Source organism: Runella sp. MFBS21 (genome assembly GCF_029433105.1).
Lineage (GTDB): Bacteria > Bacteroidota > Bacteroidia > Cytophagales > Spirosomataceae > Runella.
Genome location: NZ_JARNTW010000017.1, coordinates 57,672 through 115,342 on the forward strand (window position 1 = coordinate 57,672; position 57,671 = coordinate 115,342).

The following is a 57,671-nucleotide window of genomic DNA, read 5'->3' on the forward strand; positions in this document are numbered from 1 at the left end:
GCCATGAGCATCGCCACAAAAGCCACAATCGTCTTGCCACTTCCTACGTCGCCTTGCAGCAAGCGGTTCATTTGTTTGCCCGTTTTAAAATCTTCATGGATTTCGCGCAAGACGCGTTTTTGGGCATTGGTAAGTTCAAAAGGCAACAGGCCACCTTGGTAAAATTGTTTGACCAAATCTAGCTTCTGGAAGATTTGACCCGGATATTCGATTTTGTGAAGAATTTTGTTTTTCAACAATCGCAATTGATTGTAAAACAACTCTTCAAACTTGAGTCTTCTTAGGGCTTGATTGAGCGCTGCGTCGCTATCAGGCAAGTGAATATTCCACATCGCATCGGTTTTAGAGAGCAGCCGAAACTTCCGAACAAGTTCTTCGGGTAGGGTTTCTCTAAAATGTGGAGTAGCGAGTTCGAGCAAATTGCGCATGATTTTGCTCAAAAAGCGACTATCTAAATGCTTTTTGCGGAGAGTCTCAGTAAGGTTATAGATAGGCTGAAAATACCCGCCATTTTCGTTTTCGGGGTTGAGGGTTTCGATTTCGGGGTGGCTAAAATTGATGCGTTGCCCGTATCGTTGGGGTTTGCCGTAGGCAATGTATTCTCCACCTTCTTTAAGGTGCTTCAGGTGCCAGTCAATGCTCTGAAAATACACAAACTCTACCACGCCCGTACCGTCCGTAAATTCTACCGTAAGGCGACGTTTGTGGCCTTCTCCTACCACTACCATTCCTCTGATACGACCCTTAAGTTGAGCCGCGGGCATATCTTCGGTGAGTTCGTTGATATGGTGAAAACGACTACGGTCTTCATAGCGAAAAGGATAATACTGAATAAGTTCTCCGAAAGTAAAAATATTAAGTTGCTTATTGAGGGTTTCGGCGCGTTGGGGGCCTACTCCTTTCAAAAATTCAATTTTAGTTTCGAAAAAATTGGTAGTAGTTCTTGTTTGATTCATGGATGTTTATCTCGCTTATCTGGCATTCAAAGGCTCTCCTTAGGCGGAAGCTGCAAAGCCGCTAAAAAACTCAGAAGATAGATTTTTTAGTAAAAATAACCCATTAAGAGTATTTTTCCAATAAAGTTACGTTTTATCAAAAACTGTAATTTTATTCCAAAAATGAAACGCCGAGAAGCTCTTATTCACTTGCCTGTGGTTGCGGCCTCTTTGTTAGGTGGTACCACTTTGTGGGGGCAGCCCACCAAAAAAAAGTATCATTTAGGGGCATGTGACTGGTCGCTGCATCGAGCCTGTAATCCAGAAGTATTTGCCTTTGCCAAGCAGATTGGTCTTGAAGGAGTACAGTTGAGTTATAATTCGCGCAAGGATGAAACCTATCTCTTACGCCCCGAAAATCAAGAAGCAATGCGCGCCGCTGCTTTGCAAACGGGGGTGAAAATCGCAAGCTTGGCCATCGGCGAATTGAATAGAGTTCCCCTTAAGTCTGAAGCGCGAACTGTGGATTGGGTCAGCGGAAGTATCGATGCTGCTCATGCCTTGGGAGTGCAGGTCGTATTATTGGCTTTTTTTTCACAAGGTGATTTGCGCAAAGACGACGAAGGCAAAAAAATAGTCATAGAACGGCTGCGGCAAGTGGCGCCAAAAGCCGAAAAACAAGGCGTAATATTGGCAATAGAGTCTTACTTGAGTGCCAAAGAACACTTAGAAATCATAGAAGCAGTAGGCTCGCCCAATGTGCGCGTTTATTACGACCCTCGCAATGCTGCCGATGCAGGCCACGACCCTTATGCCGAGATTTTGATGCTGGGCAAACGCAAGTTAATCAGCGAAATCCATCTGAAAGAAAATGAATTTTTGCTAGGGCAAGGCTCTATTGATTGGAAGCACGTAAAAGTGCTTTTGGACGAAATTGAATATAAAGGGTGGGCTCAAATAGAAGGGGCTGTGCCCAAAGGAAAAACCGTGGAAGATGCTTATCCCCAGAATGTGAAGTTTGTACGTGAAGTGTTTGGATAAGCGGGCTTTAACTTGTCTTTGAATCACCATAAAAAACAATATTATGAACCGTCGTCAATTTATCGGTACCACCTTAGTCGGAAGTACTCTAGTGCATGAGGTGCTCCAAGCCCAGCCAGCTCAACTAAGTCAGCAAAAGATTTTTGTTTTTTCAAAGATGTTTCAATGGATTGACGACTATGAGCAGTTGGCCGAAACGGTGGCAAGTATTGGCTTTGATGGCCTTGATTTGACGGTGCGGCCGGGCGGGCACGTATTGCCTGAGCGCGTAGAGCAGGATTTGCCTAAGGCGGTGGAAGCTTTTCGGAAACATAAGTTAGAAATTCCTTTGATGGTAACCAGCATATTGGAAGCCGATGCCCAAACTGAGCGAATCCTAAAAACGGCAAAGTCGCTAGGTATCAAGCATTATCGTATGGGATGGTATCCTTACAATTTAAAACAAAACAACATAGCTGAGCAAAGCGTAGCTTTTGGACAGAAATTGAAAGCAATAGCGGCCCTTAATGACAAATACGGGATCACAGGCCAATACCAAAACCACTCTGGAAATTATTTTGGAGCGGCGATTTGGGATTTGCATTCGCAACTCAAGGGCATCAAACCCATGGCACTAGGATCTCAATACGACATCAATCACGCCACTGCCGAAGCAGGTGGTTCATGGGAAGCGGGCTTTCATTTGATTGCACCGCATATTCAGTCGATTGCAATTAAAGACTTTTATTGGACCAAGAAAAATGATAAGTGGGGTAAGCAAGGATGTCCGCTAGGAGAGGGGGTAGTCAACTGGAAAAAGTATTTGGAAGTGCTAAAACCTTATGACTTTAAAGTGCCCATCACTATGCACTACGAATACCCGCTCGGAGGAGCCGAAAATGGTGCCAAGAAACTCACTATTTCCAAAGAAGAGTTGGTGGTAGCGATGAAAAAAGACTTGAACCTGTTTAAACAATGGCTCGTAGAGGCCAAACTTTAGTAGGAATAAAGACAAGGATTTTTCTTAAATACTTTGGTAACACTGCGTTTAGTTGTGACCTTTGCCCACGTTTTGATTAAAGTTTTATTCATGCAAATACTTATCAACCAACTGGGCAAGCGTTTCAACCGTGAGTGGATTTTTAGGGAGTTAAATCTCGAACTACAAGCAGGGCAAACTTATACCTTCGTAGGGCCCAATGGAAGCGGAAAATCGACTTTGCTGCAAGTGATTTCGGGAGTGATACCATCTACCGAAGGCAAAATGGAGTATCGGCTTAATAACCAAACCATTGAAGAAGATAAATGGTATAAGCAGCTCATCATAGCGGCTCCTTATTTAGAACTGATTGAAGAGTTTACCTTGCTCGAATTGCTTGATTTTCACGCAGGCTTCAAACCTTTCAAAACGCCCAACGCCAAAGACGAAATTTTGGATAAACTAGAATTAGAGTCTTCTAAACATAAAGCCATCAAAAACTTCTCTTCGGGCATGAAGCAACGGCTTAAATTGGCATTGGCGTTTTATTCGGATGTACCTGTCGTAATGCTAGATGAGCCTACCTCCAACCTTGATACGCGTTGGTCGGCTTGGTACAGGGAAGAAGTGCAGCGCCTTGGCACAAATCAACTGTTGCTGATTTGTTCAAATATCCCTGCCGAATATGATTTTGCTGATACTGTGATTAATGTGGGGGATTATAAACCTAAAGGTAAATAGCAAACAGGACAGAGCGTGTTAAACACCTTCTGTCCTGTTTAGTTTTAGTTCCAATAATTACCGATCCCGACAATCACTACCGATAAAATTACGGTGGCAATTCCCAAAATAATGGTCCGATAAGTAGGAGTTGATACGCCTTTCCATTCTTTAAAGTAAATCCCCCAAACGTTGGATACAATGATGATGCAAGCCATGTGCAAAATCCATGAACTTGCGCCATTGCCTAGCTTGCTTTCACCCATACCATAGAAAAAAAACTGTAGAAACCAGGTAGTACCTGCAATGGCCGAAAATATATAATTGGTTTTGAGAGGGGCTTTAGAGTTGGTATAATCTACAAAAGTGCGATTGCGGGTATTGAGCAGCATACACCAAATAAAATTGGTAGTAAGCCCACCCCAAAGCAGCGGTACAAAAATGACGTTGTTTTGAAACAAAGGATTACTGCCATTTGCCAGCGCAGCTTCGGCCATGCTTTTACCGGCTTCGATACCAAAATTGAAACAAGCACTCAATACGCCCGAAATAGTAGCTACAATAAGCCCTTTCCAGAAGTCAAATTCTTTGACACTTTCTTTTTTCGCTTCTTCTGAGAGTTCGTTTTCTTTCATGACCCCTGCTTTGCCGCAGATATAAATCCCCAAGAGGCATACTGCTACGCCCAGTAAAACGATTTGGCCACCTGTACTTTGGAGCATACTCGAAAAAGTGCCGTGGGTATCGTTGGTAAACAAATCGCGATAAATGGGCGGAATGAGTGCCCCGAAAGCTGAACAAAACCCCAAAACAATCGCCATCCCAAGCGACATCCCTAAATAACGCATGGTAAGTCCAAATGTAAGCCCGCCAATTCCCCACAATACTCCCAACACATATACCCAAAATAGAATATTACTATCAGTATTTTGAATAATATCCATGAAATGAGGAACGGTCAAAAAAGCGGCTAAAAAAGGAGCTAACAGCCAAGAAAATATACCTCCTACAATCCAATAGCTTTCCCACGACCACTCACGGACTTTTTTGTAAGGGATATAAAAACTTCCAGAAGCAAAGCCACCTATAAAGTGATAGATGACACCAAATAGTACCTGCATTTGTGAAAAGGTTAAAAAAGTTTTGGGACGAAAGATAAGAGTTGATAGCTCTCGCTTTTACCCTGTACTCACCTGTTTCACGATGCAGGTATTATCCCTAGCGTTTAATGAGCTTGGTAGCTGCCACAAACCACACAATCATTCCTATGGTCATATAGTTTTTGTTTTCACTAGAAGAAAGGGAGCCATTAAATACCATAATGGCCGGGATGATAGTAAGTCCTAGACCTAGAGCACCCAATAGATACCAGAGAAGTTTCATGATATTTTATTTCAAAACTTTGCTTAAACCTAAATACAATCCAGTAGCTACAAACCAGCCGGGCAAGCCTAAAAAGAAGATTTCGATACCCACCAGCAAGTTTAAAGCCAAACAAAAAACCAAGGTCAAAATCCAAGTAAGACCCGCGGCCCAATTGACGGATAATTTTTCTTTTTCAGCTTTTTCAACTTTTAAGTTGAGTTTGGGTAAGAGATATACATCCGCAAAAATCACGGCTCCCATAGGCATAAGCAATAATCCATACAAGGCTACAAAATCAAGTAGCTTCATAACAAGCGCTGGAAACAAAGCGGCAATAGTGGTGATGAGACCCACTACAAGCGTAACTTTCCAAGTTTTCCATTGAGGAGAAAGGGATTGTAATGCCAAACCGGCTCGATAAATCGTGGGATTGGCGGTAGTCCATCCCGCCACAATCACGCACACAATGCCTGCTACACCAGCGGCATAATAAGCAACTGGACCCGGTGCAAAGGCCAACTTGTCGGTAGCATTGAGTAGAAATATGGAATACAAAATGCCCGAGGCAGTCCAAGCGATATAGTGGCCCAAAAACATACCAGATACGGAGCCTAAGCCCGCTTTCCAGCTATCGGCATAGCGCAATATACTCATGTCGGCCATTCCGATGTGCATGGCCATATTACAAAACCACGAAAAAAACATGACGTGCCAAAAAGTAAACTTCGACTGTCCTTCTAAAGGTGTGCCTGTCCATATTTTGGTATTGGCAACGTCCCAAAAATCACCCAAAGAATGAACCCCTAATTCAGGTAAAACCGCTACTGCGGCTGCTACAAATACTAAAAACATCCAAGGGGCGGCTAAGTTGGCTACGTAAGAGATGAGATTATAACCTAGCATTGCCACTAGGGTAGTTACCAGACCTATCACTAAAACGATGATTACCCATGTGGCGCTGTTGGGATAAAAATCGGTGAGTTTGGGAAGAGGCAAATCAAACGGAATCCCTACTGCCGTAGCAGAAACCGCAATCATTGAACCTGCCAAAAAACAAAACATGAGTCCATTGACCACATTGTAGGTTTTGGTGAGGGTAGGGCCACAGATTTTTTCTAATTTATAATAAAGCGTAATACGCTCTCTAACCGCAATAGGCGCGCACAACAAAGCCCAACTCAAAACCGCCAAAATATTGCCTACCAGAAGCCCTCCGAGCAAGTCGCCCGTACTCACGCCATGCGCCACAAACAACGGGCCAATTACAAATTCAGTACCAGCGGTATGCTCGCCTGCGTAGAGTCCAAAAAAACTAGTCCATTTTTTGATAGCTTTGGGCGGGATAGGTTCGCGCTCAAACTCTTCAACGGAGTTGAGCTGCTCGGTAAGTTCGGTTAGCTTCATATTAGGTTATAGGATTATTATTCTTCGAAAGATAAATTTTCCATTTTTCTACCATGACCCGTACTCTCCTGCTTCCTCAGTTTGCCTCTACCATGATATAATGTTGGATAGTGCTATTTATACCATTTTCAAATTATTGAATTAACATTGGACTTCTATTCTGAAACCATTTCCTAAAGAGTATAAAAACTTGATTTTGTGTTTTTCTAAATATTGTTTTTAGTAATTTTTCACGATTTTATTTCTAAACTTAATTTCTATCACAAACCCAATGAAAACCAATGAAACTTCGTCTTTAGGACGTCGCAAATTCTTGAAAGGGAGTACTTTAGCGGCGGCAAGCTTTATGATTGTACCTCGACATGTATTAGGCAAAGGGTTTGTAGCACCGAGCGATAAGCTCAATATTGCTGCCATAGGATGTGGAGGAAAGGCAGATGTAAATATTACGTTGGCATACAATAATGGCTCGGACAACATCGTGGCGCTTTGCGACGTGGACGACCGTCAGTCTAAAAAGTTTAGAGAGAAATTTCCTTCAGCACCTTATTACAAAGACTACCGCAAGATGTTGGAGAAAGAAGCCAAAAACATTGATGCGGTCATCGTAACTACCCCCGACCACATGCACTACGTCATTGCCAATGCGGCGATGCAGCTAGGCAAGCATATTTATCTTGAAAAGCCCCTTACACACGATATTTGGGAAGCAAGGATGCTGACCCAATTGGCTCAAGAAAAAAAATTGGTAACCCAAATGGGCAACCAAGGCTCAAGCGGTAAAGGAACTCGCCAAACCGAAGCTATTGTCCAATCGGGTATGATTGGGGAAGTTCATACGGTAGAGGTTTGGACCGACCGCCCCGTATGGCCACAAGGCGTAAAATCTCCCAAAGATAAAAACGAAACCATGCCGATTCCGGCGGAGGTAGATTGGGATTTGTGGCTAGGAACCGCGCCCTACCGCGAATACCACGAAGCGTATATGCCTTTTCGGTGGCGCGGATATTGGGATTTTGGGACAGGTGCTTTGGGCGATATGGGGTGTCATTTTATGGATGTGCCTTTCCGTACGCTCAAACTCGGCTACCCTACTTCAGTAGAATGTTCGGCAAGCTCCGTATATGGCGATTTTTTCAAGGAATCATTCTTTCAGGATATTGGGCCACAAGCTACGGCGGTGCACCTCAAATTTCCGCATCCCAGTTCCAAAAAATTAGGCGAATTGAGTCTTTCATGGTATGATGGTGGTATCAAACCAAAGCTCCCCGAGGGCTGTGATTACGAAAAAGTATTTGCCGACAACAACGGTGGCGTGCTTTTTGTAGGAACCAAAGGCGTATTGGCTTGTGAGCTTTTTGGCAATAATCCCAAACTTTTTGTGAAAGGGCAATTACAGAATGTAAAGTTTCCTGCTCCTACTCGTCCCCTAGTAGAAGGAGACACTGCGGGGCATCAACAGCAATGGGTTAAAGCTTGTAAAGCGGGTTTTGGCACTTATACGAGTTCGTCGTTTGCGGAATCAGGTCCTTTGACCGAAATAGTTTTGATGGGCAATTTGGCCGTCCGTAGCTACTTGCATCGCGAAAATGGCAAATTCACGGGCCGCAAACGCCTTTTGTGGGATGGGCAAAATATGAAAATTACGAACTTCGACGCAGCCAATGCTTTTGTAAAACGTCAGTATCGAGAAGGTTGGACATAACAGTGAGTAGCCCCCTCAAATCGAGCCAATCAACGTGTGCTATTTGAGGGGGAATGGATTTGATTGGTCAACATTCCAGCACTTCACTTTTTTCGATTGGCGGGGTAATCTTATCCACAGGTTTGACGGTTTTGGCAATAAAAATGCTGAAAAATATAAACAACATCGCACCGTATCCGACCCAATCATAATGAAGGAGTTTTCCATCGGGCATTTTTTGAATGATAAGTCCGGCCAGATATACTGCTACTGATTGCATCAACAACTGTAAAGAGGTATTGATAGCCATAAAACTGCCACGTTGCTGAGGCAACACTACAGAGGAGGTCATGGCTTGAGTGGGAATGAGACGGCCATTTGAAAAAACAAAAAAGATAGCGGCTGTTCCCAAAACAGAAAAGAGACGATTGGAGGTGGAATTGGTAATGAGCCACATCGGAATCATAGATAGTAAAGCAAAAATCACAAATACGGGGTATTTGCCTTGACGGTCGGCCAATTTGCCCACCAAAGGAGCCGTAAAAAGGGTAAGCCCTCCACCGACGGCGTATATTAGATACAGTTTGTTTTCGCTAAAATGGGCATTGGCGGTCAAGAAGGGAGCAATAAACGGAATGATACTAAAATGCCCTAACATGATAGTGGCCGTCAGCCACAGCGCACGTAGCTGATTGGTGTCTGACAAAATATTGGTAATGGCCGCAAAAGGAGGGGTTTTTAGTTGAGACGGATTTTGTAAGTGTCCGTCGAGGCGAGGAACATACCGCCAAATCAATCCAATAACTGCGATACCCACAATCCCCACAAACCAAAATGGCGCGTGCCAGCTAAATTCGGAAGCTAAATAAAGTCCCAACGGAACCCCTACAACCGACGCCACCGAAAAAGCAGTCATAACTACACCCATGGCACTTGCACGACGCTCATATTCAAACACATCACTCACTGCCGACATCACTTGAGCACCTAGTACGCCACCAAAAACCCCCGCAAAAGTGCGGGCCGCCATGAGTAACCCAAAAGTAGGTGCCATAGCACACGCCAACGTGCCTACTACAAAACCTGTATAAGCGATGAGCATGATTTGCTTGCGCGGAAACTTGTCGGCAATGAAAGCCACAAAAAAGCCAGAGAGACCCGCACTAAAACTGTATGCCGACACCAAAAGTCCAAACTCTTGAGGCGAAATATCGAAATGTCGCATCAATTGTGGCCCAAGGGGCATCATAATCATAAAATCCATGATATGCGTGAAATTCAAACACGCCAAGACGAAGAGAAGTAATTTTTCTTTTTGAGACATTGAGGCTGTTAATAAAAATAAACAAAGACTCCTACCCAAAGCAGATAGGACAGGAGTCTTTTAATCAGATTACTCACTTAAAAGTTTGTTGATAAGCGCATTGAAATCTTCAATAAACTCATCGTAATATTTGCCAGTACCCGGTCCCGAAAACCCAGTGTGGATTTCGCGGACACGCCCTTTTTTGTCAATAAAAATCGTAGTAGGATAGCCTGAAATATTGTTGAGGGCAGGCAAGGCTTTACCAGCATTGGCATCTACTATGCCCGCCAAAAGTAACGGGTAAGGCACACCAAAACGTTTGCCCATAAAATCAATTTTGGGGCCTGAGACTTTCAGATCACCAGAGCGTTCAAACATAAGCCCGATGATTTCGACTCCTCGCGAAGCATTTTTCTTGTACCAAGGTACCATAAATCGCGTTTCGTCCATGCAGTTGGGACACCATGTCCCTGAAATTTGTAATACTACTACTTTTCCTTTGTAGCGGTCATCTTTGAGAGAAATGAGATTGCCTTTGGTATCAGGAAATGAAAAATCTAGGGTTTCATAGCCTGGTTTTAAGTAGGTAAGCGCCGTAGGAGAAGGCAAAGCCGCGCTTGGGTCGAGCGTAGCCGTAAAAGGCTGATAACCTGAAATACCCGACCACAATCCACCTTTGATTTGACCATTGGGTAAAATGGCTGCTCTAAACAAAAAGGCGTGCGAACCATCATAGCATGACATGAAAAGGCTATCGCCTATGATGTCGCCTGCCAAATAACGGTAATCGCCAGTAGGAGTCAAGAAAGTCCCAGCCAGCTTGCTGCCTTTTTGGTCTAAAATACCAACCGCAAAAGAAGAATCTTTACGTTCGGGACGCTGAAAATAAGTGGCGTATTTGCCAGATATATTTTTGGTAGTAGCTTGGGGTGTCTTGGCAAACCAATACACATTACCCTTCTCTGCTTTGAAAGGCAATACAGATACCCATTTACCATTTCGGTTTTTCTTCCATGAACCCTTCATTTGATTGCCGCTTACTTTGGCTACCAAGTCGGAGTCAAAAATCAACATCGGAATGTGTAGAGAATCGCCTTCCATGTAGGCCTCATCCATGGCAAGCCGTTCGGCACCATTGATGACCACGACTTCATATTTGCCGTTGGTTTTGGGAGTTATTTCAAGCCCAAAAGGTAAATCATGGTTTCCTCTTTGGAGGGCAGCACGCCAAGTGCTTTTGGGTAGAGAGGTTTGTGCTACTGCACTATAGAAGTAGCTGAGTGCAAGGAGAGTGGCAAAAAACTGTTTCATTTAGTTTGTTAAAATGGGTTGTTATTTCAGAACAACCTTTTTTTTAGAAAAGTTGACTATATCCCATTTTATTCAATACATAGGTATTCTTCTCTTCTTTTTTAGATGAGAAGGCACCAAATTTTAATTAAGATTATAAAGTGGATAGTCGTCGCAGTCTTTTACCCGTGGGAGGTAGGCAGCGTTTATAAAATCTAGCGAGGGCTTACCTTTGAAATGAAGTAGTACCTAAAAAAACAGGAGAAAGACTGGGCCTTTCTCCTGTGAGTGTTTTTAACCCTTGCTATAATGAAGGGCTAATTCTTCCTCTTCTTGTAAATCATATCGGTAGATAGATTCCACAGGAGAGTTGGGAGGGATTTCCATGATAGAATTGATAAGACCCGTATGAAGGTCAAACACCCATCCATGTAAATGAGGGTAATTACGTTTTTTCCAAGCCCTTTGTATGATAGTTGTTTTGGCCAAGTTCATTGTTTGCTCCATTACATTGAGCTCTACTAGCTTGTTAAATCTATCATTAAATTCTGGAACGCTCTCAAGTTCTTCTTCGTGTTTGGCATACACATCTTTGATATTACGCAGCCACTTGTTGATAAGCCCGTAGTCTTTATTGGTCATCGCAGCTTTTACGCCGCCGCACCCATAGTGACCGACTACCAATACATGTTTTACTTCTAATACCTCTACAGCATACTGTAATACGCTCAACATATTGATGTCGGTGTGAAGAATAAGATTGGCTACATTACGGTGCACAAAGATTTCGCCTGGAGCGGTGCCTGTTACTTCATTGGCAGGCACACGACTATCAGCGCAGCCAATCCATAGAAATTCGGGTTTTTGATCGGCGGCTAGTTCGTCAAAATAAGTTTCGTTAACTCTTAATTTATCGGAAGCCCAAGCTTTATTAGCTAAAAGGAGTTTTTGATATGATTGCATTTTTGAAAGAATATTTATGTGGTGAAATTCCTTTAAATTCAACTTGAATGCCTCGATAGAAGGCATCTTTTTTAAAATCTTCTAAGAGTCGGAAAATATCATGGTCGATAAATTCGGCTCTTGTACCATCAATGTAGACCGAATCCCCTTTTTCAAAAGAATCTAAGAGGCTTTTGAGATAAGCTTTATTCATAAAAGTGACATCTTTCATGAATAGAATCAAGATGTTCTGTTGGTCACGAGCTACACTGATTGCATAGCGATTGTTAGTAACAATAATGGAAACTATCCCCGTCAGCAATCCCAATACAATTCCTAAGAGCAAGTCGGAGAAAATAATCCCAACAATCGTTACAAAAAATGGTAAAAACTGTGGAAGACTTTTGAGGTCTAGTTGGGGAAGCTCTTGGGAAGTTGCTAGCTTGTATCCTATTAGTAACAACAAAGCGGCTAAACAGGCCAAAGGAATAAAATTGAGTAATTGCGGAATGGTAATGACGGCAATCAACATCAATATCCCTTGAATAAAAGCTGATAGGCGCGTTTTGCTCCCACTGTATATGTTGACAGAAGTACGAAGAGTCACCAAGGTCAGCGGTAGTCCTCCAATAAGCCCCGATACCATATTGCCTATCCCTTGCGCTTTGAGTTCTTGGCTTGGCGATGAAATACGGCGCTGAGGGTCGAGCTTGTCGGCTACTTCAAGACTTAAAAGAGACTCAATACTTGCTACAAGTGTAAGCGTAAAAGCCGCCAAGTAAACTTTGGGGTTGGAAAGAGCTTCCCAAGCTGGAAAATGAAAAGCACTAGAAGCATCTTCAAGGCTTAAAATAAGAGGTACTTTTACTAAGTGACTGCTCTCACTTAAGTAAAACGACGGAATCCATAATTTGAAAACTTGGTTCATCAAGACTCCCGTAAGTACTACCAACAGGCTGATAGGAAATATCTTGAAAAATCGAAAGTCTTTTTTCGAAAAATATTCCCAAGTTATCATCAAAGCTAAGCAGGTGATGCTAATGGCAATAGCTCCAGGGTGAGGGTGACTGATAGCCTCGATAATTTCAGAAAAGGTATTGTGATGATTGAGTTGTAAAAAATCAAATTCTCCTTCTACATCGGCATCCCAGCCTAGAGCATGGGGGATTTGTTTGAGGATAATCACAATGCCAATCGCTACCAACATACCGTTGATGACACTCGACGGTACAAAACTACTGAGTCTTCCTGCTTTGAGCCATCCTAGTAGGTATTGTAGTGCACCCGCCAATACTACTGCCGCAAGGAAGTGAGAAAAACTCCCCAGTACCGCAATACTATCTAATACGATGATAGTAAGCCCCGCCGCAGGACCACTCACACTTACCTCAGACCCAGAGAATAAAGTAACCACAATTCCCCCCACAATTCCTGCCAAAAGCCCCGAAAACAAAGGTGCCCCTGATGCCAAGGCAATGCCGAGGCATAAAGGGAGGGTCACCAAAAAAACCGATAAACCTGCTGAAAAATCTTTATTAAAATGCTTTAGAGTCATTGGCTAAAAAAATGAAAAGTGTGATCCTTGGTCTTCTCAGTGAGCTGCTAGTCCTTTAAACTCTGGAATATTTCGTAGCTCAAGGCTGATTCCTCTCAAAAGGGCAGTTTCTTTGAAATTGTGGATGATTTCAAGCACATCCAAATCAATGTTGTGAGATTTACTACCATCAATGACGACATTAGAATTTTCTGGAAGTTTGTCTAAAGTCAGTGTAATAACCCCCTTATTAATAAACGTCACATCTTCTACCAACTGAATCGTGATTTTTTCGTTTTCTTGATGCTCCTCTTTCATCAGTAAGTACGCACGGCGGTAGTTGTTGCGCAAGATGAAAAAGATAGAAATCGCGATTCCGATAATAATTCCTTTGAGCAAATCAGTGAACAAAATAGCAACAATCGTTACCACAAAAGGAATGAACTGCTCCCAGCCTAAATCATACATGGATTTAAACAAAGATAGTTTGGCAAGTTTGTAGCCTACAATTAGTAAGACCGCAGCTAAGCAAGCTAGGGGAATTTGATTGAGCAAGTTTGCAAATCCAACTACACTGATAAACAAGAAAAGCCCGTGAATGATAGCTGATTTCTTGGTCTTTCCTCCTGAGTTGATGTTGGCCGAACTACGTACTATAACAGCCGTAAGAGGCAATCCTCCAATCAATCCTGATATTATATTACCAAGGCCTTGTGCCTTCAATTCACGATTTGTAGGGGTGTTACGTTTATAAGGGTCGAGCTTGTCGGCGGCTTCTACGCTGAGTAAGGATTCCAAACTTGCTACGATTGCAATCGTAATCGCCACCACATAAACTTGATAATTGGCAAGACCCGAAAAATCGGGAAGGGTAAACTGTCCCACAAACTCTTGGAGCGAATTAGCCACGGGTAGCTTTACCAAATGGTCGTTGGCAAGGGCCATTTTAGGAAAAGAAACTTTAAAAATTTGGTTTAATACAATCCCTAAAATCACCACAATAAGTGCTCCTGGTACAAACTTGAAAAAGGCGTATCTTTTCAAAAAAGGCTTGTCCCATAAAATCAAAATCAAAAGCGAGATACTTGATATGATAATGGCTCCAGGGTGCAGAAAGTTGAGGGCATTGAGGATTTCTGAAAAAGTATTTTGACCATCTACCTGTAGAAAAACGAAATCACCTTCGCTGTCTTTATCATAGCCCAAAGCGTGAGGGATTTGTTTAAAAACCAAGATAAGCCCAATTGCCGCTAGCATTCCTTTGATGACACTTGACGGGAAATAGTGCCCTATAATACCAGCCTTCAAATACCCTAAAATAACCTGTAAGATACCAGCCAATACCACGGCGGCCAAAAAAACTTCGTAGGAGCCCAGTTGTTGGATAGAGTTAAGGACAATTACTGTGAGGCCAGCAGCAGGTCCACTAACACTTAGAGGGGAGCCGCTTGCCAATGCCACCACGATTCCGCCCACTATCCCAGTAATAATCCCTGAAAAAAGTGGGGCTCCAGAGGCTAATGCAATCCCTAAACAGAGAGGCAATGCCACCAAAAATACCACTAATCCTGCCGGTAAATCATGTTTTAAATCTTTAAGTAGGTCCTTCATTTTTGTAGGTCTGAAATATGAAAATCTATACTAAGGGGGAGATATGAGAGTAAAAGTATGTTTAAGACCACCATACATAAGCTGTATTCAGAAAGGAGAACAATCTATAAGGTGATTGTCATTAAATCCTATTGAGATACAATAGTTGAAGTGGTTTTAAAGCAATAATTGAAATAAAGCAGTCTATAGAGAAAAGGATGCTTTTATTTCTGTAAATCAAAAATCTTTAGGATTGCTCAGGAGGAGGAATACAAATAGAACTAAATGGCTCGGGGTTGAGCACTAAATAAGTGAAGTTGCTGAAAATTTCCGCTAAAGCATATACTTTGAAAATATCATTCAGTAGAAATACAATCTCATCGTCCCATTCGCTATCTTCTTCGTTGGTCTCTTCACTGGTTTCTTCGTCGGTAGGGAAGTCGCAATCTGAAGTAGGGCAGGAGCTTTTTGTTTGATTTTCGGTAGAGAGTACCTTCTTACCTCCGCTTGCCAGAGGTTTAAGCGTTGTCATTAACCCTATCAGGAGACTAAAAAATAGCAATATGACGATTTTGGCGTAATGCATTGATTGGTCTGACGTGACTTTAAGAATCAACTACAACTTTTAGTAATATGCAAAAATGATACTATATTTTCTAATTCCCAACAAATTTTTTATTGCAAAACCTTAAATAGTCAGCACAATGCTTGGGGGAAGAAGAGGTAGGAAATAGACTTATATCGTTTTTAGTTCTTTTTCGATGGCCGCTTTTGAGCTTTCTACTATCTCTTCGAGCGTTTTCCCTTTGGGTTCAATGGCAGGAAGCACTACCCACGATAATCTCTCAAAACTGCTAAGGGGAAAAATACCTTTGGGGTTTAGTTTAGCGGTATTTTTGATGGCGATAGGCACTACCAATGCACTTGGAGCTCTTTTAATAAGCACTCCTACACCACCTGTGGCAAAGGTTTTGAGTTCACCCGTACGAGAGCGAGTTCCTTCAGGAAAGATGGCTGCCGAAAACTTTGTTTCCTCAATTAGCTTTCCTAGTCTAGCAATCTCCATGATAGCTTGTTTACCATCTTTGCGGTCGATGAGGGCAGCACCACTTTTGCGGAGATTATAAGAAATACTCGGAATCCCTTTTGATAGCTCTATTTTGGAGACGAAAAGGGGATAGTTTTTACGTAAATACCAAATCATTCCTACAATATCAAACATACTCTGGTGATTGGCAATAAAAATAATAGGGCGGTCGGTAGGAAGTGGAGCTTTAGAAACAAATTGGAGGCGAGTGCCCACTATCCATAAGCCGTGCAAGAGAGAGCCATTGAGCAGGTGAACGGATTTTTGATGAATTTTACGACTAAAAAAATTGAAACAAATCACCTGAATCAAGTGAAATACTAACAACGTAAGCCCAAAGTATAGCAAGTATATGGCACTAAGAATGTAATCCAGAATTTTTTTCATGTAATTGTGGCAAAAAATCTTTTCGGGTCAAAATTAATCAAACATTCCTAAAACACCTTAGCAATCATTTTTTTTGAAATTATGCGTACCTTCGGCAAAATTTCGTTATATTCTATTTAACCGATTGATATTTTATGCAACTTCCTTCCACCCGTATAGAGGTTATGAAGTTCATTGGTCAGAAGATTGATTCAATCTTTGATGAATTTCTCAAACCCATCGAAAATATTTGGCAACCTGCTGACTTTTTGCCAGATGCCACTAGCGAAAATTTTTTGGATGATGTCAAACTCCTCCAAGAAGCCGCCCGCGAGCTACCCTATGATTATATGGCTGTGTTGGTGGGAGATGCTATTACTGAAGAAGCATTGCCTACCTACGAATCTTGGTTGATGACCGTAGAAGGAGTAAATCAGCAAGACCCTAATCAAGGCTGGACAAAGTGGGTGCGCGCTTGGACTGCCGAAGAAAACCGTCATGGCGATTTGTTGAACAAATACCTCTACTTGTCGGGGCGCATCAATATGCGTGCTATGGAGGTATCGACTCAGTACCTTATTGCGGATGGATTTGATATCCAAACAGGTACAGACCCTTATCGCAATTTTGTTTATACGTCTTTTCAAGAGCTTGCTACCAATATTTCGCATCGGCGTACGGCTACGTTGGCCAAGCAATATGGCAATGCGCTTTTATCCAAAATGTGTGGGGTGATTGCAGCCGATGAGATGCGTCATGCCAAGGCTTATAAAGCTTTTGTAGAGCGTATTTTTGAGGTAGATCCTTCAGAGATGATGCTCGCTTTTGAAGATATGATGCGTAAAAAGATTGTAATGCCTGCTCATTTTTTGCGTGAAACGGGTGTAAAATTGAGCGAAACATTTAGTCATTATTCAGATGCTGCGCAACGAATCGGAGTATATACTACGTATGATTATATCGAAATCATGGAGTCGTTGTTGGAAGAGTGGAAAATCGATAAAATAAGTGGGCTCAATGAAGCGGGAGAGCGTGCTAGAGATTATATGATGGCACTTCCGGCTCGTTTGAGAAGAGTCGCCGAGCGTACCAAAATTCCAGATTTGAATTACAATTTTAGTTGGATTGCTACCTAAAAGTAGGTTTGCTATCCCGTTTATACATTCCAAAGCACAAAAAAAGCAGTGATTCACTGCTTTTTTTGTGCTTTGGAAACTTTTAAAAACTTTAAGCTATTTCTACTCTACTTTTACGAAGGTGCTTTGGCAAACGTCGTGCGGCCAAAGGATGCTCCGAAAGTGCCTCGTGTTTATCTAAACCTCGGAAAGTCAATACACCTCCTGCAGCTTCAAAATCTTTTCTAAAGTTGTTGAGATTGTCGGCTACTGTATGATCTACGTAAGTTGCTTTTGAGAAATCAATCACCAATGAACTACCCGCAGGAACTTGAGCGATAATCTTTTTGAGTTTAAGGTAATTGGCAAAAACGGCGGCATTGTTTACATTCAACTGATACACTCCTACTTCTTTTTCGGTAAGATCAAAACGTGACTTTAAAATGTCGCTGATTTTGACTCCAAAAGCTATTTGAATGATGAACTTGGTAATAATACCGGCGGCAATCCCTACCAATAAATCGGTAGCTAAGGTAGTAATAATAGTAATAAGGAAGATAGTAAGCTGCTCTTTACCAATGTGGTAGATGTGCGCAAACTCCCGAGGAGAAGCCAACCGAAACCCTACAAAAATTAACATGGCTGCTAATGAGGCTACTGGCACCATTTTGATGACAGGTACAAGCAATACAACAAACAAAAGTAAAAAAACACCGTGGAAGAAATTGGCCCATCGGCTTTTGGCGCCATTGTTGATATTGGCCGAGCTACGTGCTACTTCCGAAATCATAGGTAAGCCTCCCAACAATCCCGCAATAACGTTACCGATTCCTACGGCTGTAATATCCTGACTTAAGTTTGACTTGCGTTTTTCGGGATCAATCAAATCGATGGCACGGCCAGTGAGAAGTGACTCTAAACTTCCGATGAGGACAAACATCAAAAGGTATTTCAAAAATATCGGTAATAGGGTAGAATCTGTAAGCCCCGCAAAATCGGCGTTGAAGCTAAAAGAAAAATCGCCTGGATTAACGAGTGGCTTAAGATTTTTGTAAGAAGGTTCAGTCAAGTGAAAATACTGTCCTAGCAACACACCCACTACCAATACAATCAAAGCAGGGGGGACTTTTTTGAGGGCTTTAATATTAAGATACTGCCATCCAAACATAATAAAAAGACTTACACCGCCAATAATCGCAATATGATACTCCATATGTGCGAGACTGTGAGGAACCATTTCGAGCAGTTCGAGGGGCTCTTTGCCCTTCATTTCGGCAGGTGCTGTACCTACGGCTAGGTGGAGCTGCTTCGACATAATAATGATTCCAATCGCGGCTAACATGCCATGAACGGCAGAAAGCGGAACGAAATCTACAAACTTGGCTACTTTTAATAACCCTAATAGAACTTGTATTAGCCCAGCGACTACGATTACGCCCAGCGCAAGTTTCCAGCCGTGCTCCATGTCTCCTTTGCCTAGCTCATCTACAGCTCCTGCTACAATCACTATCAACCCTGCTGCGGGGCCTTTGATGGTGAGTTCCGAGCCAGCAAAAAAAGCAACCACCATACCTCCAACGATAGCGGTCATTACGCCCATAATAGGAGGGAAGTTACTAGCTCCTGCAATGCCTAAGCACAGCGGGAGAGCAATCAAAGAAACTAAGAAGCCAGAGAGGAGGTCGGTGCTCCAATGGTGCGATAAGCTACTAAAAATACTTTGCTTTGATCTCATAACAACAATTGTGTAGAAGTAGAAATTTAACAGCACAAAAGTGTTAAGAGCCCATTAAACCCTCATTAAGGGCAGATTAAAAGGAAATTAAAATGGAATCGTAACCACAAACTGACTCCCCAATCCTATTTGCGAAAAAACCCAAATCCGACCGTTGTGAAGTTCGATGATACGTCGAGTAAGAGCAAGCCCCACTCCATAGCCTTTGACATACTGAGTGGAGTTGGCGCGATAAAAAGGCTCGAAGATATGAGGTAAATCGGCTTCCGAAATACCAACGCCTCGGTCGCTAAATGAAATCCTGATATGATCTTCTTGGGCGCGAAGTGTCAAACTAACGTGATGGTCAGGAGAATATTTACAGCCATTTTCCATAAGGTTTAGGAAGGCTGTTTGTAGAAGAGCCGAATCTCCTTTGATTTGTAGCAAAGCTTCTTCTTCTGGAAATTCCTCAAATTCAATCTGAATATCATAATCTGGACAGTGATGTATCAAAATATCGCGTGTTTGCCAAAGAAGATCATCTACTCTAAGTTCTGAAAAATGATTCTGTGAGACTTCATCATTGAGGCGAGCCAATTCTAAGAGCCCATTTACCAAGTCGCGCATTTTTTTTACTTCGTCGATCGTTTCCTTTATGGTCTCTTGGTATTCTTCAATCGTACGTTTTTGGAGTAGTGATACTTCCAGCTGCCCCATCATGATAGCCAAAGGGGTACGTAGTTCGTGGGAAGCATGAGAGACAAAACTTTTTTGGGAACTAAAAGCATCTTCCAGACGACTCAAGAGATCATTGAATGTCGCCGCCAGTTGGGCAAGTTCATCGTTTTGTCGCCCTATTTTAAGGCGTTCGTGGATATTACGGGCGGAGATATTTTTTACTTGTTCGATGATATCCGAGACAGGCCGTAGGGCATCGCTCGAAAACAACCAGCCCGCTAGTACTACCATTAGTAAACTTACGGCCCAGCCAGTGATAAGGATAGTTCGGAGACGTTCGAGAATACTAATGCCGTACTTATCTATAGCATAAGCTACTACCACCAAGACTTGCTTTTTCTGGTCGATGTACCTTACTCCTACGATTTCTTTGTCGCCATCTCTTAGACTTACATCCTTACCTTGCCTTACTTGATTCAAAAAATTAGCATTGATATGATAAGGTTCTTCGCCACTATCATACACCACGTGATTGTGGGCATCATACACCGTAATCTCCTCTTTGTACATCGTGGTGAGGTCATTGCGGCTAATATCGTGTAATAGCTCTTCGGTGATGCCCCCTACATCTTCAAAAAGACGAACTGTAGTGAGCGCCTTGTCACGAAGGCGTTTTTTAAACTCCTGTTCTCGGTACTGATTGTATAAATAATAGACTGAAAAAGAAAATACCAGCATAATTGACGCGACCAAAAGAGCGAAAAGCAAAGTAAGGCGGACGCGGATATTCATCTCAGGAGTAAGAAGTTTAACCTAAAATTCTTTCATAATATAACCCATGCCTACTACCGTATGGATAAGCTTATGTTCAAATTCTTTATCTATTTTTTTTCGAAGAAAATTCACATATACATCTATGGTATTAGTACCAGTATCAAAGTGAATATCCCAGACTTTTTCGGCAATGTCTACCCTTGATACGACTCTCCCTTTATTACGAATAAAATATTCAAGAAGACCGAATTCTTTGGCTGTAAGCTCAATTCGATTTCCCCCACGCCGGGCAATACGTTCGTTGAGGTCTAGTTCTAAATCCGCGATTTTTAGGACGTTACTGGTCGGTCCACTTTCCGAATTACGTTTTTGTAAGGCTCTTAGCCTGATAATTAATTCCTGGAATTCAAAGGGTTTTACAAGATAATCATCCGCTCCTGCATCGAAGCCTGAGATTTTATCATTGAGCGTGCCAAGAGCCGTAAGCATGAGTATAGGAGTGCGGAGATTTTCGCGACGCAGAAGATTCGCCAATTCAAAACCATTGATTTTGGGGAGGTTTACATCCAACACAATTACATCGTAAGAATTAGATAAAGCCAAGCTGCTGCCCATTTGTCCATCAAAAGCCACATCTACTTCCCAAGATTGTTCTTCGAGACCTTTTTTGACAAACGCCGCTAATTTGGGTTCGTCTTCAACAATTAAAACTTTCATATCCAGTCGAATAGCTAAGTGTAGGAGCGATTTGGCTTCAATTTTAAAAATAAGAATTTTTTCAGAAAAATTTGCCTGAGAATTTTAACTAGGTTTTAATAGATAAGCTTTTCGTCGAGGCTATGTTATCACTTGGAACGAACTATGCGTGTGGATATGTTTGTGAAAAAACATACAATTATATGAAAACATTTAACACCATTTTCTTATTGTTTTTTTGTAGTGTGATTTTTGCACAAAACGGCACTCTCAAAGAAAGCCTAAGTGTCAAAAGTAAGCTCATGGGAAAAGATATAAAGTATAGTATATATCTTCCCGCCGATTATGAAAAAAATAATCGGAGCTATCCTGTTTTGTATCTCCTTCATGGATATACTGACGACGAAACAGGCTGGACTCAGTTTGGCGAAGCGCATATTATTGCCGACAAAGCCATTAATGCTGGCGAAGCTCCACCGATGATTATTGTAATGCCTGATGCGGGAGTGACATGGTACCAGAATTCCCATGATAACAAAATACGATATGAAGATTTTATGGTACAAGAACTAATCCCATATATTGATGCCACTTATCGTACACGATCTAAGCGTGAGTTTAGGGCGGTCGCGGGGCTTTCAATGGGAGGACTTGGTACCTTACTGATGGCTACCAAACACCCCGATATGTTTGTGGCGGCGGCTCCATTGAGCGCAGCTGTATGGACCGACGAGGAGTTTACGTCGAGCAGGGACCAGGCAAGTTGGGATAATGCATTTGGGGAATTATATGGAAAAGGTCTGGCTGGGAAAGACCGATTAACGGCGCATTATTATAAAAATGCCCCCATTAAAATTGTGGAAACTGGGAATGCTGATGATTTGAAAAAAGTAAAATATTATATTGATTGTGGAGATGATGACTTTCTTATCAAAGGCAATATGGCACTTCATGCGATGATGATTGATAAAAAAATCCCTCATGAATTTAGAGTACGTGATGGCGGGCATACTTGGTCGTATTGGCGTACTGCTTTGCCCGAAGTATTGAAATTTGTGGGGCAGAGTTTCCACCGATAACAATAAACGCTGGCGACCTTTTGAAAGTCGCCAGCGTTATCAATCATAAATTCTCAAAAATTAATAGCTAGGGTTTTGAACCAAATAGCCTGGCAAATTGGAAGCGCCATCAATAGCCGTTTGAGGAATAGGGAAAATCCTTTTGTTACGGTCTGTACTTGATTTTTCGGTCCATTTATCTTCATATTTTCCAAAACGAATCATATCAGTACGACGGATCATTTCCCAATAAAACTCAAATCCTCGTTCGCGATAGAGTAAATCTAAGCTCATGGTTGTAAGTGGAGGAGGGGGAGTCGTAATATTGCGAGCCGCTCTAACCGTATTGACATCTGCAAGGGCACTTGCTGCATCGTTGCTTTTGCGGAGCTTGGCTTCAGCGCGCATCAAATACACATCTGCCAAGCGTACAATGACAATGTCGGCCTCGCCAAAATTCCGACCACTCACCGATTTTTTGCTAAACTCATATTTTTCGACACGGTATCCTGTATTGTAATTGCTACCTTCTACCGTAAAGTCTACTTTTTCAGTAAAATCAACTGCAAGGGTAGGTTTGTTACGAGTATCGTGGAAAAGTTTGGCAACTTTCATTTTTCCATCAGCACATTTCAAGAATACGCCATTGCGACGAATCAAGCCATATTGCTGACCACGCAATATCCCACGGTTGATATTGAAGTTTTCGGCAGCCACGCACGAATCTGCTGGGTTGGAATAGATAGATAGATTTTGTTTGTAGAATCTTGGGTCTACGGAAGGGTCTTGAGGAGCATAAGCATTGACCCAAGTACGATAATAATCGGGTGTAATCGCTGGTCCGTCAGTGCCATTGGCGTTTGTGTAAGCAGGAAGCGGAAATTGGTCACCAGAAAGTGAAAAATACGCCATACGGTTATGCCCATTGAGATCGGCACGTTGATCCACAGCAAAAACCAATTCTTTATTGGTATGGTTGTCGTCATTAAAAATAGAGAAATAATCTCTAGAAAGTTGATATTGGCCAGAGCTAATGATTTTGTCGCAGTACTCTACCACTTTATCCATATCTTCAGGTTTGAAAGTCAACTGCGCGGCGTAAGGGTCGCGATAAAAAGCGGCATTGAGGTACAGACGTGCCAATAGCCCCCATGCTGCACCTTTCGACAAGCGCCCCGGGCCTACAGTGGCATCAAGGTTAGGTTCGACGGCTAGGAGTTCATTCTTGATATATTCTACGGCTTCGTTTCCGCGAATTACTTTTGAAGTCTCACCTAAATTTTCTTTTACAAACACCACACCAAACAAGTCTAATGTAAGCAGCGAATAGTATGCTCTCATCCCTCGTGCCTCTGCTAAGAAAGTTTTGGAAGAAGGATCGTTGAGAGTAGGCAAGGAGTTGATTGCGGTAATCGCCCGCGACATACCTTGCAAAATCAGATTCCAAGTGTTTCTTAAATTAGGGTCAGTGCTGGTATAAGTATGCATGTGCATGGCCAAGTAGATACCATTGTCGCCCCAGTCGGTACCACCTCTGTATGGAAGGATAGCCTCGTCAGTGGAGATTTCTTGAAGGGCAAAGTAATTGGTATGTTGGAAAAGGTTAGGAAGTAGCGCATATACAGGAGCGATGATTCCTTCGGCGGCTTGTTTGTCAGAAAGGCCTGTGGCAGAGGTTTCGTCCAGCACAATCTCCTCTAAATTGGTACAGCTATTGACCGTAAATAAGCTCAATACGGCCAAAAATACATATATCTTCTTTTTCATAAATTCAAAATTTAAAATGTAACATTCAAACCAAAAATGAATGATTTGGCTTTAGGGTAGCTCAGATAATCAATCCCGTATGAAGAGATACCATTGATGGTACGGTCAGTATTGACCTCTGGGTCATAACCGTCATATTTGGTAATGACGAAGAGGTTTTGACCAGTCACCGAAAGTCTAATACCTTGTACCCATTTATTAATACCCAGCGCTTTGGTGTTAAGATTGTATCCTAAAGCGAGGTTATTAAGTCTAAAAAATGCACCGTCTTTCAAATAACGTGTCGAAACGGGTGCAGCATTGTTGACTGATTCGTTGGCATAAGCAATGGCTTCAGGGGTGGTGTTGATGCCTTTCGACAACCTCAATTTATAGAAGTTTGAGTTGGCAGTATTGTCATAGATTTTGTTTCCAGAAACACCATTAAAATTGGCTACTAAATCAAATCCTTTGTAAGCAATGCTTCCGTTGATATTAAACTGCTTGGTAGGAAGGGCGCTACCCGCAGCTACCCGGTCTTTGTCCGTAACGATCCCATCACCGTCGGCATCCAGATAAGTACTAATACCTTTGTCGTCAAATCCAGTAAATTCCTTCAAATAAAATGTACCAATAGGCTGGTCGTTGAGGTAGCCATTGATGGTAGCAGAGGTCAGTCCCGAACCAGAAGCCGATCCAGACGGAATCACTGAATAAGGAGAATTCTTGACACGATTATGAATGAACGTAATATTACCTCCTAAATCGAAACGAAGGCCATTTGAACTAGTATACCGATAATTGAGATCTAATTCTACACCACGATTGGTGATGGTCATGTCTTTGACGTTGGTCCAGAAAGTACCCGCCGGCTGTACGGGGTCAGCAGGAATTACCTCCAATAAGATATTGTTTGATACTTTGTTGAAGAAATCTACGGTTCCTGAAAGTGCGCCATTGAACAACCCAAAATCAAGTCCTAAGTCTGTTTGGGTAGATACTTCCCATTGAATATCGGGGTTGGCCAAACGAGAGTAAGAAGTGCCTGGAGGATACGACCCCGTAGCATATAAAGGATAGCTCGTGGTACCCGATACCTGAGAAGTAAACAAAGCTTGGGTGATTTTAGAAGGAATTTCTTGATTTCCTGTCTTACCCCAACCTGCCCGCAGTTTCAGTTCACTAAATGGCGACGATTTCATAAACGACTCTTCCGAAATCCGCCACCCCAAAGAGAAAGAAGGGAAGACTCCGTATTTGTTGTTAGATCCAAATTTGGATGAACCATCCGCTCTTACAGTGGCAGTCATCAAGTATCGGTCTTTGTATTGATAATTGACGCGTGAGAAAAAAGACTGAAGCTCATTGATAAGGGCATATCCACCGGGTTTGTTGTTGGCAAGCGTAAGTTCTTGTCCTAAACCAGGGTTATAAATTGGCTCAATACTCGAAATCGGAAACTTATTGATACTATTGTTTCGACCTTGGATAAAAATCTTTTGGTACGAATGACCCACCAATGCCGACAGACTATGGTCGGTTTTGTTAAGGGTATAAGTCAAGTAGTTTTCGATAAGTTTGTTGTTGTTGTAAGTATAGAAGGTTTCGAGGCGGCCATCTTGTAGAGGCACGGCATTGGGCAATGATTGCAAATCACGTACCGAGTTGGAGTTGTCGATACCAAAATTGAGTTTATATACTAGCCCATCGATGATTTTGAAAGAAGGTGAAATACTTCCAATCACACGGTTGATTTTGGTAATGTCTTTTTCCAACTTTAGGGTAATGAGCGGGTTTACACCACTTGCATATTGGAAAGGATTGCCATTGGCATCATAAGCAGGGTAAGTAGGATTAGCCGAAATCGCTCCTCCTAGCATACTCCCAATAGGCGGGCGCTCATTGATGGTATAAGTAGCATTCAAATTTACATCCACAGTAAGGCGATCATCTAAAAGTTTTTGAGTAACGTTTATACGTCCTGTATAGCGGTTGAGTTGATTGTTTTTTAAGATACCTTCTTGATTTTGGAGCCCTAAAGAAGCATAGTATGAAAGCTTGTCGGCACCTCCTCCAAAAGAAAGGTTGTGATTCTGCGTATAGGCAGTGCGAGTTACTTCTTTTTGCCAATCAGTGTTGCCTTTCAAATCTTCCAAAACACCCCCTACTTTAGGGACTTGTTGGCGATACTCGTCTGCACTAAATATATCCAATGCACGTGCCAAAGTAGATACCCCTACATTAGAAGAGAAGTTGAGATTTGAAAAGCCCGCTTTGCCTTTTTTTGTGGTAATCAATACCACACCATTGGCCCCGCGCGACCCATAAATGGCAGTGGCTGAGGCGTCTTTGAGTACATCAATCGACTCAATATCTTGAGGATTCAAGAAGTTGAGGGGATTGGTCGCACCACCCGTACTGGAGTTGTCGAGTGCCATTCCGTCCAATACAAACAGTGGAGTACTGCCAGTACGTACCCCTCCAGGCCCTCTGATAGTGATACCTTGGGCACCACCCGGTTCGCCGCTGGCAGAGGTGACGTTGACGCCGGCTACTTTTCCTTGCAACAATTGCTCGGGAGAGTTGATAATACCTTTGTTGAAATCAGTACTTTTAATGGACTTGACCGAACCTGTCATGTCTTTTTTGGTAGCACTACCATAGCCAATGACTACTACTTGGGCCAAATCAGAAGCGCTTGATTTGATAGAGAGATCAATTGTGGTGCGGCCTCCTACCGTAATTTCCTGTTTTTCATAGCCAATAAAACCAAAAACCAATACGGCATTGTCGTCATTGACCACAATTGAATAATTGCCATTAACGTCGGTGTTGGTTCCGCGTTGTGTTCCTTTGACTACTACATTACAGCCCACAAGTGGCTCATTAGTAGCTGCATCAGTGACACGCCCCTTAACAGTCTTTTCGGTAGTTTTGACGGATGCATAACTAACCGCTGGTAAAATCCCGATTGCCACCACCAAAAATGACCAAACAAGCCATTTAGGTGGCATTAAATTGTAAAAAGTTTTCATAGATTAGAATTTGAAAGTTTCTAAAAACAGCCCCACAAAGGTCTAGCTAAGTCTTTAACAAATTGTTAAGCAGACATTATCTATCTGTGATGTTTGGCATCAACACAATTGTTTGAAATAAAGTGCTTTGATTTTTTTTAAAAGTAAAAGGAGGATTGATAAAGTGCTGATTATTAATAAAATCAAAACTGAAAAACGGAAGAGATAAGTAGTTGTTTTTTCATATAATGTTAGAAGCGATTATGGGTTGGTAAAAAATAAGTCCGAAAACTTTATGCAATAGTATAATTGAATTTTTTAAATAAAAAATATAGCTCACTTGAAAGTATATGCAAACGTTTGAAATAATAATACCATACTCTCTTAAGCTGCTTGAGGTTTGTGTACCTAAAATAAGATTGAGAATAGATTGGGGTGATATGGTAAGAATGAAAGAGAAAAAAAATGTGGTTTTTTTGTAATATATGAAGTAAAATTATTCCTTTGTCTTGCTTTATGGTACTGCTACAGCATGTTGAGTCCCGTAGCGCTCACTTAATTTATCTAATCTACATATGAAAAAACACTTCTACTTAGCCACGCTATTGTGGCTTTGCACGCTCATGTCTTGGGCGCAAAATCGTCTCACAGGACGTGTGACAGATGCCAATGACAACTCACCTCTTCCTGGTGTAAGTGTACTCTTAAAAGGTACCAATACAGGGGCTACTACCGACGGAGAAGGTAAGTATGTCTTAAACAATGCTACCTCGGGTAGTGTATTGGTGGTTTCTTACATTGGTTATACTCCTCAGGAAATTGTGGTGGGAAATCGTTCAAACATTGATGTGGCTCTTAAGGTAGACGTCAAATCACTGTCTGAAGTGGTGGTGACGGGTTATGCTACTCAACGTAAACAAGATATTACGGGAGCCGTAACAGTTGTCAATGCCAAAGACCTCACTGCCACTCCCGCTGCGAGTGTTACACAAATGCTGCAAGGGCGTGCCTCGGGGGTAGTAGTCGGAAACGACAACTCTCCTGGTGGTGGTACGATGGTACGTATCAGAGGTTTTGGTTCTATCAACAACAACAGCCCACTGTATGTGATTGATGGAGTTCCTACCCAAGGTACTCTCAACCAAATCAACCCCAACGATATTGAGTCGATGCAGGTGCTTAAAGACGCCTCGGCGGCTTCTATATACGGAGCACGTGCGGCCAACGGGGTGGTAATTATCACTACCAAAAAAGGGAAAACGGGCGAGCCAAGTATTACATTTGACTTTTATACAGGTACTCAAAGACCGGGTAAGATGCTTGACCTATTGAATACCAAAGAATTAGGGGAGTATTTGTACTTGGCAGATTTAGGAGCTGGAAAAAACCCTTCCGAAACCTCTCCTTCGGTGCAGTATAAATTTGGAGCCAATGGAGCGCAAACTATTGCTGATTATATCTATCCTAACGTGTATGGTACACTCCCCTCTAACTATACTTACACCAACGATATCGCCGATCCTAACTTAGGAAAAACGGCTTTTAATATCACCAAAGCCAACAAAGAAGGTACCGATTGGCAAGATGTAATTTTTGACCCTGCGCCTATCGCCAACTTCCAAATCGGCGCAAGTGGCGGTACAAATTCTGGGAAATATGCTATTTCGGCGGGTTATTTCAAACAAGACGGTATTTTGAGATATACCAAATATGACCGCTATTCGCTCAGAGCCAACACCGAATTCAAAAAAGGCAGATTTACGGTAGGTGAAAACTTTACTTTTTCTTATGATGAAAGACAAGGTATCACCAACAACGACGAGTCAAACCCTATCATGTTTGCGATTCGGGTGCATCCTATTATTCCAGTGTTTGATATTACAGGGGGGCCTGTTGAGCTAGGCGGTACCAACCTTTCGCCTTACAATGGATTTGCGGGTAGTAAAGGAACAAACCTCGGAAATGCTCCCAACCCTTTGGCGCGTCTTTATCGTGAAAAAGATAATATTACCAGAGGAACCCACGTATTTGGAAATGCTTTTGCAGAAGTAGATATCATCAAAGGTCTTAAAGCGCGTACTAGCCTTGGTCTTGAATATAATCAGTACAATCGCTCCGAGTATTTCCACCGTGATATTGAAGCTGCTGAAGCACGAAACGCCAATAGCCTCAACGTTATCAACAACTTTGACCGCTCTTTGACTTGGTTTAACACCTTAAACTACAATACAACCTTCGGAGATCATACCCTCAATGTGTTGGTAGGAACCGAAGCGGTAACTACATACGCGTTTGGTTTTCAGGCTAGTAGAAGCAACTTTGCTTACGATGATTTAGAGTATCGTTACTTAGATGCAGGTTCGGCGGCGGGTTTGAGCAATGCAGGTTCGGGTGCTACTCTGAGTTCTCTTTTCTCTCAATTTGGTAAAATCAACTACTCTTACAAAGATTTCTTGTTGGCCGACTTTACCTTGCGTCGGGATGGTTCGTCGCGCTTCTCGGCAGCCAATCGTTATGGGGTGTTCCCAGCGTTTTCGGTGGGTCTTCGTCTGACTGAGTTTGAATTCATGAAACAAGCTCAATTTGTCAACGACTTGAAAATCCGCGCAGGTTGGGGTAAAACGGGTAACCAACTCATTCCAAACGTGTATAATGCCTATACACTCTATGCTGCTGACCCTCTCAACAATGCCTACGATATCAACGGTAGTGGTTCGTCAATCGTGGGTGGCTTTGACTTGGTACAGTTTGGAAACCCCAACGGAAAATGGGAAACCAACACTTCTACTAACTTAGGTCTTGATGCGATTTTGCTCAACAACAAAATGGAGTTTGTCTTTGACTGGTACAATCGGGTAACTTCTGATATGTTGACCCAAATTGCCATTCCAAGAACAGCGGGTTCTGGTACAATTCCTTATACCAACATCGGTGAAGTACGTAACCGTGGTTTTGATATTGGTCTAAACTTCCGTGACAAAAAAGGGGATTTTCGTTATCAAGTTGGGTTAAGTTTAGGACATTACAAAAATGAAGTGTTGAAACTAAACGATGACCCTAATGCTACCGTGTTTGGCTTTACCACTCGCCTTCCCGCTATTTCGGCTACTAAAGCAGGATTGCCAATCGCAAGCTACTACGGGTATTTTGTGGATGGTGTAATCAAAGACCAAGCTGAAGCCGATGCTGCACCTAAGTTTGGTTCCTACACAAGAGAGGGGACATTCAAATTCAGAGATGTCAACGGAGACGGTGTCATTACGGCAGCTGATAGAACTATCATCGGCAATCCTCACCCTGACTTTACATATGGTATCAACCTCAATTTTGGATTCAAAAACTGGGATTTGACAATGTTTGGCCAAGGAGTACAAGGCAACCAAATCTTCAATTATGTAAGATACTGGACTGATTTCAACGTGTTTCAAGGCAACCGTTCCAAAGATATGCTTTATAACTCTTGGAGAAAATCAGGTGATGTCGCCAAACTCCCACGCCTCAACTCTGGCGATGCCATCAGTCAGCAAGTATCTTCTTATTTCTTAGAAGATGGCTCGTATTTGCGCTTGAAAAACATTCAATTGACCTACACTATTCCGTCTTCTATTCTGAAAAAAGCGGGCTTGGCCTCTGCCCAAGTATATGTACAAGGTCAGAATGTATTGACCCTTACCAAATACTCAGGACTTGACCCTGACATCAACTTGAGAAGATCTGGTAACGACAACCAAGATATCCACATGGGTATTGATGAAGGTGCTTACCCTGTTGCTAAATCGTATATCGTGGGCTTGCGCTTTGGATTCTAACAGTAACACAAACTAATTGAAAATCAACATGAAAAAAATAGCTTTATTATTAGTTTTGGTAGGGGTGAGCTTTTCTTGCTCCGAAAAATTCTTTGACCTCAAGCCGCAAGGTCGTGCGTCTTTGGAGCAATTAAGTAACAAAAACGGCGTGAATGCCTTATTGATAGGGGCGTATTCGTTGCTGGATGGAGTAGGGGCAGGAAACACAGGCCGCCAATCTACTATTTCTAATTATGTATTTGGAGGAATCAGTAGCGATGACGCCGTAAAAGGAACCGATGCTGGTGACCAACCCGAACAATCGTTTATTGAACAGTACAACTGGCTTTCTGACAATACTTACTTTTTGGGTAAATGGTGGCATTCGTACGATGGCGTGGCGCGTTGTAATGAAGTAATCCAACTCGTAAGTGGTGGGGCTGTGAAAGATATGACGGACGCCGAAAAAACGCAAGTATTGGCCGAAGCTCGGTTTTTGAGAGGTCACTATCACTTTGAGGCCAAAAAAATGTGGAATAAAGTGCCTTTTATCGACGAAAAAATCTACGTTGCTGCTGACCCTAATTCTACTAAGGTACCTAACAGTGAAGATATTTGGCCTAAAATTGAGGCTGATTTTGACTTCGCCGCCAAAAATCTGCCTGTTACGCAAACCCAAAAAGGAAGAGCTACGCAGTGGGCTGCTAAAACTTACTTAGCCAAGGCGTTGATTTTTCAGAAAAAATGGAGCGCTGCCAAGACTTTGTTGGAGGATGTATTGAAAAACTCAGGTAAAAAATTGGTAGCCAACTACCACGACAATTACAGAACTTCAGGTAATAACAACACCGAGTCTATTTTTGAAGTACAGTTTTCGGTCAATGACGGAACCAATGGTAACAACGGTAATGCGGGCGACAACCTCAACTGGCCTTACTCCTCTACCGCACCAGGTCGTGGATGTTGCGGGTTTTATCAGGCATCTCACAATCTCGTCAATGCTTTCAAAACAGAAGATGGTTTGCCGATGATTGGAACTGCTGCCGACGGAACGCTCGATACTTATAACAAAGTGGATTTGCCCAACGACCAAGGCATCAGTGCAAGTACTGCCTTCACTTTAGACAAGTCTATTCCTGTAGATCCACGTTTGGACTGGACAGTAGGCCGTAGAGGAGTTAATTTCTTAGATTGGGGGCCCATGCCAGGTTCTACTTGGATTCGTGACCAAACTTATGCAGGACCTTTTACTGGAAAAAAATGGATGTATTATTTGGCCGAAGAAAATAGCACTACGCACTCTACAAGCCGCCGTAATGTGAACAACAACTATCGTTTGTTAAAATTGTCGCACGTTATTTTGTGGTTGGCTGAATGCGAAGTAGAATTAGGGAATCTGGCCGCTGCCGAGGCATATGTAAATCAAATTAGAGTGCGTGCCAAAACGGGTTCGGTACAAGATGCTACCGTAAACTACAAAGTAGAACCTTATCCTACTGGTACTTTCGCTACGAAAGGGGCGGACTTTGGTAGAAACGCCGTTCGGATGGAGCAGCGCCTTGAATTTGCAATGGAGGGTCACCGTTTCTTTGATTTGGTACGTTGGGGGATTGCTGAAAAAGTACTCAACAAATATGCGGTAGAAGAAGCCGCTGATGGAAAAGAACCTTCTGGTCGTACTTTCAAAAAGCGTGGCTATATGGCTGGGAAAGTTTTTACTACTAAAAACAACTATTTTCCTCTACCTCAAGACGAGATTTTGAATAGCCAAAAAGATGGCAAGCCTACCTTAACTCAAAATACGGGCTATTGATTTTTATAATACCGCTAATTGTGCCAAAAGCCTCCACCCAATCGGTGGGGGTTTTTTGTTGGGTTTGAAGTCTGATTAAACCATTAAGTGTTTTGCTTTTCTAAAGAGTGTTTACAAGTAGCCTATTGTTTTATTTTAAAGCCACAAAAAAGTTATGAAAACAATCAAGAAATTTTTCGGATTTGCATTATTCGGTCTAATGACCTATTTGATGTCGGGATGTGTCGTAAGACCTACCGTAGTACGTCCTGCTCCACCTGTTGCAAGAGTAGAAGTAATTCCGCGAAAACCTTCGCCTCGTCATGTGTGGGTATCAGGGCAGTATCGATGGAGAAGAAACCACTATGTATGGGTACCGGGTCATTATCGAAGAGTAAGGTAGGAGGCTGATTGATATCGTAAGAACAAAAACGCCAAAGTGAAATTAATCCACTTTGGCATTTTTGTATCATTATGAATAAGAGGTAAGAAAGACTAAATATCTGAAATTCTAAATTGAAGATAGGTTTTAGCAAGCAGTGCTACCTTTTGCAAATCAGGAACTCGAATGCGTTCTTCTTGGATTCGTGTGGCAGGAGTTTCCTTGATTTTATTAAAAAGCGTAAGATAGTACACATACGCCAAATATACTCCCATACGAGCACTTCGGGGGAGTTGCTTGATAGCCAAATAAGCGGCGTCAAAATCAGCTTGTATATCTTTTTCTATTTGTCGTTTTGCTTCTTTTGTAAAACTTAAAAAATCTACTCCCGGAAAATATACCCTGCCTCTATCTACAAAGTCACTTTTCAAATCTCTCAAGAAATTTACTTTTTGGAAAGCCGCCCCAAGGCTGCGGGCGCCATTTTTGAGGTGATTAAACATTTCTTTGTCCCCTTCACAAAACACCCGAAGGCACATCAGCCCCACCACTTCGGCAGAGCCATAGATATATTCATTGTACTTGTCGTCAGTATAATTTTGCTTTTCCAAATCCATGGACATGCTGTGCAAGAAAGCATCAATAAGCTCATTTTCAATCTGATATTGATTGACTACTATTTGGAAAGAATGCAAAACAGGGTTGAGACTGATACCCGTATGAATCGCTTCGTACGTATCTTTGACGAATCGTTCAAGAAGAAGTTTTTGGTCAAAATCGTAAAAGGTATCTACGATTTCGTCGGCATACCGTACAAACCCATAAATAGCATAGATAGGAAAATGGAATTTCTTATCCAAAGTCTTAATACCCAAAGTAAAGGAAGTGCTGTATCGTTCGGTGATAAGTTTGCTGCACTCAAGATTTGTTTGGTCAAACAACTGCATCATGGGTTTTAAATGTCTTTTTTGAGGGTTTAGAAGCTTACTTACAAGCGATTGAACGTTGTATTCGTTAGTTTTTCAAACGTTTGATAGATAAGCCACTTACGAGATGGTAATACGCCACGATTCCTGCTTTTAGCTAAACTCTTTTGCTACTTCATCGGCTACCACTAGCCCTGAAATAAGAGAAGGAGGTACGCCAGGCCCGGGAACGGTGAGCTGTCCTGTATAAAACAGATTAGTGACCTTTTTGTTTTTAAGTTTTGGTTTTAAAAAAGCAGTTTGTAATAAAGTATTGGCCAAACCATAGGCATTTCCCTTGAAAGCATTGTAATCTGCCCGAAAATCGCTGTGGGCAAAAGTGCGTTTATATACGATATTTGGTCTGATTTTCTCTCCTACATATGCTTCAAGACGATTCATGACGAGGTCAAAATAATACTCCCGAGTTGCTTCGTCATCATCCTTTAAATCAGGGGCGACAGGAATCAAAATAAAAAGATTTTCGTGCCCTGCTGGTGCTACGGTAGGGTCGGTTTTGGAAGGAGCTGATACATAAAAAAGAGGTTTGCTTGGCCACTGAGGTTGGGTATAAATTTCGTGAGCGTGCTGTTTAAAATCTTCGTCAAAAAAAAGATTGTGGTGCAAGAGTTTAGGGATTCGCTTATCGACTCCCAAATAATACAACAACGAAGAAGGCGCAAGGGTACGTTTGTCCCAATATTGGTCTGAATAATTTCGATGTTCTCCCAAAAGTTGCGTATCAACATGATGATAATCTGCTCCTGCTACTACTACATCCGCTTCAAAAGAGGCATGCTGAGTGATTACTTTTTTTGCTTTTGAGTTAATGATTTCTATTTTCTGTACATTCTGATTGCACACGATTTTGACACCTTTTTCTTGCGCTAAACTTACCATTCCTTTGACGATTTCGTGCATTCCCCCCATCGGATACCATGTACCGAGCGCAATTTCGGCGTAGTTCATAAGACTATACATAGCGGGAGTGTTTTCGGGAGTAGCTCCCAAAAACAAAATCGGAAACTCCATCAATTGAAGCAGCTTAGGGTCGGTAAAAAATTTACGGATATGGGTCGCAAATGATTGTAGTACATCCATTCGTCCCAAATCATACAGGAGTTTTAGACTTACAAATTCGGAAATGCTGCGGCTGGGTTTCCACACAAACTTATTCATTCCTACATCGTATTTGTAGGCGGCTTGCTGGAGAAATGCTTCAAGCCTTGCCCCACTGCCTACTTCGATAGTTTCAAAGAGTGCTTTTAGTTTTTCGATACCCGCTGGAATATCTACTTTCGTATTAGAATCAAAAATGACCGCATAAGAAGGATCTAAGCGGATTAGGTCATAATAATCAGAAGGTTTTTTGTTGAATTTGGCGAAGTAATTTTCAAATACATCGGGCATCCAATACCAGCTAGGACCCATATCGAATCGAAAGCCATCGACCTCAAAAAGACGAGCACGCCCCCCTACGGTAGCATTTTTTTCTAAAATAGTGACATCAAAGCCTTTGTCGGCTAGGCTTGTAGCTGTTGCTAGTCCCGCAAATCCAGCACCGATAACAATTATTTTTTTCAAGGATGTAAGAGTGGTAATTGAGTTAATGGTATTGAGTTTTGATATTAACTCAATTACCTACCTAACGGTTTTGGAATATACGTGATTTTTTCAAAAGTTATTGTTTATATACAATTCCGTCTTTCATCACAAACACTACATTTTGAAGCGTTTTGATATTTTGAAGGGGATTTTCGTCGGTTGCGATGATATCGGCGTATTTTCCTTGAGAGATGCTACCCATATTATTTTGTTCGCCTAAAATCTGCGCAGGTACGATGGTAGCTGCTTTGATAGCTTCCATCGGGGGCATTCCTACTTCGGTCATGTATTCAAATTCTTTGGCGTTTTTGCCGTGGGCAAATACCCCTGCATCAGTACCAAAAGCAATTTTAACGCCTGCTTTATATGCTTTTTCAAATGTTTTTTGAATCAAAGGCCCTGTTTCCAATGCTTTCATTCTTACAAAAGGGTGATAGTAACCGATAATTTTGGCCGAGTCCGCCGCCGAACGTCCTGCAATAATCGTAGGCACGTAGTAGGTTCCCATTTTTTTGAAAAGCTCAATGGCTTCATCGTCCATATAAGTACCATGCTCTATGGTAGTCACTCCCGCTCTGATAGCCCGTTTCATACCTTCTGTGCCGTGGGCGTGTGCCGCCACATGAAACCCATAATCTTTGGCGGTTTGTACAATAGCCACGGCTTCATCGTCGGTAAATTGAGGGGCTTTTCCACTTTTGGCAATACTCAACACACCACCCGTCGCTGTGATTTTGATACAATCGACTCCGTCTTTATAGCGCTGTCTCACAGCTTTGCGAGCTGCGTCAGGCGAGTCCACTATGCCGTCGGTCACTTTGTCGGGGACGGTATACATTGGGCTGAGTCCATTGGTGGGGTCGCCGTGGCCGCCTGTGGTAGCGATAGTTTGCCCAGATGTGAAAATCCGAGGGCCACTTACAAGCCCCTTAGTGATGGCATTGCGAAGGGCAATATTTACTCCTGAACCTCCCAAATCCCGTACCGCAGTAAAACCTGCCATGAGGTTTGTGAGCGCGTTTTTTTGAGCCTCAAAAGCAATGTCGGCGGGATTGTTGCTCATCCGTTTGAGATATTGGTCACGACTCATTTCGCTTTCGATATGCACGTGCATATCCGTAAGGCCTGGCAATACGGTTTTTGATTTAAGATCCACGAGCTTGTCGGTAGGTTGAGGTTTGGTATAACCTTTTTCAACGGCCGTGATTCGATTTTTTTCTACTATGATCGTTACTTGATTTTGGATGTCATTGGCTAGGCCGTCGATTAATTTACCGCAATGAATCAAAGTTCGTTGGGCGTGCAGCTGACTTAATGTCAACCCACATAAAACCGTGAGAAGGAAAGGTTTTTTCATACGAAAGCTAGGTTTTTGTTTGAAGATATTTCCTCAAATAAAGCATTTTTTTTCTCAAATTCAGGTACTCATACCCATTGTATTTAATAAAATTATTTTAACTGATATTTAATGGCTCGTATGTTGATTTGTATTTAGTTGGCATTCTTTTTTAGGAAGAAAATGAATAAAAATATTGAGCTATGAATAAAAATAAATTAGTGGCCTCTATCTTATTGGCCTCAGCAGCGGCGACTACCTTTGTAGCGCTTACGTCTTTTCGTTTTTTGCCCAAAGGTGCAGTGCCTGTAAAGCCATTTGATCAGCAGAAATACCTTGGAAAATGGTATGAAATAGCCCGTTTGGACTATAAATGGGAACGCAATTTGGATAATGTGACAGCCCATTATTCGCTCAAAGACAATGGTGATATCAGGGTAGAAAACCGTGGCTACAATTTCAAAAAAGAAAAATGGGAGCAAAGCATAGGCAAAGCCAAGCCGGTGGGTGACCCTAAAGAGGCAAAATTGAAAGTATCTTTCTTTGGACCTTTTTATGCGGGTTATAATGTAATTGCTATTGACGAAAACTATCAGTATGCGCTAGTAGTAGGAGAAAATACCAAATATATGTGGATTCTTTCGCGTACTACCACTCTTCCTGAGTCAGTGAAGCAGGATTATATTCAGAAAGCTAAGGCCATTGGCTTCCAAACAGAAGACCTAGTGTGGGTGAAGCATGACCGCCAAAGTGAATAAAACAAAAAACTCCCCAACTATTTCAGTTGGGGAGCAAACTATACTAAAAAAACAAACACAAACACTAGTTAGGATATCCTGGATTTTGTGGTTTTAGATTCGGGTTGTTAAGCATTTCTTGTCTTCCCAGGGGCAACAACAAGTGCTTAGCTTCGAGTGCTTTGTTAGAACTTAGATTGATGTGGCCTACGAAGTTGTCGAATCCATTGGTTTTTTCGTTGTATACTTTACGAAGGCGAACCATATCAAACCAAGTAATTTGCTCATAGCATAGCTCATGCCAACGCTCTCTCCAAACCGCTTCGCGGAAGGTGGCTTGAGTGAATGTGCCAAGGGCAGGAGTCGTAAGTTTGGCTCGGTCTCTGATTCGTTTCATCGCATCGTAGGCAGCTTGATTAGGACCACCCACTTCATTTTGGGCTTCGGCATAGGTAAGGAGTACTTCAGCGTAGCGGATTTGAGGTACGTTTAGGTTGTTTTGGCGTGTACCTGCGGTGCCAGAAGTACCATTGGCCGTACGATTGAAGTGCTTAAAGATGTAAGGAGCACCTAACTCAAAACGAGCTCCGTTGCCGTTTGTGAAGTAGGTTGTATAAAAATATCCTTCTTGGTCTTTGGCACGCAAATCACCTGGCTCATATGAGTTATAAAACGCAGGAGTAGGCACTGTACTACCTGTACCTGAAGGCCCGTTGTAAGTAACGGGTTTGAAGTTAGGGTACATGTTGTCCATTGGATTTCCGGCTACTACAGTATTGTATTGAAGCATGAAAAGGTGCTCAACTCTGTTTTTGAGGCTTTCCTGATGTACTTCCTCATACGTAGGAAACAAGTTAATGACACTAGGGTTAGCATTGGCATAGGTGATTACTTCAAGTGCTTTGCTAGCTGCTAGTTGATAGTGAGAAACTCCTTTACTGAGAGGAAAACCAGCCATTGTCAAATAAACACGAGCTAATTGCGCTTTTACAGCAGCAAGATTGGCGCGTCCGCTTACATCCATCCATGCCAAGCCTGCATTTTCAGCTTCTGTGAGGTCCGCGACAATCAATTTATAAATCTCCTCCTGAGAGGCACGAGTAGGCTGGAAGTCAGCGGAACCAGCAGTTTGAGGATCTGTAATCAATGGAATATCTCCCCAAAGTCTTACCGCTGTGAAATAAGCCGAAGCGCGAAGAAAACGAGCTTCACCTAAGATTTTCTTCTTCTGTGCCTCAGGCATAGGGGTAATCGGCGGAACCTTCGCAATCACTTGGTTGGCTTGAGAAATTACTTTATAAAGCCCATTCCAGTAGTTTACTACGTGAGCGGTGTTACCATCATGAACCAACCCGTACAAGTTATTGAGGTCAGAGTTTTGGGCGGTTTCAGTAGTAGAAGTACCTGTAAGGGCTTCTAACAATTGCCAGTTTGAAGAGAAAATACCCGCACTCTCACCCATAAATCTCAAATCAGCATACACAGAAGCTAAAGCAGCCTCGGCGTGGTCGGGAATGGTATAAAAGCTATCAGGGGTCAAGTTAGAAGGAGCTTGTTCTTTCAAGAATTCAGTACAACCCGACGGACCCAACAAAACAGCACTTAACAACGCTGCCTTGCCTACATTCTTTATGATATTTAATTTCATTTCAAATTTCGTTTTGAATTAAGTAATTAATTAGAACCCAACCTGAATACCTAGCATGTAAGTGGTAGGTTTAGGATAGTTGTGCCAAATCATACCTTGTGAGAAAGCGCTGTTGCCGTCTCCCTGATTGGTAGGCGTAACTTCCGGATCACCAACAATTTTGTCTTTTACCAACAAGAAGAAGTTTTGAGCAGTAGCATAAACTCTAAGACGGCTCAATTTCAATTTGCTTGTTACTTGGTTGGGGAAAGTATAACCCAACAATAAGTTTCTACCGCGAAGGAAGGAACCGTCTTTAATCCACCATGAATCTACGTTGGTTACGTATCCTGCACGTGTATCACGAATCTCCGCAATCATCGTATTTTGGTTTTGTGGAGTCCATGCATTCAATACTGATGTATAGCTATTGGCCAAGGCTTGGCGGTCTTCGCTTGGGTGAAGGTTCATCAACATGACATCGTTTCCGTACGAGAACTGAAGCTCAAGAGTAAGGTCGAAGCTGCGATAACGGAGGGTGTTTGACATGGCTCCCCAGAATTTAGGGCTACCGTTTCCGATGATGCTACGATCTGCATCTGTGATAGCTTTATCGCCATTTACGTCAAGGTACTTGATGTCACCAGGAAGAATCGTCAAGCCGTTACGGTAGCTAGTAAATTTAGCGGCTTCTTCGCGTTCAGCTTCGCTCCATACGCCCAAACGAGTAAGCCCCCAGAAAGAACCTACCGGTTCGCCAATACGGATAATATTGGTAGGGTTGGTGAAGTTAGGACCACCTACGTTGAAGATATCCGAAGGAGTTGCCAATGAAAGTACTTTGTTGCGGTTAAATGAAATGTTGAATGTAGTATTCCATTGGAAGCCGCCACGGTCAATGTTTATTGTATTTAAACCAAACTCAAACCCTTTGTTTTCCATCGAACCAATGTTTTTGCGGATGGTAGCGTAGCCACTTGTACGTGGTACAGGAGCATCCAAAAGCATGTCGGTTGTTTTGCGGTAGTAGTAGTCAGCTTCGATTGAAACCCTTCCTTTGAAGAGTGAAATTTCAGCACCTACATCGGCTTGAGCTGTTTTTTCCCAACGCAAATCGGGGTTAGCCAAACGCGAAATACCCGTACCTGATACGCGTGCATCGTTGTAAATAGTAGCATAGTTAGAGCTCAAAAGTGACAATGAAGAGTATGCCGGAATTTCGGAGTTACCAGTCAGACCAAAGCTAGTGCGTAATTTCAAGTTGGAGATTACGGAGTTGTCTTTCATGAATTCTTCTTCAGATACACGCCAAGCCAATGCTCCTGAGGGGAAAAACGCAAATTTGTGGTTTTCTCCAAACTTAGATGAGCCGTCGGCACGTCCCGTCACAGTAAGTAAGTACTTGTTAGACAAGGTATAGTTGATACGTCCAAAGTAGGAGTTAAAGGCAAAACGAGACGCACCTGAACCCACGCTAGGGTTGGTAGCCCCTGCACCGAGGTTGTTAAAGCCAAAGTAGTCAGTAGCAAAGTTGTTGATACTTGCACTCATACTAAAAGCATTTGTTTCTTGCCAAGAAATCCCCAAAAGAGCAGTCAAAGAATGCTTGTCGCCAATTTGTTTGTTGTAAGTCAAATAGTTTTCCAACGACCAGAAGCTCTCTTTACGGTTGCTTGTAGAGGCATTACCGTTACCACCGATGTTGAGGGTACGAGTTTGAGATTGGTTATTTTCTTGGGTCTGTACGTTGATACCAAACACTGTCCGCATTTCAAGCCCTTTTGCAAGGTTAATGTTTGAATACATGCTTCCTATCGTCGTTTGCGTATTTAAGATGTATTTACGACCCATTAAGCGGTGCAATGAGCTCATCGTACCTTCTGCATACGGATAGTCGCGGTTGTTGGCGTATGTTCCGTCAGCGTATTGAGTAGGCATGAATGGGAAATCTTCCACGATCTGACGAGCTACTGCATCTCCTTGATCCACAATGTTTTCACTTTGATTGTTGTAGCTCAAAGTACCTCCTACTTTTAACCATTTTTTGATTTGGTCATCAATCGTAAAACGTCCAGAATAACGCTTCATGTACGAAGTTTTGAGGAGGCCTTGGTCGTCACGATAACCCAATGAAAAAGAGTATTGAGTACGTTCGTTACCCCCACTGAAACCTAATTGGTGGTTTTGAGAAAGTTTATGTTGTGAGGTTTCTTTGAACCAATCTGTGTCGTATAAAGGATTGCCATTAGCATCAAAAATACGAGGGTCTGTACGGCGAAGTTTGGGGTTTAAGTAGGCCCATTTTCCAGCCGCCCAACCTACGGGGTCATACTTGGCCATGTTTGCCCATGCCAAATCTTCCACAGCAAGGTATTGTTTGGCATTGAGTACTTCAGGGCGGTTTGGACCGATGGTATTTACGCTAAAGTCGGCGTTGTAAGTGACCGTTCCTTCTCCAGCTTTCCCTTTTTTGGTAGTTACCAAGATTACACCATTGGCACCCCTAGCTCCATAAATAGCCGTAGAAGAAGCATCTTTCAATACTTCTACCGACACGATGTCGTTGGGGTTGATATAGTCAATGGCTGACGAAAATTGGTTTTGATTACCCTGAGGCAGCATCACCCCATCCACTACATAAAGAGGATTGTTAGAAGAGTTGATAGAGCTAAAGCCACGTACCCGAATCGTAGTACGACCGCCTGGACGGCCAGAGTTGGTGTTTACTTGCACCCCTGGCATACGACCTGCAAGCGCTTGGGTGAGCGAAGGGGCAGGACGTTCGAGTAGTTGATCTGCTTTTACCGAACCTACGGCACCTGTTAAATCTGATTTTTTGAGGGTACCATAACCGATAACCACAATCTCTTCTAGCACTTTGCTGTCACTTTTAAGAGTAAGGTTGATAGAAGTTTGATTGCCAACGGCAATTTCTTGTGGTTCATAGCCCACAAACGAGAAAATCAAAGTAGCATTTGCGTCAGGAACATCAAGTTTGAATTGTCCATTTCCGTCAGTGACGGTACCTTTTTGCGTACCTTTCAATACAATACTTACACCAGGAAGCGGAGAGTTGGTTTCGTCAATCACTTTTCCTGTTACAGTTTTGTCAACTGATTTTTGATCCACATTAGTGGTGGTGAGTTTGTCGAGTACATCTCGATCAGGAGCGGCTTGGGAGATGTTGCTGCTCAAAAATGCTAAGATGCCTATCCCCATCATCTTAGCGAGCGAACCATGCGAATGTAATGGTTTGTTCATAGAGTGTTGCCATTGCTATGGCGTTTTAGGTTTGAAAACGACTGTACTAATTAAACAATGCACCCTAAGAAGAGGAGATTTTAAAATAATTACTTTCTTTATTCTAAAAAAAATATCCATTATCAAGCTATTAATTGAATTTTTTTAATATTTCATTTATTGTGTAGTGATTGTATAAAAAGGGTAAATCTGCTAATATGTGTATATTTAACACACATTTGTGTCTACAAAAAAGCATAATCCGTCTTGGACAAAAACCATTATAAAAAAATTGTAAAGAGATTCTCTCTCTAAGAACCTTTGGGTGTTTGTATCTAAATAGGTAGTTTTGGAAAATACCTTGTCTATCCATCCAAACTATTATTTTATGAGAAAGATATTACTCCTATTTGTGATTAGTTTCTTGGGAAAAACTGCCGTTTTGGCTCAAGAAGATATTCTGAAAAAATTACAAAATATTGCAGTTGTTGACCAAAAAGTGATGATGCCCATGCGAGACGGAGTGCGCTTGGCTACCGATATTTTTCGCCCCAAAACCGATAAGCCCGTTCCAGTCATTTTTTCTAAAACTCCTTATAATTTCAACTCTTGGGGTAACGGCGAAATGAATACCCGTACTTACCAAGCTGCCTTGGAGGCTGTTTCTAGAGGATATGCGTATGTGGTTCAGAATGAGAGAGGTAGATTTTTTTCAGAAGGTGAATGGGACATTCTTGGGCCTCCTACTACCGACGGCTACGATGCTTTTTCGTGGCTTACTAAACAAGCATGGTGTAATGGCAAAATTGGTACTATAGGATGCTCCTCTACCGCAGAATGGCAGATGGCGGTGGCTGCCCTCGACCACCCTTCTCACGCGGCGATGGTGCCGCAAGGCTTTGGGGCAGGTGTAGGAAAAGTAGGGGAGTTTTGGGAACAGGGAAACTGGTACCGAGGGGGTGTACAACAAATGCTTTTTACGGCGTGGCTGTATGGAACTCAAAATGACGCGGTTAGGCCGCAGTTTCCCAAAAATGCTACTCAAGAAGAATTACAGCGGGTGTCTCGATATTTTGATTTGGCCACTGAAATGCCGCCCGTCGATTGGTCAAAAGGATTGAGACATTTGCCAGTGCAGGATATTATTAAAAATGTGAACGGACAGAAGGGTGTTTATGAGAAGATGATTGTACGCAAACCCAATGACCCTGAATGGTTTAAAGGGGGCTTATATCACGATAATATGCCTTTTGGCGTGCCCAGTTTTTGGTTTGTATCTTGGTATGATGTGTCAAGTGCACCCAATTTGGCACTTTTTAATCATGTCCGAAAAAATGCTACTGACCCTCAAGTAAGAGATAATCAGTACCTAGTGATTGCGCCTACTTTGCACTGTGCTTACAAGAGAGCGACCGAAAATACCATCGTCGGAGAGCGAAGTGTAGGGGATGCCCGGCTCAACTATGACGAACAAATTTATGCTTGGTTTGACCATTGGCTCAAAAGTGAGGCTAACGATTTTTTCAAGAAAACACCACGCGTACAGTACTATACGATGGGTTCTAACAAGTGGCAGTCGTCAGAAACTTGGCCTCCTGCCGACGTCGAAATGAAAACCTACTATCTCAATAGTGGCGGAAAAGCCAATAGTCTTTACGGAGATGGTAAGCTTACGCTTCAAGCACCTTCCAAAGAAAACAAAACGGATGAGTTTGCGTATGACCCTAAATTTCCGGTGCCTTCTTATGGAGGAAATGTGTGCTGTACTGGAAATGCCGTACAAGGCGGTTCTTTTGACCAACATCAGATGGAAACGCGGCACGATATTTTGGTTTATACTACGGAACCCTTTAAAGACGGAGTAGAAATGACAGGACAAATCGAAACCACTTTGTATGTATCTTCGGATGCAAAAGATACCGATTTTACAGTAAAAGTTATTGATGTGTATCCCGATGGACGTGCTTATAATTTAGATGAAACAATCTTGAGAGCGCGCTATCGTGAAGGCTTTGACAAAGAAGTATGGATGGAAAAAGGAAAAGTGTATAAACTTAACCTAAGCCCTATGGTGACTTCTAATTACTTTGAACCAGGACATAGCATTCGTATCGAAATATCAAGCAGTAATTTCCCGCGTTTTGAAAGAAATCTTAATACGGGTGGTAAAAATTATGACGAAAAAGACGGTATCGTAGCGCATAATCAAATCCATCATTCAGCGGCTTATCCTTCTCAGGTGCGCTTGCCTCTGCTAAAGGCTAAGTAAATCTGATAGTAGCAGATACCAAGGTAGGTGTAAGTTCCGTTAAAAAAATGATAATTTTGTAGAGGCGCATACGAAGAGTAGCGCCTCTTTTGCCCTAATCCAAACTCAGAATATTTTGTGAAAAAACATCTTGCTTGGCTTTGTTTATTGCTCTTTTTGGGATTGGAAGGTTGTAAAACCTCCAAAAAACCTCGAACATCTCCCCGCGATTTTGGACCGATGGGGGTACGCCGTGAGATGAGAGCTGTATGGATTGCGACTGTCGATAACATCGACTGGCCTAGTCGTAAAAATCTTTCTCCTGAAGAACAGCGGGCTGAGTTTGTGCGATTGTTGGACACTCACAAACGAACAGGTATTAATGCGGTTTTTGTGCAGGTGCGTGCCGCTGCCGATGCCTTCTATGCCAAAAGTGAAGAGCCTTGGTCTGAATGGCTTACGGGCAAGCAAGGCAAAGCCCCCGAGCCTTTTTATGACCCGATGGAGTTTATGATTGAAGAGTGTCATCGGCGTGGGATGGAGTTTCATGCTTGGCTGAATCTCAATCGCGTGGCTCACCGGGTTAGTAAAAGTATCGCTTCCAACAACATCGGCAAAGTACATCCTGAGTGGGTCTTTGAATATGATGGCTATCGATTGTTTAATTTTGGCTTACCCGAAGTAAGGGATTATATTACCAATGTTACTACCAACATTGTCAAAAATTATGACGTAGATGGTATTCATTTTGACGATTATTTCTATCCTTATACCGTGACGGGGCAAACCCTTAAAGACGAAGCCGCTTATCAGGAATACGGGCGACGATTTCGCTCAAAAGACGATTGGCGTAGAGACAATATAGATAAACTTATCAAACAAATAAGTGATGCTATTACGGCTCAAAAATCCTATGTAAAATTTGGGGTAAGCCCTTTTGGAGTGTGGCGCAACAAACAAGATGACCCTAGCGGTTCGCCTACCCAAGCTGGGCAAACTTCCTACGACAATCTATATGCTGATACCAAAAAATGGATGAAGGCTGGATGGATAGATTACATGGTTCCGCAGATTTACTTTTCTACCAAGTTTGACAAAGTACCTTTCAGGACTCTCACGCTTTGGTGGCTAGATCATACTTATGGGCGTCATTTGTACATTGGGCAAGGGGCGTATCGGGTAGGGACGCAGGATAAAGATAAAACATGGGCCGACTATTCGGAATTGCCTCGACAAATGCGATTTATCAGAGAGTATAAAGAAATCACAGGGAGCGTATTTTATAGCTCTAAGTCATTGGTTAATAATAAGTTTGGTCATGCAGATTCGCTTCGGCAAAACTTTTATAAAGAAGCCGCTTTTCCTCCTCCTATGCCTTGGAAAGACCGACTTCCGCCTTTGGCTCCTCGCCAATTGCAAGCCAAGGATACTCGAAATGGCGTAGATTTGAGATGGATTGCTCCTGCCAAAGCAAGAGACGGGGATGAGGCGCGTTACTATGCCGTATATCGTTATGCTGACGATGAAGAGCCACGTTTATTAGCCGGTTGTTATGAAGGGCAAACACGCGCCCTTGACCGTACTGCACTACGCGGTAAAGTCTATACGTATGCTATCACGGCCTTGGATCGGCTTCACAATGAAAGCGAGGCTGTTTTGACAAGTGTAATAGTAAGAGCTAATATGCATGCTAGAAGCAGCAAATAAGCTTCATTTGCTGATTTTGATTTTCCAGTCAGGGCCACTTTTGATGCCGTATTTCCCCGCAAAATCTCCCATGTTGATAGCCAACGAAAATTGAAGAAGACTATTGAGGTAGCAGAGATTTTGCCCTTCGGGTACTTCACCAAAAGTATTGGCAAAGGGTATGTTTTCTTCAAATACCTGCTGAGAGCCATCCCAAATCGTAACTTTTACTTTTTGACCCGCTTTGATGCCCCATTTTTTGAGTAAATCGGCCGGTATATTGGTCCATACGTTTCCGTATTGAATATCCAAAATAGGAATATTACCCACGATATTGTTTGCTTCCAACTTGGCTTTTTGATAAGAAATCCGTACCACATCATTCGGCAAACGCTTTCCTACTTGCCCTAACGTAATAACACCCGCCGCAAGTCTCGCACCCGTATAAGCATATACATCTCGCCCGTGAAAAGTGTACGAAGCTTGCGAATTTTGGCGGCGATTGAGGGCTTCGTCTATTTCATGAACTTCCTCAATTCCCAACGACTCCGCAATCAAAGTAAAAGTACCATTATCAGGACCCACAAAATAGTGTCCACTTTTGGTTTTTACTACCACAGATTTCCGCTCAGTGCCTACTCCCGGGTCAACTACCGACACAAAAACCGAACCTCGTGGCCAATAAGACGCGGTTTGTTCGAGGCGATAGGCTGCTTCCCAAATATTGTATGCAGGGATTTCGTGGGTAAGGTCAAACAATTTTAAGTCTTGGCTAACACTCATCGAAACGCCTTTCATGGCAGCTACGGCGCCGTCCTTTAAACCAAAATCTGTTTGAAAAACCACGATTTTGGATTGGGAAAATACTGAAAAACTACTCAGTAAAAAGAATCCGAAGATATAAATGACTGTTTTCATAAGCGTATGTTTTTTTAAGTTAGTACGGAAAAAAGGGGAATACTTGCTATGTTTTTTAAGGAGTTAATCCACTCATTCTCTGTTTGTTTTAAGTATTCGATGATGCTAGGAGTAGCTACTTCTCCATTGACAAAATCAAGTAATAAAGCATCGCCTACCAATATTTCAAGGGCGGTTTTGGTATTGCCTTTTTCATAGGGACCTTGTCGCCATAAATTGGGGATGTATTCGTTACAAATTCTCAATAAAATCAAACTACTCAGAAGCGAGTGATTGGGTTGAGAAGAGGCTATGTGTATCTGAAAGCCGCCGGAAAGCTCGTTGGTGTGTTTGTGAAAAGTAGGAATAAACTGCAAAGGCCGTAAAATATAATTGACCCACGGTAGGTCAGCCGTAAAGTTTTCGAAGTCGTGTTTGATGTTTTTTAAGACATCCCAAGTTAAAGAAGGTGCTCCTACAATTTCAAAAGGCCGTGTAGTGCCTCTGCCTTCACTCAAAGTAGTGGCTTCAAACAAGCATTGGCCGCTATAAAGGGTGGCTGTTTGAAGGCTAGGAAAATTGGGAGAAGGGAGGATTTGCATAAAATATTCGTCGGTCGGGTAGGGTAATAGGTCAAGTGAAAAATCCCCTTGATAATAATGCTTTAGCCAAAGGGCTATTTCACCTAAACTAAGTCCGTGACGATGAGGCAAACCTTCATGTCCAATAAATGACGAAAAGGTTTTGGAAATCATACTGCCCTCTACTTGCCTGCCCGCAGGATTGGGGCGGTCAATTACCCAAATGTGAGGCGGATGCTGGCAGCAGGTGAGGGTTTCAAACAAATAAGCCAACGTAGTAAGATACGTAAAGTATCGGCAGCCTACGTCTTGAATATCAACAATGATAACATCAAGTGATTCTAATAAAGCAGGAGCTGCTTTGAGACTTTGTTCGTCGCGGCCATACAGAGAGATAAAATCAATTCCCTCCCCAAAATGATAGACATTAGTATTTTCGAGGGGTTCTTGGTCTTGAAGTTCGGCAAAAAGACCATGTTCGGGTACGAATACAGTTTTAAGAACATTGTTTTTGGCCAAAAGCTCAATTAAATATTGTTTTTTTTCAAAAACAAAAGCTGTTTGATTACACAAAAGCCCCACGCGTTTTTGAGCCTGAGAAAAAGAGGAAATAAGAGATGTTAAATTCATAAAATTCCAACTACATAATGATGGAGCAAGTTAGTGGATAAGTGGATTTATTAGAAAATAAGACACTAAAAAATGCAGCTTTAAGACAAATCTTGTGCTTCGATAAAAATTTAGCCATTCGTGTTCTATTTTCGCAAAAAAACAAAGTGATTACTCCAATGCACCAATCCCAAATTATCAACGAACTCGCCGAAAGCCGCGACAATTACTTCAATGCTGTAAGTCCGCCGATTGTACAGACTAGCAATTTTGTATTTCATGATTTTGCCTCATTACGAGAAGCTTTTGAAGACGAAATGTCGGCGTATTTGTATTCGAGGGGGCTTAATCCTACCGTCGATATTTTACGAAAAAAATTAGCGGCCTTGGACGAAGCGGAAGATTGTTTGGTACTCAACAGCGGTGCTTCGGCCATTTTTTGTGCAGTAATGACCAATGTCCAAGCGGGCGACCACATCGTAAGCGTACAAAAACCTTATACGTGGGCATGGAAACTGTTTGATAATGTTTTGCCACGCTACAATGTAGCCACAACTTATGTGGATGGGACAAAAATTGAAAATTTTGAAGCCGCGATTCTCCCCAACACCAAGGTGATTTATTTGGAATCACCCAATACCCTCACTTTCGATTTACAAGATTTGGAAGCGGTGGCAAAATTGGCCAAATCGCACGGAATTGTGACCATTATCGACAACAGCTATTGTACCCCTTTGTTTCAAAAGCCTCATCGATTGGGGATTGATATATGCTTGCAGTCGGCTACCAAATACATCGGGGGGCATTCAGACACCGTTGGAGGCGTACTGACAGGAACCAAAGCGATGATTAAACAAATTTTTGACCGCGAAGCGCATAATACAGGTGCGTTTATCTCGCCCTTCAATGCGTGGCTTTTGCTGAGGGGCTTGCGGACGCTGTCTGTCAGGCTGAAGGCTATTTCGGAAAGTACGCAAAAAGTGGTCGAATTTTTGAAAAATCATCCCAAGATTGAGAAAATCTATTTTCCTTTCGATCCTGATTTTGCCCAATACGAATTGGCACAAAAACAAATGTCAGGCGCTTGTGGATTGGTAACGATTGCGTTGAAAGCGCAGACTTATGCACAAATAGAAACCTTTACCCACAATTTACAACATTTTTTATTGGCAGTAAGTTGGGGAGGTCATGAGTCTTTGATTATGCCTAAGTGTGCGGGGATGCTCCCCGAAGATTTTGATGCTACCCATCAAGAGCATCGTCTAGTAAGATTGTATATTGGGCTTGAAGAAGCCGATTACCTTATCGAAGATTTGGCGCAAGCTTTGGAAAAACTATAGCCTAAACCCCGGCTGCGCTTTAAGCGCAGCCGGGGTTACTTTATTTCAATAGTGCATTTACAGCTTCCACGTCGGTCGCAGCCTTGGCAGGGCGAGGATGAGTATCATTAAATACTTCCAGTTCTTTACGGTCGAGAAGTGGCGTATGACTTTCGTCGATGCTCCCGTCAGCTTTAAGAATTTTTGAAATATCAAGTGCGAGATGCTTCGCCAAAAACCGATACATCGCTGCCCGTTTAGAAGGACCATAATCGTGCTTTTCGTCAGGCAAGTGATGATTTTCTAAGTTATTGGCTTTTCCATAAAGAGCATATATTTTTTGAATATGCGGGAATTCATCTTGCGGATTGTTTTTGGTCCAATCACCCCCGTCGGAGACAAGAAGCATCGGGCGAGGAGCAGCTAAGGCTGCAATTTCTACGTTGTTAGTTTGAAAATCTCCTTTTTTATGAACGGGCATTCCACTTTCACAAACACAGCCTCCAAAAAAATAAGCCGACACCATCACCACCGGCACCGACACCTTGATGCGCGGGTCAAGTGCAGTAAGCATAAAAGTCTGAGTTCCCCCGCCAGACTCCCCCGTGACTCCTACGCGGTTTTTGTCGATGTTGGGTTGGGATAATAAAAAGTCTAAAGCTCTGATACTGTTGATAGTTTGTAATTTAAACGCTTTAGGGATTTTATGTTCTTTCAGCTGCGAATCGCTGTACCCAACCATGTCATATGCAAACACCACAGCACCCATACGGGCTAAGTTGCCACACCGAAACTGCATAGGCTCCAGAAAACGGGCGTTGGGCTCGCGGGTATGTCCGTGAGGGCACAAAATCGCGGCAAAAGGCCCTTTTTGATTCAAAGGTTTGTAAAGATTGCCCGTTACATAATATCCCTCTATGCTTTCAAATGCCACATTTTCGATAGTATATCCGTCCATTTCGCGCTTACTATGGATAATAGGCTTTGATTTGGGGCGAGGAGGAAGCTGAGTGAGTTCGCCACCCTCCAAAATACGTTGTTTGATTTGCTGCGCGCGTGTTTCCCAGTCTTTTTTAGAAGTGGGAACATGTTCTGCCAAAAAACTCCGGCCTTGCTGCTCCGTAAAATACGCTCCTTGACAAAGCTCAGGAGTAGATTGGGCCGAAGCTAAATGGCAAGCCAAGGACACGATTATAAGGTAACAAAAACGTTTCATAAGTTATGAGATTTATAGTTTTATAAAGTCAGCCGAGAGGGCAAATTACCTTACAATTTTGCCGCCATTTGTGTATAGCATGTATTTTCAGCCTAAAGATTTGTATTTTTGAATACTTAAAACGATTTTTTGCCATGTCAGCTATCGCCAATAGAGAACAACAAATCACCAGCCTCATAAAGAAGTTATCGGCTAATGAGCAAGATGCTTTATTGAAAGCTTTGAAGAAACAACTGCTTTTAGCTAAAGCTGAAAAGTTAGAACATTCAGTCAAAGACAATCATATCAATATGAGTGAAATTGTAGAAGAGGTTCGTAAGGCTCGAAAAGCACGTCATGAGAGCTAGAGTGGTTGTGTTGGATACCAATATTTGGATAAGTTATTTTATCAAAGCAAAATTCAGTGAATTAGTAGATTTAATCATTGACAACGATTTGTTAGTGTATTCTTCCGATGCTTTGATAGAGGAATTAACAGAAGTTTTAGGACGTAACAAATTTTCTAAATATCTGACTTTGCCTATCAGCGATTATATAGAGTTTCATCAAGAATTAGTCACTATTGTCAAGCCTAAAATTAAGTATACTTCTAGTCCTGACCCTAAGGATAACTTTTTATTCGATTTAACTATTCAACATAAAGCTCGTTATTTAGTGACGGGAGATAGAAAGTTATTGGCTCTGGGTAAGGTAGAAAATGTCGAGATAATTTCGCTAACTGCTTTTAAAACGCTTGTTTCCTTACGCAATTCTTAACCGTCAAAAAAATATGAAAGAAATAAACGAAGAACGTCGCGACTTTTTGAAATGGACTGGTTTGATGGGCGTAGGAGTGATGGCAGGAGGAATGTCGCAATCTTGTGCTACCGCACAGGTCCCTTCTCAGTTGGGATATATTCAGCAACAAGCCCAGCACTCATCTCCCCAAAAGTTTAATATGAGTGGGTACGGTGCTCCTAAAATCGATACCGTCCGTATTGGATATATTGGCTTAGGAAACCGAGGTACGGGGGCTATTAATCGGATTGTGTATCTTGAAAATGTGGAAGTAAAAGCCCTTTGTGATATAAGAATCGAAAAAGCCCAAGCTGCCAAAAAACTGATGGAAGGTACTACCCATTCTCCTGAGGTATATGGTGGTAAAGAAGATGATTGGAAACGTCTCTGTCAGCGAAACGACATAGATTTGGTATATATCTGTACTCCTTGGAATCTTCACGCACCTATGGCACTCTATGCGATGGAACAAGGTAAGCACGTAGCAGTCGAAATCCCCGCCGCTACGACAGTAGAAGACTGTTGGAAATTGGTCAAAACCTCCGAACGTACGCGCAAACATTGTATGATGCTCGAAAATTGTTGCTATGATTTCTTCGAACTCTTGACCCTTAATATGGCCCGTCAAGGTTTTTTTGGGGAAATTGTCCACGTAGAAGGTGCGTATATTCACGATATTTTTGATTCATTGTACGATAAATCAAAACGATATGATTTGTGGCGATTAAAAGAAAATCAACGCAATGGGAATTTATACCCCACACATGGCTTGGGTCCCGTATGCCAAGTACTCGACATCAACCGTGGCGATAAGATGGATTATCTGGTAGCTATGTCGAGCAATGATTTCATGCTTGCTCCCAAAATCAAAGAACTTGCCACCAAAGACGATTATTTTGGGCAGTTTGCCCAGAAGAGCTTTAGAGGCAATATGAACACCACTACGATTCGTACCCAAAAAGGGAAAACAATTATGCTTCAGCACGATGTAACCTCGCCACGGCCTTACAGTCGTATCCACTTGGTGAGTGGTACCAAAGCCACGGCTCTCAAATACCCTTTACCGGGGCGTATTTCGTCGGGACATGAGTGGGCTACAGAAGAAGAGTTTAAAAAATTAGAAGAAAAATATCAGCCCCAGATTGTGAAAAAAATTGGAGAACTTGCCAAAAAAGTAGGAGGCCACGGTGGAATGGACTTTTTGATGGATTGGCGATTGATAGACTGTCTTCGCAATGGCTTACCGCTCGACCAAGACGTATATGACGCTGCGTCGTGGAGTGTGATAGCACCTCTAAGCGAATGGTCAGTGGCAAATCGCTCCAATTCGATTGATATTCCTGATTTTACGGGAGGGGCTTGGAAAACCAATCATCCTGTAGATATATCTTTGGAAAAAGGAGGCAATACAGGCGTAAAAAAACGTTCGGCATAAGTAAAAACAAATATATGAATACCACGATTTTAGAATCAAGCGCGGCTTTAGGTGAAAAGGGCGGAAATATTGCCGCTCACATCATCCGAGAGGCGATTGCTACAAAAGGACAGGCTAACGTGATTTTGGCCACAGGCACGAGCCAATTTGAGACCCTTCAAACATTGATTGCCAGCGAAGGAATCGATTGGTCGAAGATGGTGATGTTTCACCTTGATGAATACATCGGTCTCCCCGTGTCGCATCCCGCTAGTTTTAGGAAGTATCTTTTAGAACGATTTTTGGCCAAAGTTCCCCCGTTAAAAGCCAGTTATTTGATTGATGGCGAAGGAGATGCAAGTGCCGAATGCGAGCGTTTGGGAAATCTTATCAGTCAACATCCCATTGACGTGGCTCTGGTGGGAATTGGAGAAAATGGCCACTTGGCGTTCAACGATCCCCCGGCCGATTTTGATACAGAGCAGCCGTATATCGTGGTGGATTTGGACGAGCAATGCCGTACGCAACAAATGAATGAGGGGTGGTTTGCGACCATGAACGATGTTCCTCGACAAGCCATTAGTATGTCGGTCAGACAAATCATGAAATCCGCAAATATTATTTGTTCGGTGCCTGAACTTCGTAAGGCCAAAGCCGTAAAAGACTGCTTAGAAAATGAGATAAGTAATCTATTTCCGGCGAGTATATTGCGACAGCATGCTCAGTGTGAGCTACTCTTAGAACCCGAATCGGCGAGCTTACTTACCATTATGAAATAAAACTCAAAAGCATTCATAAAAAAAGACCACCTAATCTAAGTGGTCTTTTTTTGCATAACTCTACACTTAACAAACAAACTTAACTATAAGTTTTTCTAAAGGAATTTTCCAAGTTTGCCTCTGTCGACAAACTTGGAAGGTTCAATAATTATTTATGAGGAACGATAGGCGGTTTCATAAATAGATTTTACATGAGGCCCAAGGAAAACCCTCGCGTAGATTCGGATGATGGCAATACCATCAATGATAAAACTAAGCGAAGTAAAGAAGGCTAATGTAACTTGATTTTCGTGTATATGGCTGAAAATCAAGTCTTCTCCGATGAAAGTGGGTGTAATGGGAAAGCCCGACACTCCCAAACATGCCAACAAAAAAATCAAGGCAAGTTTGGGATGCTTGTATGAATGTCCATGAAATTGATCTAGATTAATATTGCCTTCCAGAGATTTGAGCTTCAAAAGTCCAAAATAACCCACTACTCCTGCTACTACGATTCCGCTCAAATAAAGCAGCGTTTGATTAAACTTAAAGTGTTCATTAAAAGAAATAGAAAGTGCAATCCAGAAGTGATTCATGATAACAAGCAACCAGCTCATGGGGGTATTGTGCCTTTCGGTAAATGACTTTAATACCATTATCAATCCTAAAAGCGAAAAGAAAATGGGTAAATAAGCATGAACGTTTTGAGGAATGGAATTTTCAAAATACAAACAAATCAATCCTAGTATATAAGCCGGAATAAAGAAAAACAAGGTGCGATTGACAGTCAAAAAATTCAGTTTATTGCCAGCCCATTTTAGCGGATTCCAAAGCGATTGGTACATCAATGAGTCTAGGTTCCATTCTTTGATGCTCAACATATACAGCGTGTACTGAAGTTTTTTTGGAAAGAAACGCTCGATTGAAGACTCGCGAGGGGAAAAATTATAGAACTGCTCGTGAATAAGATAACTTACTACCGAAGGCGAAACCAACAATTGATAGGTACGTAAGAAAGCATTTCCAGCAAAATGAAGCATAGCCAAACCTTCAAAACCACTAGCTACTTCTATAAAAATCAATCCGATTTGGGCAATAGAAGCATAGGCTATTTGGCTCTTGACCGATGACTGCACACGAGCGATACCAGTGGCAATAAAAGTAGTAGATAAGCCCAATAGCGCAATCAGGATACGTACTGAAAGCTGATGTTCCCAAAAAGGATAGGTACGTAACAACAAGAAAACACCCAAATGCACCGAAAGCGAACCATAAAAAATTGCACTAGAAGGCGTGGGACCTTCCATGGCTCTAGGCAACCATGATGAAAAAGGAAGTTGTGCCGACTTGGCAGCTGCCGACATCAGAATCATCACTGAAATAAAAATCCCAATCCAACTATGGCTTTGAAGATGTTCGTGCACAAGCTCATAATTGCTCAATTTCAAAAAAGTAATGTTTTCATGAAATAGATGATGACTCATCCACATTGCTAAAATCAATCCTACATCACCAATCCGATACACCGAAAATACTTTCACCGCATTTTTGACAGGTAGATAACGGTCTCTGTAAAAGGCGATTAATAGAAAGGAAGAGATGCCTAAGATTTCCCAACCAATGAAAAGAGTTTCGAGATTGCCCGAAAGAATGGCAATGTTGTATCCTAAATAAAAGAAAAGAATAGTATTGAAAAATCGTTTGTAGCCATTTTCACGATGCAAGTAAGCACGGCTATAAATAGTCACTAGAAAGGTGAGAAAAGACCCTACAAACAAATAAGTAGCGGCAATAGCATCAAAGCAGAAGTCGATAAAAAATTCGTAGCCTGTCGATTTGAAAAGTACAATGTCTTTGATGTTGAGGGTAGGATACCCTTGCAGTATCCAAAAACCAATAAATGTCACCGTACACAGTAAATGAAGCCCCACCGTTCCAAAGGCCGTTTTTGACATAATGCCTTCTTTATGAGCCGGAACAAACAGACTTAAAACAAAACCCACAATGGGCAAAACAATGAAAATATGCAAGAACGCCGTCATGGTGCAATCTTAAGAAAGTGAATAAACAGGAAGGTTTTCGTGATGAATTTCTAATAAAGGAGATAGGTTTTCTATCGCCTCTAGCTGCGCTCGAAGAGGAGCATAAGGCACAAATGTACCATCTCTGAAAACCATTAGCTCTTGAGTATCAGGATGAATAGCCACTAGATTTACCCATTCATTGATAAACCATTCGTAAGTAGCTGGATTTTTCTGGATAGTATTCAGAACTACTTCAGGATAGTGCTCTACAATCATCAACAAACGCACAGGGTCGTGAATCTCAATCATCTGACTTGGTAAGCCCGGACGTAGGTCTCCGTCAATGCCATTGGCTACTCCAAAAAGTCCCATCACATTGTGAGGGAGTTTGGTGCCTGCCCCGAGTTTTTGATTGTCCACTCTTGAGAAATAATATTCTAAGTTGATACCTCCGCATACAGGTGCAGCGGCATTGAGGATATTGAGCAGATATTTGCCTTCAGGGTCTACCTGAAAATCAAAGGAGTTCATGAAAGCGCGTCGATCCAAAAACAAGCCCTTCGACAAAGAGCGACGTCCTATAATACAGAGTGCATTAGTGGCGTGGTTGAGTTCGGGGCGTGGCTCAAACAATGATACGGAGCGTAGCCGTATTTTTTCATGGATTTTTTCGGGACTCAACGACGTATCGATTGATTCAAACCTTCTTGACCTCTCTTTAGCGTTGAAATCCAAGGCTCTTTCAAAAGTAGCCTCGTTTTTGATATGATATTCTTTATTTTTATGAGAGAGGGAATCTTCGTCAAAAAACATGATTTCATCGCGAGTAGTATCATGTAAACCTCCCACAAATTGGGTTTCTGAAGGAATTACAATACCCTTAGCGGCCAAAATAGCCCTTACTTGGGGGTGATTGGCCATGAATGAAAGCACGCGCGAATTGACTGATCCTGCCCGACCTGCGCACGCTCCACAGTCATAAGCCGCATAATGAGGATTGTTGACACTGCTCGACCCATGCCCTACTACATATACTATCGGTGCAAAATCTTTGACCAAACCTATGCTTTTGAGGACGTTTTCTACCCGAATCGCCATTTCTTCGATAGTAAAACCAATCTGAAGGCCATTTTCTTGGTGGTCGGTGTGTTTGTTTTCAATGGTCAATTTTGAAAACTTATCCATGTGTTTGAAGGAGGACGCCGTTGCCGGGCTCATTGAGGGCCTGAATACGTTAGCAAAAAGTTTGGCGGCCGACCAAAAACCAATGGTTTGCGAAATCAACCATCCGCCATAAAAAGAGTGAGAATGCTTCGTAAAGTGAATGTCTTTTTGTCGCCGATTTTTGATACCTACTTCTTTGATGAGGTATTTGGGAGTGACGGGCGCAGGGCACACTTTGGTATAAAACTTTCCGTCTTGAGGTTGATAAAAAAACTCTACTCCAAAAAAACCAGGCGTGCCAAACGTCTCACAAGTAGGGTCAAATTCCTCTAAATAACGCCGTAGGGAGCATTCGCGGTCGTCGATACAAAACATCGCCTGAAAGCTTTTCTTTGGAGATTGCAGCTTTTGTTTTTTAGGCGTTTTTAAACCTGCCAATACTTGATCATAATAATTCCACTCAAAAGCTTCTTGCCACAGTGTAAG

The 57,671-nt window shown here is 42.3% G+C and carries 43 protein-coding genes (2 of these 43 cut by a window edge); 17 read left to right on the plus strand and 26 right to left on the minus strand.

From position 1 onward, the window contains the following. Positions 1 to 956 carry the 5' portion of an ATP-dependent DNA helicase RecG gene (recG, locus tag P1X15_RS24395; RefSeq protein ID WP_277340749.1) on the minus strand. It extends 1,159 nt beyond the left edge of the window, so 956 of the gene's 2,115 nt are visible here — the first part of the coding sequence; its start codon is at positions 954 to 956; its stop codon lies beyond the left edge, outside the window. A gap of 162 nt (positions 957 to 1,118) precedes the next feature. On the opposite strand from recG, the gene P1X15_RS24400 reads away from it, so the two are divergent. From P1X15_RS24400 to P1X15_RS24410, 3 genes are all read left to right on the plus strand, one after another. Then, positions 1,119 to 1,976: a sugar phosphate isomerase/epimerase gene (locus tag P1X15_RS24400; protein ID WP_277340750.1), complete on the plus strand. Its 858-nt coding sequence runs from the start codon at positions 1,119 to 1,121 to the stop codon at positions 1,974 to 1,976. Positions 1,977 to 2,019: 43 nt separating this feature from the next. After that, positions 2,020 to 2,955 (plus strand): sugar phosphate isomerase/epimerase, encoded by a 936-nt coding sequence (locus P1X15_RS24405; RefSeq protein WP_277340751.1) that lies wholly within the window; start codon positions 2,020 to 2,022, stop codon positions 2,953 to 2,955. A gap of 90 nt (positions 2,956 to 3,045) precedes the next feature. Next, positions 3,046 to 3,675, plus strand: coding sequence for an ABC transporter ATP-binding protein (locus P1X15_RS24410; protein ID WP_277340752.1), 630 nt, complete (start codon positions 3,046 to 3,048; stop codon positions 3,673 to 3,675). A gap of 44 nt (positions 3,676 to 3,719) precedes the next feature. Here the strand turns inward: P1X15_RS24410 and rhaT are convergent, their stop codons facing one another. The 3 genes from rhaT to P1X15_RS24425 form a co-directional block, all read right to left on the minus strand. Next, entirely contained in the window at positions 3,720 to 4,775 is a 1,056-nt protein-coding gene (gene rhaT / locus P1X15_RS24415; protein WP_277340753.1) for an L-rhamnose/proton symporter RhaT, read from the minus strand. A gap of 97 nt (positions 4,776 to 4,872) precedes the next feature. After that, a complete protein-coding gene (locus P1X15_RS24420; RefSeq protein ID WP_277340754.1) occupies positions 4,873 to 5,037 on the minus strand; it encodes a hypothetical protein in 165 nt (54 codons plus the stop codon). 6 nt (positions 5,038 to 5,043) lie between these two features. Further along, the gene (locus tag P1X15_RS24425) at positions 5,044 to 6,423 is read right to left on the minus strand and encodes a cytosine permease (RefSeq protein ID WP_277340755.1); all 1,380 of its coding nucleotides are present in this window, start codon (positions 6,421 to 6,423) and stop codon (positions 5,044 to 5,046) included. A 271-nt stretch (positions 6,424 to 6,694) separates the two neighbouring features. Between P1X15_RS24425 and P1X15_RS24430 the strand changes: the two genes are divergently transcribed. Beyond that, positions 6,695 to 8,128: a Gfo/Idh/MocA family protein gene (locus P1X15_RS24430; protein WP_277340756.1), complete on the plus strand. Its 1,434-nt coding sequence runs from the start codon at positions 6,695 to 6,697 to the stop codon at positions 8,126 to 8,128. A gap of 67 nt (positions 8,129 to 8,195) precedes the next feature. Here P1X15_RS24430 and P1X15_RS24435 read toward each other — a convergent pair whose 3' ends face one another. The 7 genes from P1X15_RS24435 to P1X15_RS24465 all read right to left on the minus strand — a co-directional run bounded on the left by P1X15_RS24435 (position 8,196) and on the right by P1X15_RS24465 (position 16,243). Next, a complete protein-coding gene (locus P1X15_RS24435) occupies positions 8,196 to 9,431 on the minus strand; it encodes an MFS transporter (protein ID WP_277340757.1) in 1,236 nt (411 codons plus the stop codon). Between the two features lie 69 nt (positions 9,432 to 9,500). After that, positions 9,501 to 10,724: a peroxiredoxin gene (locus P1X15_RS24440; protein ID WP_277340758.1), complete on the minus strand. Its 1,224-nt coding sequence runs from the start codon at positions 10,722 to 10,724 to the stop codon at positions 9,501 to 9,503. A gap of 273 nt (positions 10,725 to 10,997) precedes the next feature. Then, a complete protein-coding gene (locus P1X15_RS24445; RefSeq protein ID WP_277340759.1) occupies positions 10,998 to 11,666 on the minus strand; it encodes a carbonic anhydrase in 669 nt (222 codons plus the stop codon). After that, complete coding sequence (locus P1X15_RS24450) at positions 11,635 to 13,200, minus strand: SulP family inorganic anion transporter (protein ID WP_277340760.1); 1,566 nt, start codon at positions 13,198 to 13,200, stop codon at positions 11,635 to 11,637. Before P1X15_RS24450 ends, P1X15_RS24445 begins: the two co-directional genes overlap by 32 nt. A 36-nt stretch (positions 13,201 to 13,236) precedes the next feature. Further along, positions 13,237 to 14,790: a SulP family inorganic anion transporter gene (locus P1X15_RS24455; protein ID WP_277340761.1), complete on the minus strand. Its 1,554-nt coding sequence runs from the start codon at positions 14,788 to 14,790 to the stop codon at positions 13,237 to 13,239. A gap of 226 nt (positions 14,791 to 15,016) precedes the next feature. Then, complete coding sequence (locus P1X15_RS24460) at positions 15,017 to 15,301, minus strand: hypothetical protein (protein ID WP_277340762.1); 285 nt, start codon at positions 15,299 to 15,301, stop codon at positions 15,017 to 15,019. 204 nt (positions 15,302 to 15,505) lie between these two features. After that, entirely contained in the window at positions 15,506 to 16,243 is a 738-nt protein-coding gene (locus P1X15_RS24465; RefSeq protein WP_277340763.1) for a 1-acyl-sn-glycerol-3-phosphate acyltransferase, read from the minus strand. A 134-nt stretch (positions 16,244 to 16,377) separates the two neighbouring features. Between P1X15_RS24465 and P1X15_RS24470 the strand changes: the two genes are divergently transcribed. Next, positions 16,378 to 17,358 (plus strand): acyl-ACP desaturase, encoded by a 981-nt coding sequence (locus P1X15_RS24470; protein ID WP_277340764.1) that lies wholly within the window; start codon positions 16,378 to 16,380, stop codon positions 17,356 to 17,358. A 91-nt stretch (positions 17,359 to 17,449) separates the two neighbouring features. On the opposite strand, the gene P1X15_RS24475 is transcribed toward P1X15_RS24470, so the two are convergent. The 3 genes from P1X15_RS24475 to P1X15_RS24485 form a co-directional block, all read right to left on the minus strand. Continuing rightward, positions 17,450 to 19,072, minus strand: a complete 1,623-nt coding sequence (locus tag P1X15_RS24475; protein WP_277340765.1) for a SulP family inorganic anion transporter — start codon at positions 19,070 to 19,072, stop codon at positions 17,450 to 17,452. Positions 19,073 to 19,159: 87 nt separating this feature from the next. After that, positions 19,160 to 20,524 (minus strand): HAMP domain-containing sensor histidine kinase, encoded by a 1,365-nt coding sequence (locus tag P1X15_RS24480; protein WP_277340766.1) that lies wholly within the window; start codon positions 20,522 to 20,524, stop codon positions 19,160 to 19,162. Between the two features lie 21 nt (positions 20,525 to 20,545). Then, positions 20,546 to 21,223: a response regulator transcription factor gene (locus tag P1X15_RS24485; protein ID WP_277340767.1), complete on the minus strand. Its 678-nt coding sequence runs from the start codon at positions 21,221 to 21,223 to the stop codon at positions 20,546 to 20,548. 182 nt (positions 21,224 to 21,405) lie between these two features. On the opposite strand from P1X15_RS24485, the gene P1X15_RS24490 reads away from it, so the two are divergent. Continuing rightward, entirely contained in the window at positions 21,406 to 22,281 is an 876-nt protein-coding gene (locus P1X15_RS24490) for an esterase family protein (RefSeq protein WP_277340768.1), read from the plus strand. 60 nt (positions 22,282 to 22,341) lie between these two features. On the opposite strand, the gene P1X15_RS24495 is transcribed toward P1X15_RS24490, so the two are convergent. Both P1X15_RS24495 and P1X15_RS24500 read right to left on the minus strand, forming a co-directional pair. Next, positions 22,342 to 24,027 (minus strand): RagB/SusD family nutrient uptake outer membrane protein, encoded by a 1,686-nt coding sequence (locus tag P1X15_RS24495; RefSeq protein ID WP_277340769.1) that lies wholly within the window; start codon positions 24,025 to 24,027, stop codon positions 22,342 to 22,344. An 11-nt stretch (positions 24,028 to 24,038) separates the two neighbouring features. Next, positions 24,039 to 27,041 carry a TonB-dependent receptor gene (locus P1X15_RS24500; protein ID WP_277340770.1) on the minus strand — a complete coding sequence of 1,001 codons (3,003 nt, stop codon included), beginning with the start codon at positions 27,039 to 27,041 and terminating at the stop codon, positions 24,039 to 24,041. Between the two features lie 554 nt (positions 27,042 to 27,595). On the opposite strand from P1X15_RS24500, the gene P1X15_RS24505 reads away from it, so the two are divergent. The 3 genes from P1X15_RS24505 to P1X15_RS24515 all read left to right on the plus strand — a co-directional run bounded on the left by P1X15_RS24505 (position 27,596) and on the right by P1X15_RS24515 (position 33,003). Continuing rightward, positions 27,596 to 30,829, plus strand: coding sequence for a TonB-dependent receptor (locus tag P1X15_RS24505; RefSeq protein ID WP_277340771.1), 3,234 nt, complete (start codon positions 27,596 to 27,598; stop codon positions 30,827 to 30,829). A gap of 28 nt (positions 30,830 to 30,857) precedes the next feature. Continuing rightward, a complete protein-coding gene (locus P1X15_RS24510) occupies positions 30,858 to 32,621 on the plus strand; it encodes a RagB/SusD family nutrient uptake outer membrane protein (RefSeq protein ID WP_277340772.1) in 1,764 nt (587 codons plus the stop codon). Between the two features lie 154 nt (positions 32,622 to 32,775). Continuing rightward, positions 32,776 to 33,003: a hypothetical protein gene (locus tag P1X15_RS24515; RefSeq protein ID WP_277340773.1), complete on the plus strand. Its 228-nt coding sequence runs from the start codon at positions 32,776 to 32,778 to the stop codon at positions 33,001 to 33,003. A 92-nt stretch (positions 33,004 to 33,095) separates the two neighbouring features. Here the strand turns inward: P1X15_RS24515 and P1X15_RS24520 are convergent, their stop codons facing one another. The 3 genes from P1X15_RS24520 to P1X15_RS24530 all read right to left on the minus strand — a co-directional run bounded on the left by P1X15_RS24520 (position 33,096) and on the right by P1X15_RS24530 (position 36,909). Then, positions 33,096 to 33,932: a phytoene/squalene synthase family protein gene (locus tag P1X15_RS24520; RefSeq protein ID WP_277340774.1), complete on the minus strand. Its 837-nt coding sequence runs from the start codon at positions 33,930 to 33,932 to the stop codon at positions 33,096 to 33,098. Between the two features lie 129 nt (positions 33,933 to 34,061). Next, positions 34,062 to 35,531 carry an NAD(P)/FAD-dependent oxidoreductase gene (locus P1X15_RS24525; RefSeq protein ID WP_277340775.1) on the minus strand — a complete coding sequence of 490 codons (1,470 nt, stop codon included), beginning with the start codon at positions 35,529 to 35,531 and terminating at the stop codon, positions 34,062 to 34,064. Positions 35,532 to 35,628: 97 nt separating this feature from the next. Then, positions 35,629 to 36,909 carry an amidohydrolase family protein gene (locus P1X15_RS24530; RefSeq protein WP_277340776.1) on the minus strand — a complete coding sequence of 427 codons (1,281 nt, stop codon included), beginning with the start codon at positions 36,907 to 36,909 and terminating at the stop codon, positions 35,629 to 35,631. Positions 36,910 to 37,091: 182 nt separating this feature from the next. On the opposite strand from P1X15_RS24530, the gene P1X15_RS24535 reads away from it, so the two are divergent. Next, on the plus strand, positions 37,092 to 37,646 hold the full coding sequence (locus P1X15_RS24535) for a lipocalin family protein (protein WP_277340777.1): 555 nt from the start codon (positions 37,092 to 37,094) through the stop codon (positions 37,644 to 37,646). A gap of 64 nt (positions 37,647 to 37,710) precedes the next feature. On the opposite strand, the gene P1X15_RS24540 is transcribed toward P1X15_RS24535, so the two are convergent. After that, complete coding sequence (locus tag P1X15_RS24540; RefSeq protein ID WP_277340778.1) at positions 37,711 to 39,273, minus strand: RagB/SusD family nutrient uptake outer membrane protein; 1,563 nt, start codon at positions 39,271 to 39,273, stop codon at positions 37,711 to 37,713. Between the two features lie 30 nt (positions 39,274 to 39,303). Then, the gene (locus P1X15_RS24545; protein WP_277340779.1) at positions 39,304 to 42,513 is read right to left on the minus strand and encodes a TonB-dependent receptor; all 3,210 of its coding nucleotides are present in this window, start codon (positions 42,511 to 42,513) and stop codon (positions 39,304 to 39,306) included. A 367-nt stretch (positions 42,514 to 42,880) separates the two neighbouring features. Between P1X15_RS24545 and P1X15_RS24550 the strand changes: the two genes are divergently transcribed. Together P1X15_RS24550 and P1X15_RS24555 are read left to right on the plus strand one after the other, a co-directional pair. Beyond that, entirely contained in the window at positions 42,881 to 44,761 is a 1,881-nt protein-coding gene (locus P1X15_RS24550; protein WP_277340780.1) for a CocE/NonD family hydrolase, read from the plus strand. 117 nt (positions 44,762 to 44,878) lie between these two features. Next, a complete protein-coding gene (locus tag P1X15_RS24555) occupies positions 44,879 to 46,447 on the plus strand; it encodes a glycoside hydrolase family 10 protein (RefSeq protein ID WP_277340781.1) in 1,569 nt (522 codons plus the stop codon). Between the two features lie 3 nt (positions 46,448 to 46,450). Here P1X15_RS24555 and P1X15_RS24560 read toward each other — a convergent pair whose 3' ends face one another. Both P1X15_RS24560 and P1X15_RS24565 read right to left on the minus strand, forming a co-directional pair. After that, positions 46,451 to 47,344 (minus strand): S-adenosyl-l-methionine hydroxide adenosyltransferase family protein, encoded by an 894-nt coding sequence (locus tag P1X15_RS24560; protein WP_277340782.1) that lies wholly within the window; start codon positions 47,342 to 47,344, stop codon positions 46,451 to 46,453. A 14-nt stretch (positions 47,345 to 47,358) separates the two neighbouring features. After that, positions 47,359 to 48,534: a DUF1343 domain-containing protein gene (locus P1X15_RS24565; protein ID WP_277340783.1), complete on the minus strand. Its 1,176-nt coding sequence runs from the start codon at positions 48,532 to 48,534 to the stop codon at positions 47,359 to 47,361. 158 nt (positions 48,535 to 48,692) lie between these two features. Here P1X15_RS24565 and P1X15_RS24570 point away from each other — a divergent pair, with 158 nt between their 5' ends. Continuing rightward, entirely contained in the window at positions 48,693 to 49,853 is a 1,161-nt protein-coding gene (locus tag P1X15_RS24570) for a PLP-dependent aspartate aminotransferase family protein (protein WP_277340784.1), read from the plus strand. Positions 49,854 to 49,893: 40 nt separating this feature from the next. On the opposite strand, the gene P1X15_RS24575 is transcribed toward P1X15_RS24570, so the two are convergent. Further along, positions 49,894 to 51,048 carry a S9 family peptidase gene (locus P1X15_RS24575; RefSeq protein ID WP_277340785.1) on the minus strand — a complete coding sequence of 385 codons (1,155 nt, stop codon included), beginning with the start codon at positions 51,046 to 51,048 and terminating at the stop codon, positions 49,894 to 49,896. Positions 51,049 to 51,182: 134 nt separating this feature from the next. Between P1X15_RS24575 and P1X15_RS24580 the strand changes: the two genes are divergently transcribed. Genes P1X15_RS24580 through P1X15_RS24595 form a run of 4 tightly spaced genes read left to right on the plus strand, consistent with a single transcriptional unit; the run spans position 51,183 to position 54,018 of the window. Further along, entirely contained in the window at positions 51,183 to 51,395 is a 213-nt protein-coding gene (locus P1X15_RS24580; RefSeq protein WP_277340786.1) for a hypothetical protein, read from the plus strand. After that, positions 51,385 to 51,804, plus strand: a complete 420-nt coding sequence (locus P1X15_RS24585) for a putative toxin-antitoxin system toxin component, PIN family (protein ID WP_277340787.1) — start codon at positions 51,385 to 51,387, stop codon at positions 51,802 to 51,804. The genes P1X15_RS24580 and P1X15_RS24585 overlap by 11 nt, the downstream gene beginning before the upstream one ends. A gap of 13 nt (positions 51,805 to 51,817) precedes the next feature. Continuing rightward, positions 51,818 to 53,260, plus strand: coding sequence for a Gfo/Idh/MocA family protein (locus P1X15_RS24590; RefSeq protein WP_277340788.1), 1,443 nt, complete (start codon positions 51,818 to 51,820; stop codon positions 53,258 to 53,260). A gap of 14 nt (positions 53,261 to 53,274) precedes the next feature. Continuing rightward, complete coding sequence (locus tag P1X15_RS24595) at positions 53,275 to 54,018, plus strand: glucosamine-6-phosphate deaminase (protein ID WP_277340789.1); 744 nt, start codon at positions 53,275 to 53,277, stop codon at positions 54,016 to 54,018. Between the two features lie 152 nt (positions 54,019 to 54,170). On the opposite strand, the gene P1X15_RS24600 is transcribed toward P1X15_RS24595, so the two are convergent. Together P1X15_RS24600 and P1X15_RS24605 are read right to left on the minus strand one after the other, a co-directional pair. Beyond that, complete coding sequence (locus P1X15_RS24600) at positions 54,171 to 56,039, minus strand: proton-conducting transporter membrane subunit (RefSeq protein ID WP_277340790.1); 1,869 nt, start codon at positions 56,037 to 56,039, stop codon at positions 54,171 to 54,173. A 9-nt stretch (positions 56,040 to 56,048) separates the two neighbouring features. After that, positions 56,049 to 57,671, minus strand: the 3' portion of a protein-coding gene (locus tag P1X15_RS24605; protein ID WP_277340791.1) for a YbcC family protein. Its footprint extends 876 nt past the window's final position; 1,623 of the gene's 2,499 nt are visible here — the last part of the coding sequence; the start codon falls outside the window, past its right edge; it ends in the stop codon at positions 56,049 to 56,051.

Bases quoted from the DNA above. Each gene is read 5' to 3' on its own strand.
- P1X15_RS24400 (WP_277340750.1), top strand. From the start codon at position 1,119: ATGAAACGCCGAGAAGCTCTTATTCACTTGCCTGTGGTTGCGGCCTCT.
- P1X15_RS24405 (WP_277340751.1), top strand. From the start codon at position 2,020: ATGAACCGTCGTCAATTTATCGGTACCACCTTAGTCGGAAGTACTCTA.
- P1X15_RS24410 (WP_277340752.1), top strand. From the start codon at position 3,046: ATGCAAATACTTATCAACCAACTGGGCAAGCGTTTCAACCGTGAGTGG.
- rhaT (WP_277340753.1), bottom strand. From the start codon at position 4,775: ATGCAGGTACTATTTGGTGTCATCTATCACTTTATAGGTGGCTTTGCT.
- P1X15_RS24420 (WP_277340754.1), bottom strand. From the start codon at position 5,037: ATGAAACTTCTCTGGTATCTATTGGGTGCTCTAGGTCTAGGACTTACT.
- P1X15_RS24425 (WP_277340755.1), bottom strand. From the start codon at position 6,423: ATGAAGCTAACCGAACTTACCGAGCAGCTCAACTCCGTTGAAGAGTTT.
- P1X15_RS24430 (WP_277340756.1), top strand. From the start codon at position 6,695: ATGAAAACCAATGAAACTTCGTCTTTAGGACGTCGCAAATTCTTGAAA.
- P1X15_RS24435 (WP_277340757.1), bottom strand. From the start codon at position 9,431: ATGTCTCAAAAAGAAAAATTACTTCTCTTCGTCTTGGCGTGTTTGAAT.
- P1X15_RS24440 (WP_277340758.1), bottom strand. From the start codon at position 10,724: ATGAAACAGTTTTTTGCCACTCTCCTTGCACTCAGCTACTTCTATAGT.
- P1X15_RS24445 (WP_277340759.1), bottom strand. From the start codon at position 11,666: ATGCAATCATATCAAAAACTCCTTTTAGCTAATAAAGCTTGGGCTTCC.
- P1X15_RS24450 (WP_277340760.1), bottom strand. From the start codon at position 13,200: ATGACTCTAAAGCATTTTAATAAAGATTTTTCAGCAGGTTTATCGGTT.
- P1X15_RS24455 (WP_277340761.1), bottom strand. From the start codon at position 14,790: ATGAAGGACCTACTTAAAGATTTAAAACATGATTTACCGGCAGGATTA.
- P1X15_RS24460 (WP_277340762.1), bottom strand. From the start codon at position 15,301: ATGACAACGCTTAAACCTCTGGCAAGCGGAGGTAAGAAGGTACTCTCT.
- P1X15_RS24465 (WP_277340763.1), bottom strand. From the start codon at position 16,243: ATGAAAAAAATTCTGGATTACATTCTTAGTGCCATATACTTGCTATAC.
- P1X15_RS24470 (WP_277340764.1), top strand. From the start codon at position 16,378: ATGCAACTTCCTTCCACCCGTATAGAGGTTATGAAGTTCATTGGTCAG.
- P1X15_RS24475 (WP_277340765.1), bottom strand. From the start codon at position 19,072: ATGAGATCAAAGCAAAGTATTTTTAGTAGCTTATCGCACCATTGGAGC.
- P1X15_RS24480 (WP_277340766.1), bottom strand. From the start codon at position 20,524: ATGAATATCCGCGTCCGCCTTACTTTGCTTTTCGCTCTTTTGGTCGCG.
- P1X15_RS24485 (WP_277340767.1), bottom strand. From the start codon at position 21,223: ATGAAAGTTTTAATTGTTGAAGACGAACCCAAATTAGCGGCGTTTGTC.
- P1X15_RS24490 (WP_277340768.1), top strand. From the start codon at position 21,406: ATGAAAACATTTAACACCATTTTCTTATTGTTTTTTTGTAGTGTGATT.
- P1X15_RS24495 (WP_277340769.1), bottom strand. From the start codon at position 24,027: ATGAAAAAGAAGATATATGTATTTTTGGCCGTATTGAGCTTATTTACG.
- P1X15_RS24500 (WP_277340770.1), bottom strand. From the start codon at position 27,041: ATGAAAACTTTTTACAATTTAATGCCACCTAAATGGCTTGTTTGGTCA.
- P1X15_RS24505 (WP_277340771.1), top strand. From the start codon at position 27,596: ATGAAAAAACACTTCTACTTAGCCACGCTATTGTGGCTTTGCACGCTC.
- P1X15_RS24510 (WP_277340772.1), top strand. From the start codon at position 30,858: ATGAAAAAAATAGCTTTATTATTAGTTTTGGTAGGGGTGAGCTTTTCT.
- P1X15_RS24515 (WP_277340773.1), top strand. From the start codon at position 32,776: ATGAAAACAATCAAGAAATTTTTCGGATTTGCATTATTCGGTCTAATG.
- P1X15_RS24520 (WP_277340774.1), bottom strand. From the start codon at position 33,932: ATGATGCAGTTGTTTGACCAAACAAATCTTGAGTGCAGCAAACTTATC.
- P1X15_RS24530 (WP_277340776.1), bottom strand. From the start codon at position 36,909: ATGAAAAAACCTTTCCTTCTCACGGTTTTATGTGGGTTGACATTAAGT.
- P1X15_RS24535 (WP_277340777.1), top strand. From the start codon at position 37,092: ATGAATAAAAATAAATTAGTGGCCTCTATCTTATTGGCCTCAGCAGCG.
- P1X15_RS24540 (WP_277340778.1), bottom strand. From the start codon at position 39,273: ATGAAATTAAATATCATAAAGAATGTAGGCAAGGCAGCGTTGTTAAGT.
- P1X15_RS24545 (WP_277340779.1), bottom strand. From the start codon at position 42,513: ATGAACAAACCATTACATTCGCATGGTTCGCTCGCTAAGATGATGGGG.
- P1X15_RS24550 (WP_277340780.1), top strand. From the start codon at position 42,881: ATGAGAAAGATATTACTCCTATTTGTGATTAGTTTCTTGGGAAAAACT.
- P1X15_RS24560 (WP_277340782.1), bottom strand. From the start codon at position 47,344: ATGAAAACAGTCATTTATATCTTCGGATTCTTTTTACTGAGTAGTTTT.
- P1X15_RS24565 (WP_277340783.1), bottom strand. From the start codon at position 48,534: ATGAATTTAACATCTCTTATTTCCTCTTTTTCTCAGGCTCAAAAACGC.
- P1X15_RS24570 (WP_277340784.1), top strand. From the start codon at position 48,693: ATGCACCAATCCCAAATTATCAACGAACTCGCCGAAAGCCGCGACAAT.
- P1X15_RS24575 (WP_277340785.1), bottom strand. From the start codon at position 51,048: ATGAAACGTTTTTGTTACCTTATAATCGTGTCCTTGGCTTGCCATTTA.
- P1X15_RS24580 (WP_277340786.1), top strand. From the start codon at position 51,183: ATGTCAGCTATCGCCAATAGAGAACAACAAATCACCAGCCTCATAAAG.
- P1X15_RS24585 (WP_277340787.1), top strand. From the start codon at position 51,385: ATGAGAGCTAGAGTGGTTGTGTTGGATACCAATATTTGGATAAGTTAT.
- P1X15_RS24590 (WP_277340788.1), top strand. From the start codon at position 51,818: ATGAAAGAAATAAACGAAGAACGTCGCGACTTTTTGAAATGGACTGGT.
- P1X15_RS24595 (WP_277340789.1), top strand. From the start codon at position 53,275: ATGAATACCACGATTTTAGAATCAAGCGCGGCTTTAGGTGAAAAGGGC.
- P1X15_RS24600 (WP_277340790.1), bottom strand. From the start codon at position 56,039: ATGACGGCGTTCTTGCATATTTTCATTGTTTTGCCCATTGTGGGTTTT.